The sequence below is a fragment of the Curtobacterium pusillum genome (genome assembly GCF_007680845.1).
GTDB lineage: Bacteria > Actinomycetota > Actinomycetes > Actinomycetales > Microbacteriaceae > Curtobacterium > Curtobacterium pusillum_B.
On the sequence record NZ_VEIY01000003.1, the window covers coordinates 399696 to 457366 of the forward strand.

Sequence of the window (57671 nt, forward strand, 5' to 3'; positions counted from 1 at the left end):
CTCTGGCCCTCGGACGGACCCGACGCGCCGCACGACCACGTGCGGGTCACGCACTTCGCCCTGAGCGGGGCCACGGCGCCAGGGGTCCGGGGCATCGTCCTGCTGTCGCCGCCCGCGGACCTCCGAGGACTGACGCGGCGGGAACTCGAGGTGCTCGGGCACATGCTCGACGGGTCGTCGAACGACCAGATCGCCCGCGACCTCGTGGTGACGTCCCGCACGGTGGCGACCCACGTCGAACACATCATGGTGAAGCTCTCGTCGCCGTCCCGGACCCACGCGGCGGTGCGGGCACAGCGCGAGGGCCTCTACGTTCCGCCGGTTCCCACACCGCTCTGCTGACGGAGGTCCGGCACCACGGGCGGGTGCGCCACGTCGTTCCCGGAGCCGAGTCCCTGCAGGTCCGGCTCCAGTCGGATGTCGTTCCGTTCGGCCTCGGCGAGCAGGCGCTCCCGCTGCTCCTCGACCGCAGCGCGCCGTGCCGGCGGAGCGACGGCGACGAGGTCGTCCAGCGCCGCGAGCAGCCGGCGTGCGACGACCCGGGACGAACTGCCGAGCGTCACGACCTCGTCGAACGCGACCGCGACGAACCCGTCCCACGTCAGCTCGCGGGTCACGAGCCGCAGGACCCCTGCCTCGTCGTGGTGGTGGGTGGACGGCATCCGGCGCGTGCAGAGCTGGCGCACGGCGTCGTGGATGCGGTCGATGGCCTGCACCGCCGTCCCCGGATCGTCGTGCGGCCCCGAGGCGATGCTGCGCTGCGCGACCTCGGACAGCTTCCGGAGGCCGTACGGAGCGTCGCCGACGTGGGTCCGCTCGTTGTCGAGCAGGATGCCGCGGAGGAGATCGCGCTCCTCCCCGCGTTCCCCGCTCCCTCCGCGACGCCGTGCGAGCGGGGCACCCCGCGGGACGAAGTCCCCCACGGCGACGAGCATCTCGAGGCACTCGTGGGATCGCCGCGCACCGTCGACCAGGTGGTCGACGTCGAGCATGACGACCACGCCGGACTCGGCGGCGGTCAGCGTGTCGGGGTCCGGCGTGGGCGCTGCCTCGACCGCGAAGGACCGGTCGATCTCGCGCTGCAGGTTGTCGCCGACCAGGTCGACGAGGCCGGCGACCCGCAGCGACTGTCCCGCATGGTGCACGTACCCGACGAGCACCAGCAGGCTGGCGAGCAGGAGGACGTACGAGACCGCCACGGTCACGGTCGGGACCTGGTGCCCCGGTCCGGCCGTGTCGTGCACCGCTCCGACACCGACCATGCAGACGAGGAACGTCGCGGCGAACAACCCGTGCGCGAGCTGACTCCGGCCGTCGGCCAGGAGCGCCCGGACGATCCGGGGCGAGAACTGCTGCATCGCGAGCTGCACGCCGAGCGTGAGCACGGTGAGCACGACCGTCGTGAGGGTCAGCATCGCGGACGCGGCCGTGCTCAGGATCGTCTGCACCGCCGTCGCCGTGCCCAGCAGGTGCCCCGGCACGGCGTCGTAGCCGACCGCACCGTCGACCGCCAGCGTGACGGCCACCAACCCGCACCCGGCGGCGATGCAGAGCACCGGGACGAGCCAGAGGCTGTTGACCCGCCAGCGGTACTCCAGCCGGCGCTGACGGTCCGGCGCGGGGTCGGTCCGGCCGGTCCGACCCGGGCCGCTCCGGGCCGACCCCGCGGACATCATGCGGCCTTGCCGGGCTTGAGGACGACCTTGGTCCACCCGTCGTCGCGCGCGTCGAAGTGCTGGTACGCGTCCGGTGCCTCGTCGAGCGACAGCTCGTGGCTGACGATGAAGGACGGCGTGGCCTTGCCCGCGGCGATGAGGTCGCGGAGCTGCCGGTTGTACCGCTTCACCGGGGCCTGACCGCTGCCGATGTGCTGGCCCTTGAACCAGAACGTGCCGTAGTCGAAGGCGATCCGGCCCTGCTTCGCCAGCTCGTCCGCCCCGCCCGGGTCCTGCGGGACGAAGACACCGACGCTGCCGATCCTGCCGGTGAACCGGACGGATGCGACGAGCCGGTTCATGGTGAGGTTCGGCTGCTCCGTCCCGTCCGGCTCGTGCGCCTGGTAGCCGACGCACTCGCAGCCGTTGTCCGCCCCGAGCCCCATGGTCTCGTCGAGCACAGCCTGGACCGGGTCGACCGCGGAGTCGTCGATCGCGATCGCACCGATCGACTCGGCCAGACGGAGGCGGTCGGGGTGCCTGTCCACGACCATCACCTTGCTCGCACCCCGCAGGGTCGCGGACAGCGCGGCCATCAGGCCCACGGGTCCGGCCCCGTAGATCACGGTCTGGTCGCCGGGCTGGACCCCCGCCAACTCGGTGGCGTGGTACCCGGTGGGGAAGATGTCCGCGAGCATCACGTAGTCGTTCGCCCGCTCGTCGGCGTCCTCTCCCAGGCGCAGGCAGTTGAAGTCCGCCCACGGCACCCGGAGGAACTCCGCCTGGCCACCGGCCCACGGCCCCATGTCCGCGAAGCCGTACGCGGCCCCGGCCATCGCCGGTTCGGGCTGGGCCGTCAGACAGTAGTTCGTGAGGCCGCGCTCGCAGTTCTTGCAGTGGCCGCACGCGACGTTGAACGGGAGCACCACGCGGTCGCCGACCCTGATCTTGTCGACGCCGTCCCCGACCTCGACGACCTCGCCCATGTTCTCGTGGCCGAACCAGCGGCCCTGCTCGAAGTCGGTGCGCCCCTCGTACATGTGCAGGTCCGAGCCGCAGATGTTGGTCGTCGTGATCCGTACCACGGCATCGGTGGGGCGCTCGATCCCCGCGTCCGGGACGTCCTCCACACGCACCTCGTGGGGGCCCCGGTAGACAACTGCCTTCATGGTCTTCTCCTCGCCGTCGAGTCCAGGTGGCCAGACGGCGGGACGACGATCCGTCCTCACCGGCTGCCCTTCGGACCTCCATTCCAGGCCAGGCAGCACCGAGTCCGCATCGGCAGAACTCCCGATCTCACGCGAGCGCGACCGCGACCCTCAGTCGCCGAGCGCCGCCTCGAGCCGCTCGAGCTTGCCGTCGATCTCGCCCGTGTGCCCGGGGCGGATGTCGGCCTTGAGCACCAGCGACACCCGCGTGCCGTACGCCCCGACGGCCTCGGTGGCGCGCTTGACGACGTCCATGACCTCGTCCCACTCCCCCTCGACCTCGGTGAACATCGACGAGGTGCGGTTCGGCAGCCCGCTCTCGCGGACGATCTTCACGGCCGCGGCGACGGCATCGTGCACGGACCCGTCCGACGATGCGGAGGGACCACCGGACGGGGCGACGGAGAACGCGACGATCATGCGCCCATCCTGCCCTCTGCCGGGACGGCCGGCACGGGCGCGCGTCGAGCACCGAGCCCCAGCCGCACGATCGCCACGACGCTCCACACGAGCACCCCGACCTCCAGCGCGTTCCGGAGCGTCAGCACGACGAGGATCCACGGCTGCACGGTGAGCACCTGGTCGTAGAACCCCGGGTAGATCACCTGCGTCAGCAGGGCCATCGGGATCGCGGCGACGGCGATGGGGAGGAACCGCCTGGCGCTCGGCCGACCGGCGACGAGCCCCCACACGATCGGCACGGCGAACCAGCCGATGTACTGCGGTGAGCCGACCTTGTTCGTGGCGACGAGGGCGGCGACGAACAGCAGGGCGAGGAGCGGCGCCGCTTCGACCCGGTGCGCCCCGCGGTGGACGGCCCAGAGCGCGAGGACGACCCCGGCGACGACGACCACGGCCATCAGCGGCGTGGAGACCGCGGCGGCGGCGTGCGTCCCGGCACCGGACACCTCGAAGGTCAGGATCTGCTGGTCGTAGTACACGGCAGCACCGGGCACCCCGAGCGCAGCCGCCCACATGAACGGTGTCGCGAGCGGCGCCTCGATCTGGAGCGCCCGCCCGGTCTGCTGCCCGACGAAGGACAGCAGGTGGGCGGCTCCGCCGTAGAGCACGTCGACGAGGACGATGAGCGCCGTGAGCACGAGCGCACCCGCGAGGACGCCGCGCCGGTGTCCTCGTCGGAGCAGCAGGAGCACCCCGACGAGCGCGGCGGGCCACACCTTCGTCCAGGCTCCGGCGGTGAACAGCGCCGACGCCACCGCCGGCCGGCTCGCGACGAACGCCACGCCGACCAGGGCGAGGACGGTCGCGACCGTGTCGATCCGCCCGAGGGCGATCGGCCCGAGCGCGAGGAGGAACCCGAGCCACCACCACACCACCCGGACGCCGAGTCCGCGGAAACGCCAGAGGAACGCGCATGCGACGGCGTCGAGCACGACCATGAGCACGAGCCACCCCGTGCCGATCGACGCGACACCCCCGAGCGCGGCCGCGGCCATCGGCACGATCGCGAGGATCGGGTACACCCAGTCCCCGTCCATCCCGACCCAGAACCCGGAGGCGTGCCCCGTCTCGATCCACCGGCGGTAGGTGATGGTGACGTCGCCGAGCGGCAGGTTGGCCGACACCGAGGTCAGGAACCAGAGCACCGCGTGCACGGCGACGAACGCCACGGCGAACCCGACCAGCTCGAGCCACCACGTCCGGGCATCCGTCCTCTGCACCGGACGAGCGTACCGGCCCCCAGGTTCCCCCGAGCACGACGTGTCAGCGTTCTGCTCGTGACCTCCGAGACCCCGCGCAAGCGCCGCAAGGCCGTCATCTGGACCGTCGTCGCCCTGGCCGTCGTCGTGATCGGCGTCGTCGCCGCGGTCGTCGGCACGCACCTCTACACGAGCACCGAGAACGCGAAGGCATCGGCGACGCCCTCCGTCGCCGCGAGCCGCGCACCGTCGACGCTCGACGACGCCGACCTCTCCGGCGAGTGGACGGTGGGCGGCGACTCCGAGGCCGGCTACCGCGTGCACGAGGTCCTCAACGGCTCGGACGTCACCGTCACCGGACGCACGAGCAAGGTCTCGGGCACCGCCACGGTCGCCGGGTCGAGCATCACGAAGGCCACGATCACCGTGCAGGTCGCCGACATCGCCACCGACTCGGCCCAGCGCGACTCCTACTTCCGCGACTCCGCCATGGACACCCAGGCGTTCCCGACGGCGACCTTCGCGCTCTCCGAGCCGATCGCCGACGCCGTCCCGACCGGCTCCGGCACGACGAAGGTGCAGGCGACCGGCGAGCTCACGCTCCACGGGGTCACCAAGCCGGTGACCGCGACGCTCGAGGTCGGCCTGAACGGCGACGGCGTCGACATCTCCGGCTCGATCCCGATCACCTTCTCGGACTACGACGTGCAGGCGCCGAGCCTCGGGTTCGTGAAGGTGGACGACGCCGGCGCGGTCGAGTTCCTCGTCCACGCGACGCCCGCGAGCTGACGTCCGCGACGCGCGTCACGTCGTCGACGTGCCCCGCTGACGGCCTGGAGGCGCGGTGCGGGCCCGCACCGCGCCTCCCGTCCGCCCGCCCGTCGCGTCCCGCGTCGGCGCCTACCCGCGCGCGTCCCTCTCTACGACGAGGTCCCGCACCACACCCGGCAGCTCCGCGACCAGCGCCGCCATCGTGAACGGCCCCCCGCCGGACGCCCGCCGCGCAGCCACCCCGTGCACCACCGCAGCGGTCGCCGCCAGCTGCGCCAGGTCGGCCGGCCCGAGCGACGAACCGGACGCCTCCGCCGCACCCTGCCTCGCCGCCACGAGCGCCCCGAGCACCCCGCCGAGGACGTCCCCGGCCCCGGCGGCGGCGAGCCACGGCGTCGCGGACGATGCGACGAGCCGGACCGACCCGTCCGGCGTCGCCACGTGCGTCGACGACCCCTTGAGGAGCACGACGCTCCCGGTCTGCGCGGCCGCACGGAGCGCCGCGGCCGCCGGGTCCTGCTCGATGGACTCCCGCGACACGTCCAGCACGCCGGCGAGTTCGCCCGCGTGCGGGGTGAGCACGGCGAGCGGCCCGAGCTCGACGAGCGGGATCGCCCCGGCGTCCACGACCACCGGGACCCCGCCGTCGGAGGCGTGCCGGAAGCCCTCCGCCGTCACGTCGTCCAGCGCGTCCAGCGACGGCGCCGAGATGCCGGAACCCACGAGCCAGGCCTGGACGCGCCCGACACCGGCGACGACCTCGGGCCGCCGGGTGAGCACGTGGTCGGTGGCCCGGGTCGGCCCGACGTAGCGGACCATCCCCACGCCGGTGTGCACGGCGGCGTCGACACCGAGCACGGCGGCGCCCGGGTACTGGTCGGAGCCGGTCGCGACGCCGAGGACACCGCGTCGGTACTTGGTGGACTCGCCGTGCGGGGCGGTGGTCCAGGCGGCGGCGTCGGTCGGGGCGAAGGGGACGAAGTCGGTCACGACCGCCACGTTACGGTGGACCGCATGAGCCTGTTCCTGCCCGGTCGCGTGGTGGTCTTCGACTACCGCGAGGTGATCAGCCGGACACCGCACGCCTCCCGCGACGCGCTCGTGGCGGCGACGGGGGTCCCGGCCGACGAGCTGTTCCCGGTGTACCAGGAGCTCCGGCACGACCTGGACCGCGGCGACCTCTCGGTGGTGGCGTACTGGCGGGCGATCGCCGAGCGGACCGGACGGACCTGGAGCGTCTCGGACATCCACCGCTTCTGGGCGATCGACTTCACCGGCTGGTTCGAGGTCGAGCCGGAGACCCTCGCGATCGTCGAGGAGCTGCACGACGCCGGCACCCGCCTCGCCCTCCTCTCGAACGCCGGCTTCGACTTCGGCGACCCGTACCGCCACTCGCCGATGGGCTCCCTGTTCGAGACCGTCGTGGTGAGCGCCGAGGAGCACGTCCTCAAGCCCGACCCGTCCATCTACCGCGACACCTGTGCGCGTCTGGGAATCGCACCTGGTCAGATGGTGTTCGTGGACAACAGGGCCGAGAACGCCGCCGGCGCGCAAGCGATCGGGGCAGTCGGCCACCACTACACGTCGCCGGGGGCGCTGCGCTCGTTCCTCTCGGAGCTGGCCGCGCAGGCCGCACCGGCGCCCGCCCCCTGAGGAGTCCCGCGTGACGCACGCCCTGTTCGAACCGATCACCATCCGCGACCTGACGGTCCGCAACCGCATCTGGGTCTCCCCGATGTGCCAGTACTCCGTCGAGGCCCAGGACGGCGTCCCGACGCCGTGGCACCTCGTGCACCTCGGCGGCTTCGCCAAGGGCGGTGCGGGTGCGGTGGTGGTCGAGGCGACGGGCGTCGTCCCGGAGGGCCGGATCAGCCCGCAGGACCTCGGACTCTGGAACGACGAGCAGCGCGACGCCTTCAAGCCGATCGTCGACTTCATCCACGCGCAGGGCGCCGCAGCCGGTGTCCAGCTCGCGCACGCCGGTCGGAAGGCGTCGACCTTCCGCCCGTGGGAGTCGACCCACGGGACCGTCCCCGCCGACCAGGGAGGCTGGAACACGGTCGCCCCGTCCGCCGTCGCGTTCGACGGGTACGCCGAGCCGCGCGAGCTCGCGACCGAGGACATCCGCGTCGTCGCCCTCGCCTTCGCCGCCGCCGCACGCCGCTCGATCGAGGCCGGGTTCGACCTGGTCGAGATCCACGCCGCCCACGGGTACCTGCTGCACCAGTTCCTGTCGCCGCTGTCGAACCACCGCACCGACTCGTACGGCGGCTCGCTGGAGAACCGCGCCCGCGCCCTGCTCGAGGTCGTCGACGCCGTTCGGGCCGAGGTCGGCGAGGGGTTCCCCGTCGTCGTCCGGTTCTCCGCGACCGACTGGGTCGACGGCGGACTCACCCTCGAGGAGACCACCGAGGTCGCCCGCTGGGCCGCCGAACACGGTGCGGACCTCGCCGACGTCTCGACCGGCGGCAACGTCGCCAGCGCCCCGATCCCGGTCGGCCCCGGCTACCAGGTGCCGTTCGCCGCGGCGATCAAGCGCGACGCCGGCATCGGGACCATCGCGGTGGGGATGATCTCCGAGGCGTTCCAGGCGGAGCAGATCGTCGCGACCGGGCAGGCGGACGTCGTGATGGTCGGGCGCGAGTTCCTCCGCGACCCGGCGTTCCCGCTGCGCGCCGCCGTCGAGCTCGGCGTGACCGTCGACTACGAGCCGCAGCAGTACCACCGGGCGCGCGTCACTGCGTAGGCCGGTCTGCGCGACGCGGGTCGCGCCTCCAGGAACGACCAGACTGGAGGCGCGACCCGCGTTCTGTACGTTCTCTCGGCTCGGCCGCACGGCCGGCCACTACGATGTTGACCACTGTGGACGATCCCCCGAATGCATCTTCGCCTCACTCATCCGCCGCTCACTCGGTGAGCTGCACTCCCTCGCGCCCTGCGGGAGGTGATGGATCATGAGCCCGATCGACATCGTCATGCTGGTCGGCGGCATCCTGCTGACCCTCGGCACCGGCGTCTTCGTCGCGTCCGAGTTCGCGCTGGTCAACCTCGACCGCGCCGACGTCGAAGCCCGGCGTGACCGCGGTGAGACCGGTCTCGCGCCCGTCATCGGCGCGCTGAAGGTCACCTCGACGCACCTCTCCAGCGCGCAGCTCGGCATCACGCTGACGACGCTGCTCACCGGGTACCTGCTCGAACCCTCGATCGCGAAGCTGCTCGAGACGCCGTTCCTCGCGTTGCAGCTCCCGGAGGGCATCGTCGAGACCGTCGGGTCGATCGTGGCGCTCGTCATCGCGACCCTGCTGTCGATGATCCTCGGCGAGCTCGTCCCGAAGAACTTCGCGCTCGCGCTGCCGTTGCAGACCGCCCGCCTGGTCGTGCCCCTGCAGGTCGGCTTCACGACCGTGTTCAAGCCCGCCGTCGCCCTGTTGAACGGCACCGCGAACGCCGTGCTCCGCGCGATGGGCATCGAGCCGCAGGAAGAGCTCTCCGGTGCCCGCAGCGCCGAGGAGCTGACCTCGCTCCTCCGCCGGTCCGCGTCCGAGGGGTCCCTCGAACAGGACACCGCGACCCTGCTCGAACGGACGATCTCGTTCTCCGAGCTGAGCGCCAGCGACGTGATGACCCCGCGCCCCAGGCTCTCCACGATCCGGGTCTCCGAATCCGCCGCCGACGTCATCGACCTCGCCCGGAAGACCGGCTTCAGCCGCTTCCCGGTCATCGAGGAGGACGCGGACGACGTCGTCGGGATCGTGCACGTCAAGCAGGCCGTCGCCGTCCCGCGCGAGAAGCGACCCGAGGTCCCCGTCGGTGCGCTCATGACCGACGCCGAACGCGTCCCGGAGACCATGCCCGGCGACACCCTGCTCGCCGAGGTCCGTGGTCGCGGCTACCAGATGGTCATCGTCGTGGACGAGTACGGCGGGACCGCGGGCGTCGTCACCCTCGAGGACCTCGTCGAGGAGATCGTCGGCGAGGTCTCCGACGAGCACGACCGGGCACGCATCGACGTCGTCCGGTCGCGCGACTGGCTGACGTTCCCGGGGCTCCTCCGGCCCGACGAGCTCGAGGACCGCGCCGGTGTGAAGGTGCCCGAGGACGGCCCGTACGAGACCGTCGGCGGGTTCCTCATGTCGACGCTCGGCCGGTTGCCGGTCGTCGGCGACGAGGTCGCGCTCGACGACGGGGTGTTCCGGGTCGAACGGCTCGACGGCCGGCGCATCGACCGGATCCGCTGGACCCCGACGCCAGCGCCGACACCTCCGGCACCGTCGACCGACACCGCGGCGACCGGCATCATCATCCCGGTCCAGCGGACCAGCACGAAGGGAAGCACCCGATGAGCTCCGACTGGTGGGGCATCTTCTGGCTCGTCGTGCTGCTGCTCGGCAACGCCTTCTTCGTCGCGGCCGAGTTCGCCGTCATCTCCGCCCGCCGCTCCCAGATCGAGCCGCGCGCCGAAGAGGGCTCCCGAGCCGCGCAGATGACGCTGTGGGCGATGGAGCACGCCACCCGCATGCTCGCGACCACGCAGCTCGGCATCACGGTGTGCTCGCTGCTCATCCTCAACGTGTCCGAGCCGGCGATCCACCACCTCCTCGAGGTCCCGCTGCACCTGACCGGCTGGAGCGCCGAGGTGATCGGCACCGTCGCGTTCGTGTTCACGCTGCTGCTCGTGTCGTTCCTGCACGTGGTGTTCGGCGAGATGGTGCCGAAGAACATCTCCTTCTCGATGCCCGACCGCGCGGCCCTGCTCCTCGTCCCGACGCTCTGGTACATCGGCCACGGGCTGCACTGGGTCATCGTCGGGCTCAACGAGGCGGCGAACGCGGTGCTCCGGCTGTTCAAGGTGGAGCCGAAGGACGAGGCCGTGAGCGCCTTCACGGTCGAGGAGGTCCAGACGATCGTCGAGCAGTCCCGGCGTGAGGGCACCCTCGTCGACGCGGGCGGCACCCTCCGGATGGCGTTCGAGTTCACGGAGAAGAAGGTCAAGAACGTCGCCGTGCCGATGGCCGAGCTCGTCACGCTCCCCGACGACGCCACCCCGGGCGACGTCGAGCGGGCCGTGGCGCAGCGCGGGTTCTCCCGCTACGTGCTCGTCGGCGACGACGGCGACCCCACGGGCTACGTGCACGTGAAGGACGTCATCGACCTGCGGCCGGACGAGTACGACGACCCGGTGCCGCCGAAGCGGATCCGGCAGCTCATCTCGCTGTACACGGAGATGGACCTCGAGGACGCTCTCGCCACGATGCGTGCCGCGGGCCGTCACGTCGCGCGGGCGTTCGACGCCGAGGGCCGGACGCTGGGCGTGCTGTTCCTCGAGGACATCCTCGAGGAGCTGATCGGCACCGTCGAGGACGCCACCCGCCGCCGCTGACGCTCAGACCTCGACGCGGTAGCCGAGCTCGAGGTCGGCGGCGTTCGCGCCCCGGATTCCCCAGTTGACCTTCGGCGTCTCGGTGAGCGTGATCTCCAGACTGTGCGGCGGGATCCCGGCGCCGGTCTCGAGCCGCACGAACAGCTCGGCGATGAGCGCTCGCTTCGCCGACTCGGTCCGCCCCGCGAAGGCCGAGATCTCGACGATCGTGTACTGAGGGCCGCGGTCCGGCGGGTGGACGAAGTCCTCGGGGTCGAGCGGGACGAACCGGTGGAACCGCTTCTCCGCCGGGTAATCCCACGCGGCCATCACGGCACCGTGCACGGCGTCCGAGATCTGCTCCCGTCGCCCCGCGAGGAACTCCCGGCTCGACCACACCACCACCTGCGCCATGCCCCGACCGTACCGCGAGGCCGCGCGCCCGCAGGTGCTGACGCGACCGTCGACGGACTGGAGGCGCGGTGCCAGCTGGCACCGCGCCTCCAGTCTGTGGTGGCGACCACCCCGCCGAAGCGACATCGCGCTGGAGGCCGACGCGGTTGGTCCCGCGAAGGCGACAGAACTCCGCGAACGTACGGCGGCAGACTGTCGCTTTCGCGAAGTGGCCCGCCCTACCAGCTCACGGGGAGCGGCTTGCCCTCCTCGTAGCCGGCGGCCGACTGGATGCCGACGAGCGCCCGCTCCGAGAACTCGGCGAGCGACGCCGCCCCGGCGTACGTCGCCGAACTCCGCACCCCCGCGGTGATCATGTCGAGGAGGTCCTCCACCGACGGCCGCTCCGGGTCCAGGTAGATCGTCGACGACGAGATCCCCTCGGCGAACAGCGCCTTCCGGGCCCGCTCGTAGGGGTCCAGCCGCTCGAAGCGCTCCCGGACGGCCTTGGCGGACGCCATGCCCCAGCTCTCCTTGTACGCCTTGCCCGCGGCGTCGCGGCGGAGCACCCCGGGCGCTTCGAGCGTCCCGGCGAACCACGAACCGATCATCACGGCGGACGCCCCGGCGGCCAGCGCGAGCGCCACGTCGCGGGGGTACCGCACGCCCCCGTCGGCCCAGACGTGCGCGCCGAGCGCCTTCGCGGCGGCAGCGGTCTCGAGCACGGCGGAGAACTGCGGACGCCCGACGGCGGTCATCATCCGCGTGGTGCACATCGCACCCGGGCCGACACCGACCTTGATGATCGACGCGCCAGCGCCGACGAGGTGGACGACGGCCTCGGAGGTGACGACGTTGCCCGCGACGAGCGGGATGCCGAGGTCGAGGGACGCAACGGTGTCGAGCGCGCGGAGCATCCCGTCCTGGTGCCCGTGGGCGGTGTCGAGCACGAGCACGTCGACCCCGGCGGACACCAGGGCCTTCGCCTTCGCGGCGACGTCCCCGTTGATGCCGAGCGCCGCGGCGACCCGGAGCCGGCCGTCGACGTCGACGGCGGGCCGGTAGATGTCGGAGCGGATCGCGCTCGTCGGGCTGGTGGTGCCGACCACGCGACCGTGCCGGGTGACCGGCGCGAAGTCGACCTCGGCCGCGCTCAGCACGTCGTACACGTGGCGGGGGGTGCCGGCGTCCTCGGCATCGATCGCGGTCGACGGGCCGTGCAGCAGGTCGCCGACGGTGGCGTCCGGGCCGGCGGTGCCGAGTCGGGTCGCGGGGACGCAGCCGAGGTACTCCCCCGCCGCGTCGCGCACGACGACCCCGCGGCCGGCGACCGGCAGCAGCTGCTCGAGCGCGGCGGCGACCGTGGTGTCCGCGGCCAGGTCGTAGGCGGTGTCGAAGTCGACCGGCTGGTCCTTGACCCACCGGATCGCGGCGTCGAGGTCCTGCAGGTGCATGTCCTGCGGCAGCACGCCGAGGCCACCCCGTCGGGCGAGGGTGGCGGCGAGGCGCGGGCCCGTGACCGAGTTCATGTTGGCGCTGACGACGGGGATGGTCGCCCCGCTGCCGTCGTTGCTGGACAGGTCCACGTCGAAGCGGCTCGTCACCGCCGAACGGCTGGGGACGAGGAAGACGTCGGAGTAGGTCAGGTCGTGCGTCGGCCGCGTCTCGTAGAACCTCATGCGCCCCACTGTACGGCGGAAGGAGGGTGGCCGGTCCGGGCGTCCGGGCGCCGGTCCGACGCGACACGCGCGACGACCGACGGGAGGCGCGACCCGCCTCCGACGGACACCGGACGGTCATCTGCGAGCGGCTAGGCTGGGCACTTGTGCGGGGCAGGGTTGCCGCGTACGACACACACGAGCATCTATCGACGGAGAGTGGGCGATCGGCTGTGTCGAGCCATCTGACCGGAACGGACGAGACCGCGGGCGAATTCGGGGCGAACGAGTGGCTCGTCGACGAGCTCTACGAGCAGTTCGTCGCCGACAAGGAGTCCGTCGACAAGTCCTGGTGGCCGGTCCTGGAGAGCTACCACCGCACGCAGGGTGGTCCGGCATCGCCCGCCCCCGATTCAACTCCCGCGGCGCCGTCGACCCCCGCGCAGCAGCAGTCCACGGCCCAGCAGTCCACGACCCAGCAGCCGGCCATCGGTGACGCCCCCGGTGAGGCGAAGGCGGGCCCGATCCAGGCGAAGACCACGTCCCGCCAGCCGACCCCGCAGCCGATCCCGGCCGAGGCCAACGACGAGGCCGACGACCACGAGGAGACCCACGAGGACGTGGCGACCCCGCTCCGGGGCATGGCCAAGACCCTGGCGTCGAACATGGACGCCTCGCTGACCGTCCCGACCGCGACGAGCGTCCGGACGATCCCGGCGAAGCTGATGATCGACAACCGGATCGTCATCAACAACCACCTGCGCCGCGCCCGCGGCGGCAAGATCTCGTTCACGCACCTCATCGGCTGGGCGATGGTCCAGGCGCTGCAGGAGTTCCCGAGCCAGAACGTCTTCTACGAGGAACGGGACGGCAAGCCGTTCGTCGTCCAGCCCGCGCACGTGAACCTCGGGATCGCGATCGACGTCCCGAAGAAGGACGGCTCGCGGTCGCTGCTCGTCCCGAGCATCAAGCGTGCCGAGACCCTGACGTTCGGCCAGTTCCTCTCCGCCTACGAGGACCTCGTCAAGCGCGCCCGGGACAACAAGCTCACGCCGGCCGACTTCCAGGGCACGACGATCTCGCTGACGAACCCGGGCGGCATCGGCACCGTGCACTCGGTCCCCCGTCTGACGAAGGGGCAGGGCGCGATCATCGGCGCCGGCGCCCTCGAGTACCCCGCGCAGTTCCAGGGCTCGGCGGAGAAGACCCTCGTCGAGCTCGGGATCGGCAAGACGATCACGCTCACGAGCACGTACGACCACCGGGTCATCCAGGGTGCCGGCTCGGGCGAGTACCTGAAGAAGGTGCACGAGCGGCTCACCGGTGGCCACGGCTTCTACGAGGGCATCTTCTCGGCGCTCCGGATCCCGTACAAGCCGATCCAGTGGGCGACCGACATCAACGTCGACCTCGCGCACCGCGTGAACAAGACCTCGCGCGTGCAGGAGCTCATCAACAGCTTCCGGGTCCGCGGGCACCTGATGGCCGACATCGACCCGCTCGAGTACCGCCAGCGCACCCACCCCGACCTCGAGATCGAGAACCACGGCCTGACCTTCTGGGACCTCGACCGCGAGTTCGTCACCGGCGGCCTCGCGGGCACGACGAACGCTCCGCTGCGCGACATCCTCGGCATCCTGCGCGACGCGTACTGCCGCACCACGGGCATCGAGTACATGCACATCCAGGACCCGGAACAGCGGCGCTGGGTGCAGGCCCACATCGAGGTCCCCTACGCGAAGCCGTCGAAGGACGAACAGCTCCGCGTCCTCGGCAAGCTCAACGAGGCCGAGGCGTTCGAGACCTTCCTGCAGACGAAGTACGTCGGCCAGAAGCGCTTCTCGCTCGAGGGCGGCGAGTCGACCATCGCGTTCCTCGACACCCTCATCCAGCACGCCGCGACCGCCGGCCTGGCCGAGGTCGCGATCGGCATGGCGCACCGCGGCCGCCTCAACGTGCTGACGAACATCGCCGGCAAGACGTACGGCCAGATCTTCCGCGAGTTCGAGGGGTCGTCGCTCCCCGGCGCCGTGTCCGGACAGGGCTCCGGCGACGTGAAGTACCACGTCGGCACCGAGGGCGTCTTCCGCGCCAGCGACGGCACCGCGATCCCGGTGACGATCGCCGCGAACCCCTCGCACCTCGAAGCCGTCGACGGCGTGCTCGAGGGCATCGTCCGCGCGAAGCAGGACCGGGAAGCCCCCGGCACCTTCGGCGTGCTCCCCGTGCTCGTGCACGGCGACGCGGCGATGGCGGGCCAGGGCGTCGTGGTCGAGACCCTGCAGATGTCGCAGCTGCGCGGCTACCGCACCGGCGGCACCGTGCACCTCGTCATCAACAACCAGGTCGGGTTCACCACCCCGCCGGAGTCGGCACGCAGCTCGGTGTACTCCACCGACGTCGCGAAGACGATCCAGGCGCCGATCTTCCACGTCAACGGCGACGACCCCGAGGCCGTGGCCCGGGTCGCGGAGCTCGCGTTCGCCTACCGCGAGGAGTTCCACCGCGACGTCGTCATCGACCTCATCTGCTACCGCCGACGCGGCCACAACGAGGGCGACGACCCCTCGATGACGCAGCCGATGATGTACAACCTCATCGAGGCGAAGCGCTCCGTCCGGACCCTGTACACCGAGGCCCTCGTCGGCCGCGGCGACATCACGCAGGAGGAGTACGACGAGGCGCACCGCGACTTCCAGGACCGCCTGGAGCGCGCGTTCGCCGAGACGCACGAGGCGCAGACCGGCACCATCCCGGTGATCACGGTCGACGACGACGGCGCCGTGCAGGGGCTCGAACGTCCGGCTTCGCAGCGCGACGACTCCGAGCACGAGGTCCACGACACCGCGGTGTCCGAGGAGCTCGTCCGGGCGATCGGCGACGCGCACAGCAACCCGCCGGCGGGCTTCCAGGTCCACCCGAAGCTGCAGCAGCTGCTGTCGAAGCGCACCGACATGACGCGCAACGGCGGGATCGACTGGGCGATGGCCGAGCTCATGGCGATCGGCTCGCTCCTCGTCGAGGGCAAGCCCGTCCGGCTCGCCGGGCAGGACGCCAGACGCGGCACCTTCGTGCAGCGCCAGGCGGTGTTCCACGACCGGGTGAACGGCCAGGAGTGGCTGCCGATCGCGAACCTCACCGAGGACCAGGCCCGCTTCTACATCTACGACTCGCTCCTCAGCGAGTACGCGGCGATGGGCTTCGAGTACGGCTACTCGGTCGAGCGTCCCGAGGCACTCGTGCTCTGGGAGGCGCAGTTCGGCGACTTCGCGAACGGCGCCCAGACGATCATCGACGAGTTCATCTCGTCCGCCGAGCAGAAGTGGGGGCAGCGTTCCGGTCTCGTGCTCCTGCTCCCCCACGGCTACGAGGGCCAGGGACCGGACCACTCGTCCGCCCGGATCGAGCGCTACCTGCAGCTCTGCGCCGAGGACAACATGGTGGTGGCGCGACCGTCGACCCCGGCGTCGTACTTCCACCTGCTCCGTCGTCAGGCGTGGGAGCGCCCGCAGAAGCCGCTCGTCGTGTTCTCGCCGAAGGCCATGCTGCGGCTCCGGCAGGCGACGAGCTCGGTCGACGCGTTCACGAGCGGCGGGTTCCAGGAAGTGCTCGACGACGACCGCGTGGCGGACCGGTCGGCCGTGCGCCGCGTCGTCCTGCACTCGGGCAAGGTGCACCACGACCTCCGTGCCGAGGCGGACAAGCGGGGCATCACCGACGTCGCGCTCGTGCGGTTGGAGCAGCTCGCACCGCTGCCCCTCGATCGCATCCTCGAGGTGCTCGCCGGCTACCCGGACGCCGAGGTCGTCTGGGCACAGGAGGAACCCGAGAACCAGGGTGCCTGGCCGTTCGTCTGCATGAACCTCTCGCCGCACCTCGACGGGCGTCCGCTGTCCGTGGCGTCCCGCCCGGCCAGTGCGGCTCCGGCCACCGGTTCGTCGAAGCGCTCCGCACAGGAGGCGTCCGAGGTCATCACCGCAGCGCTCAGCTGACGCTGACCAGCACGTCGGGCGTGCGCTACGCGATCTTCGTGTAGCGCACGCCCGCGTCGTGGTAGCCGCGCTTCTGGTAGAACCGGTGCGCGCTGTCCGTCGCGGCCGCACTCACGGCGCTGAGGCGGTGTGCGCCCTGCTCGACGGCCCACGTCTCGAACGTGCCGATGAGCGCTGAACCGGTGCCGTCCCTCCTGGCCGACGGGTCGACCACGAGCAGCAGCAGCTGCGCGGTCGGCTCGTCGCTGGCGTAGGACCACGTGACCTGCGCTCCCGCGACGGCCACCGCGCGTCCGTCCTCGCCCCGCACCAACCAGGTGCGGTGACCGGCCTCGGGGGTGAGCCGTTCGAGCCGGGCGCGCATGTCGGGCTCGTCGACGACGTGACCGAGCAGGCGGACCAGGGCGGTGACGTCGGCGACGTCCGTGTCGGACCAGGTGGTGATCGACTCGACGAGGAGGGTCATGCCCGTGACACTACCGACCGCTCCCGCCGTGTGACGACGGTGCGGTTCGGCGCTGCACGAACCCTCAGTGGGTCGCCTGCTCCAGCCGGATGCGCGCCAGGATCTCCGTGCGGAGCTCCTCGGGCGCGGTCTCCTTGCACGCACGACGGACCGTCTCGATGAGGACGACGCCGACGCGGTGCTCGGTCGTGCAGTCCACGCAGCCGTCCATGTGCTCACGGATGTCCGCGGCGTCTTCGCCACGGAGCTCCCCGTGCAGGAACTCCTCGAGCTCGGCCTTCGCCTTGGAGCAGTCGCAGCCGCTCATCGTGCTTCCTTCCCGTCGACGCGACCAGCGGTCGCGTGGGCCTTCCGGCCTCGTCCGCGCATCGTCGCCGTCGACGCTGCGTCCGGGACGATGCCGGTCTCACGTGCGTGGTCCGCCAGGAGCCCCCGGAGGAGCCGGCGACCACGGTGGAGGCGGCTCATGACCGTCCCCACTGGGGTCTTCATGATGTCGGCGATCTCCTGGTACGAGAACCCCTCGACATCGGCGAAGTAGACGGCCATCCGGAAGTCCTCCGGGATGGCCTGGAGCGCGTCCTTCACGGCGGAGGACGGCAGGTGGTCGATGGCGTCGGCCTCGGCGGAGCGTGCCGAGATCGACTGCGTGACGCTCTCCGCGCCGCCGAGCTGCCAGTCCTCGAGCTCGTCGATGGTGCCCTGGTACGGGTTCCGCTGGTTCTTGCGGTACGTGTTGATGAACGTGTTCGTGAGGATCCGGTACAGCCAGGCCTTGAGGTTCGTGCCCTGCTTGAACTGCCGGAAGGCGGCGAACGCCTTGACGAAGGTCTCCTGCACGAGGTCGGACGCGTCGGCGGGGTTGCGGGTCATCCGCATCGCGGCGCCGTAGAGCTGGTCCATGAACGGGAGTGCCTGGTCCTCGAAGAGGGAGCGCAGCTCGGACTCGGACACGGTCTTCGCGTCGACGACGTCCGGGGTGTCGGCCTCGGCAGCGTCGTCCCGGTCCCCGTCGTCCGCTGCGTCCTCACGCAGTTCGGCCTCTTCCGAGACCGCGTCGAGCTGCGCCTCGGTCTCCTCGACCAGGTCGTGCGGTGCGGCGTGCGGTTCGTCGGTCGTCATCGCCGTCGAGTCTAGGCCGCGGGGGCCACCGAGCGTCGTCGGCACGGTCGGCAGAGCCGTCCGCGGTCGTGCGAGTGTTGCTGTCGCCACTGATCCTCCCGGTGCGTTCAGTACCCTTGTGAACCGATGGCTGCCACGACGCATTCCCACAGCGGGACCGAGTCCCGTCCCGCCCCCTGGACCGCCCCGCTCGCGCGCGGTCCGCTCCACGGCGACGTCTCGCTGCCCGGGTCGAAGTCGCTGACGAACCGGGAGCTCGTGCTCGCCGCCCTCGCCGACGGCCCGTCCACGATCCGGCTGCCGCTGCACTCCCGCGACTCGGCGCTGATGATCGCGGCGCTCCGGCAGCTCGGGGTCGGGATCGAGGAGGTCGTCCCGGACGACGACGCGACCCTGAACCCCTACGGACCGGACCTCCGGATCACCCCTGCGCCGATGCACGGCGACGAGCGCGTCGACTGCGGCCTCGCCGGCACCGTCATGCGGTTCCTCCCGCCGCTCGCCGCCCTCGCCGTCGGCCCGGTCACGATCGACGGCGACCCGTACGCGCGGAAGCGCCCGATGCACGCGATCATCCAGGCCCTCGTCGACCTCGGCGTCGACGTGACGGACGACGGCGGCGGCTCGATGCCGTTCACGTTCACCGGCACCGGGTCGGTCCGCGGCGGTGCCCTCACGATCGACGCGTCGGCGTCGTCCCAGTTCGTCTCCGGGCTGCTGCTGTCGGCGCCGCGCTTCGACGAGGGGCTGCACCTCACCCACGCCGGCGAGCGCCTGCCGAGCCTGCCGCACATCGAGATGACCGTGGCCGCCCTCCGCGCCCGCGGGGTCCGTGTCGACGAGCCGGCCGTCGGTGAGTGGGTCGTGCACCCCGGGCCGATCGGTGCGCGGGACGTCACCATCGAGCCCGACCTGTCGAACGCCGCTCCGTTCGCGGTCGCCGCGCTCGTCGCGGGCGGCACCGTCCGCATCCGCACCTGGCCGACCGAGACGACGCAGGTCGGCGCCGACCTCGAGACGCTCCTGCCCCTGTGGGGCGCGACCGTGGCCCGAGACGGTGCGGACCTGGTCGTCGACGGCGGCGTCGGGATCCGAGGTGGGGCCTCCCTTCCGGGTGTGGACCTGGACCTCAGCCGCGGCGGCGAACTGGCACCGGCGCTCGTCGCGCTGGCCGCACTGACCGACGGGCCGAGCGAGATCACCGGGATCGGCCACCTGCGTGGGCACGAGACGGACCGGCTCGCCGCGCTGGCTGCGGACGTCAACCTGTCTGGAGGCGCGGTGCACGAACTCGACGACGGCCTCCGGATCGAGCCTGCCGTGCTCCACGGCGGTCCCTGGGCCGCGTACGAGGACCACCGGATGGCGACCGCCGGCGCCATCGTGGGCCTCGTCGTCGACGGCGTCGCCGTCGACGACATCGGGTCGACGGCGAAGACCCTGCCGCAGTTCCCGGAGCTGTGGGCCGAGCTCGTGGCGACCGCCGGGGCCGACGACTCGGGAGTGTGACGCGATGAGCTGGTGGGACGACGGTGGCGACGACTCCGACGAGGACGAGCCGTACGGGCAGTACGACGAGTCGAGCGTGCGGCTCCGGCCGAACCCGAAGGGCAACCGGCCGCGCACGAAGGTCCGGCCGACGTACGACGACGCCCCGACCGGCTGGGTGACGAACGTCGACCGCGGGCGGTTCGGGGTCCTGGTCGGGGATGCCGTCATCACCGCCACGAAGGCCAGGGAGCTCGGCAAGAAATCCGTCGTCACGGGCGACACGGTGTTCCTCGCCGGTGACGTGTCAGGCGAGCCCGGGTCCCTCGCGCGCATCGTGAAGGTCGCCGAGCGCACCACCCTGCTGCGCCGGAGCGCCGACGACTCCGACGACGTCGAGCGCGTGATCGTGGCGAACGCCGACCAGATGCTCATCGTGGTGGCCGCCGCCGATCCTGCGCCCCGCACGAGGCTGATCGATCGGTACCTCGTGGCGGCGTTCGACGCCGGGCTCGATCCGGTGCTCTGCATCACGAAGACCGACCTCGCCGATCCGACGCCGTTCCTGGCGCACTTCGCCTGCCTGGACCTCCGGATTGTGACGAGCCGTGCCGACGACGTGCCGTTCGAGGCCCTGCACGAGGTCCTCGACGACAAGGTCACGGTCACCGTCGGGCACTCCGGCGTCGGCAAGTCCACGCTCGTGAACGCGCTGACCGGGTCCTCGCGGGCGACCGGGGTCGTGAACGCGGTGACCGGGCGAGGGCGGCACACCTCGTCGTCGTCGATCGCGCTGCAGGTGCGGGACGGCGGGTGGATCATCGACACGCCGGGCGTCCGGTCGTTCGGCCTCGGGCACGTCGACCCCGCGAACGTCTTCCGGGCGTTCGCCTCGCACGCGATCCCGGTGCTCCCCGCTCGGGACGGCATCCCGCTGGCGCAGGCCCACGACTGGGAGATCGTCGACCGGGTCGCCGCCGGGGAGCTCGGGCCGACCGGGGTGGAGCGGCTCGACTCGTTCCGGGCGCTCCTGACCGGCATGGGCGCGGAGGACCCGGGGACGGAGTAGCCGCCCGCGGCGCCTTCCCCTTCGCCGAGCGGGCAGAACACGCCGCTCGCGTTCGCCGAACGGGCGGAACCCATCGTTCGGCGGCGCCGACCGGGACACATTTCGCCCGCTCGGGCCGGGTCCGCTCTGCCCGAGCCGGGTGTCCGGCGCGCGGCATGCCGCCCGGCCGCGGGGCCCGAGCGGGCGGAACACGCCGCTCGCGTTCGCCGAACGGGCGGAACCGGCCGGCCCGCGGCGCCGAGCGGGACGGATTTCGCCCGCTCGGCTGGCGGGCGCTCAGCGGACGGGCGCCCGGGCGCCGCTCGACAGGTACGCACCGGGGTTGTACAGTTGGGCCACGTGTCTGAAGTTGCAAAGTACAACTTTGCGCCGACCCCCGCCGTCGACGCCCCGTCCTCCCCCATGCCGACGACGACGTCGCACGTGCACAGCACCCCGTCCGCCCCGCACTCGCACGTCGCACCGCGCCCGACCCGGACGACACGGCAGCCGAACGACCCCTCCACCCTCCGCCCGCCGGGCCTCGGCCGCCTCCTCCTCAGCTTCGGCTCGCACATCCTCGTGCCGCTGTTCCTCGCGGTCGGCATGGGCCTGGCGTACCTCGGCGCCTTCCACGCCCCCACGCCGCACGACCTCCCGGTCGGCATCGTCGGCCAGGGTGCGGCGACGCAGGTGTTCGCCCAGACCGTGACCGACGAGTCCGACGGCGCCCTCGTGACGCACGTCGTCGCCTCGACCGCCGAGGCCGAGCGCCAGGTCCGGGACCGCGACCTCGCCGCCGTGTACGCCCCGACCACCACGGGGGCGACCCTCTACGTGTCCACGGCAGCGTCGGAGACCACGGCGACGGCCGCGCAGAAGATCTTCATGCCGATCGCCTACCGGGCACACCTGCCGTTCACCGTGCAGGACGTGGTGCCCTCCGGCGACGAGGACACCACCGGTCAGGGACTGTTCTTCCTGCTCGTCGCCCTGAGCGTCGGCGGCTACGCCTCGGCCATCGCGGTCGCCGCGTTCGCGACCCGGCTCCGGGCCCTCTGGACGGCGGTGATCGGTCTCGCGACCGCCGGGGTTGTCGCCGGCATCGGGATCCTCGTCGCCGGTCCCCTGTACGGCATCATCACCACGCACCGGTGGGAGATCTTCCTGTTCGCGTGGATGTACGACGCGATCATCATCGCGCTCGGCGTCGGCCTGCACCCGCTGCTCGGACGGTGGACGACCCCGATCCTCACGATGCTCTTCGTGATGCTCAACTTCACGTCTTCCGGCGGCATCTTCCAGCCGGCGTTCCAGCCCGGGTTCTTCGCCGGCCTCAACACGTTCTGGAGCGGCGCCGCGTGGCTGCAGGCCGCCCAGGACCTGCAGTACTTCCCCGGCGCCTCGCTCGGCCGGTCCTCCCTCGTCCTGGCCCTCTGGTTGGCCGCCGCCGTGCTGCTCTGCGTCGTCGTGCACGGTGCCGCCGCCCGGCGCGCCCGCATCGTCCGCGAGCGCGAGGTCACCCGCCTCGAGGAGGAAGAGGTGGTGGCCGCCTAGGCACCACCCGGCCGGTACGCTCGGGGCGTGGACCTCAGCGCCGACCTGGACTTCGCCCGCTCCCTCGCCGACACCGCGGACGCGATCAGCCTCGAGCGCTTCCGCGCCGCCGACCTGCACGTGTCGAAGAAGGCCGACAGCACCCACGTCACCGACGCCGACCAGGCGGTGGAACGGGCGCTGCGCGAACGCCTCGCAGCCGAGCGCCCGGACGACTCGTTCCTCGGCGAGGAGACCACGGCGGACACCGGCGCCGAGGCCGTCAGCGAAGGACACCGGCAGTGGGTGGTCGACCCGATCGACGGGACCGCGAACTACCTCCGCGGCGTCCCGGTGTGGGCGACGCTGATCGCCCTCGCGGTCGACGGCCGCCCGGTGCTCGGCGTGGTGAGCGCCCCGGCCCTGGGCAAGCGCTGGTGGGCGGCGGAGGGCCTCGGCGCGCACTCGTTCGACGGGCCGCTCCGGGTATCAGGCGTGGAGACCCTCGCCGACGCCAGCCTCAGCTACAACAGCATCCAGCAGTGGGACGACGACGACCGCCTCCAGCCGCTCATCGACCTGTCCCGCAAGGTCTGGCGCACCCGGGCCTACGGGGACATGTGGCCGTACATGATGGTCGCCGAGGGCGTCCTTGACGTCGCCGGTGAGCCCGACCTCAAGCCGTGGGACATCGCCGCCCTCGTGCCCATCGTCGAGGAGGCCGGGGGCCGCTTCACCTCGCTCGACGGCGACCCGGGTCCGTGGCACGGCAGCGCCCTCGCCACGAACGGCCTCGTGCACGACGCCGTCGTCGAGGTCATCCGCCGCTGACAGCCCAACGATCCGAGCCCCCTGACCCCCGCCGGAAGCACCTGACCCCCGCCGGGGGCACCTGACCCCCGCCGGGGGCACTGGACCCCCCGAGGGGGGCACTGGCCCCCCGGACTGGGGGCAGCCACCGCGAGATCCGATTGCGGGGACCGGCCATCACGGGCGGAACCTGAGTTATCTTGCTAGTGCGACAGGTCACGAGCCGACTCGGATTCCCTAGATCCGGAACGGCGTACCGGACCGGTCGTGTTCGTCCGAAGACCCTAACCCGAGGGGTGATACAGACGATGACTTCATCGTTCCCGAGCGGAACCGAGTGCACCCTCACTCGTCATCCGCATTCCGAATCCGAAACCCGTTCTGGCGCGCGTACCCTCGCCGCTTCTCGTCCGGTCCTCCGCGTGCCCAACGGCCGCGCCGCAGTCCGGCTCTCCTCCTCCGCTGCATCCGCTTCCGGGCCCGGAGGCCGGTGAGTCATGGGACTCACCGGTCGCCGTCTCGAGGTCGACCGGATCGCGACCCTCGCTGTACTCCCTCGTGAGTCAGCGATGGTCGTCGTCGGCGACCCTGGTTCCGGACGCAGCAGCGTCCTCGACGCGGTGTCCAACCGCGTCTCCCTCCCCGTCGTCCGCGTCGGTGTGAACGGGAGCGAGTCCCACTGGCCACTGGCCGGCGTGACCTCGCTCTTCACCGCACTCGACGACCCCCGTGCGACGGCACACATCGCGCACCTCCTCCAGGGGAACGCGCCGGAGGACCGGCAGACGCCGGGCCTCGCTGCGGCGCACGACTTCCTCGACGCGGTGCACGCCCTCACCCTGCCGCCGACGCTCGTGCTGATCGACGACCTCGACCGGATGGACGTGGAGAGCCAGGAGCTCATCGCGTTCCTCGCGTCCCGGCTCGCCGGCACCGCACTCCGCGTCGTCGCCACGGTCCGCACCGTGCCGTCGGACGGTCCGCTCGCGGCCCTGCCGACCCTCCGGATCGAACCGCTGCCGGCGGACGAAGCACTCGTGCTCGCCCGTTCGATGGCGCCGGAGGAGGCGAACGACGGCGTCCTCGCGGTCCTCGCCGAGGAGACCGGTGGCAACCCCGGCGCGCTGCGCGAGCAGCTCGCCGTGCTCAGTCGCGAACAGCTGAACGGCTCCGAGCCGCTCGTGCTGCCGCTCCGCCCCACGCCGACCACCGAGGCCATCGCGGCCCTGGCGCTCGGCACCGTTGCAGGACGAGATCTGGACGTCCTGGCACGGTTGGCGCTCGTCCCCGTGGCGAAGACCGCCGGGTGGGACCGCGACGAGCTCGACGACCTCGCCTCCGCCGGACTCACGTCCGTCAAGGGCCAGACCGTCACCGTCCGCGACCCCCTCGTCCGCTCCGCGCTCTACTGGCGGATGCCGGCCCGAGACCGGCGCTCGGCACACACCGAGATGGCTGCGGCGAGCGCGGAGTCCGATCCGCGTGCCGCCGCCTGGCACCGCAGCTTCGTCGACGACGTCCCCGACGTGGTCGCGCTGCTCCGGGCCGCGCGGTCGTACGTGACCGACGGCAACGCGCAGGCCGCCGTGGTGCTCACCGAACGTGCCCTCCACATCGGGGGCGGCACCGAGGACGAGCACGCGGCCCTGCTCGGGGTCGCCGAGGCGCTCCTGACGAACCGGCTGCTCGGCTTCGCCGCGCGGTACCTCGCCGCGATCCGTCCGTTCCGGGCGATGGCGGACGAGATCCGTCGGCTCCGCCTGCAGTACTCGGTGCAGTACCTCAGCGGCGACGCCGTGCACGCGGACGAACTCCTCGTGCCGGTGGACCCGGAGAACGCAGCCGACGCCGACTCGGTGGCGGGTCTCCTCGCGATGGTGGCGTCCTTCCGGGCCGAGGCCTGGGAACTCGACCAGGCCCGCGACCTGCTGGCCCGGACCGAACCGCTCCGGCGGTCGGCGTCCCCGCACACCGTCGAGATCACGACGACGGCACGCGAGCTCATCGCCGCCGTCGACGGGACCCTCCCGGCCGACACGGAACTGCACGACGGACTGTCCACCACGACGCTCCTCGGCATGTCCGACCCGTCCCTGCTGCTCCTCGCCCACGCGCTGAGCATCGCCGAGCGGTACCGCAGTGCACGGCGCGTCTTCGCCCTCGTCCTCGCACGGGGCCAGGAGGCGATGCCGGTGTGGACCGAGGCGGCCCGCTACCTGTCCGCCGAGAACGAGGTGCGCTCCGGGAACTTCCGGCAGGCGCTCCGCGCGATCGACGTCTGGGAGGCCGGTTCGTCCGTCGTCGAACGGCTCCGCGAGCCGTCCCGTGCGATCGCGATCGCCTGGCGGCACTTCGCCGAGGGGCGCTCCACCGAGGCGCTCGAGGTCGTCGACCGGTGCCTCGCGCAGCGTTCCACGAGTCGCCTGTGGGGTGCGACCGCCAAGCTGCACGCGCTGCGCGGTCGGGTCCTGCTCCTCGACGGCCGGATCGACGAGGCCGCGGCGGCACTCGAAGCCGCCGACGCCATCGGTCGGTCCCTGCGGAACCCGGCGGTGCTCCGGCACCTCGGCGACCTGGTGGAGGCGTACACGCGCCTCGGCCGGATCGACGACGCCCGGAACATCGCGGCCCGGTTGGCAGCGGACCACCACGCACGTCCGTCCCGCTGGGGTGCGCTCGTGCTGGCGCGCAGCCTCGCGCTGATCGCCGACGACACCACCCGCGACACCGCCCGTCGACGCGCGCTGGAGCTGTTCCAGCCGCACGACTCGCAGTTCGAGCGGGCGCGGACCTTCGCGGCGCTCGCCGCCGTGGGGAACGCGACGGACCGGCCGCGCCTGGGTGCGGCCGCAGCGGCCGCGTACGAGGCGGCGGGGCTCCGGCGTCCGCTCGCCACGCCCGCTGCGACGGTCGCGATGCCGTCGTTCGGTGCCCCGTCGTCGCTGCGGTCCGCCCCGGTGCTGTCCGCACCGGTGCCCGGGACGCCGCGGAGCGCTCCGGACGCGTCGGCCGTGCTCACCTCGCTCACCGCGGAGGAGCGCGCCGTCGTGCAGAAGGTGACGGAGGGGTACCGCAACCGCGAGATCGCCTCGTCGCTGTTCATGTCGCAGCGGACGGTGGAGCTGCGTCTGACGCAGATCTACCGGAAGGTGGGGGCGCGTTCGCGCTCGCACCTGGTCGCGCTCCTGACGTGACCTGACGCGATCTCCTGACGGACTGGAGGCGCGGTGCCAGCTGGCACCGCGCCTCCAGTCCGTTCCGTGCGTCCGTGGGCCGTGTCCCCCCTTTGCGGGACTCCGCACGTCCCGCACCGCCGCGCACCGCAGCGCGCGGTGAACCGCAAGAGCGGGCGACGACCGTTGCCGTGTCACCGACCGCGGGTGAGGCTTCTGGTGCACCGACCGCCGTGCTCCCCCGGGAGCCAGCCCGTGGTACCCCGTCCGGTACCCGAACCGTCGGCCCACGTACGCCGTCGTCCGTCCTCGCCTGATCCGAGGACGGGCGGCGGTACGGGCCGGCGGACCGGACGCACGGCAGACCCGACGGCGGTCGGTGCCGCACCACCACCCCCGATCTCCCCGAAGGGACCCCAGATGTGCGGCATCATCGCGGCCCGCGTCACCGACGACGCGACGCCCTACCTGCTCGACGGCCTCGAACGGCTGGAGTACCGGGGGTACGACTCCGCCGGCATCGCCGTGCGGACCGCCGCCGGCGGGACCGAGACCATCCGCTCCGTGTCCCGGGTCGGCGACCTGCGGACGCTGGTCGCAGCGCGGTCGGGGGACGCGCTGACCGGTGTCGGCATCGGCCACACCCGCTGGGCCACCCACGGCGTCGTGCGTGAGGCGAACGCCCACCCGCACGCCGACTGCTCCGGCCGCATCAGCATCGTGCACAACGGCATCATCGAGAACGCCGAGCGGCTCCGCACCATGCTCGAGGCGCAGGGCCACGTGTTCCGCTCGGACGTCGACTCCGAGGTCATCGCGCACCTCGTCGAGCGCGCCCTCGCCGTGGACCCGGACCTCATGCTCGCGGTGCAGATCGCGGCCGCCCAGCTCGAGGGGTCGTGGGCGATCGTCGTCCTCGACGCGCGGGACGGCCGCATGGTCGTCGCGGCCGAGCGCTCCCCGCTCGTGGTCGCGCGCTCCGCCCGGGGCGACTTCGTGGCCAGCGACATCGGGGCGATCGCCGAGTGGTGCGAGACCTTCGTGGCGCTCCGCGACGGCGACGTCGTCGAGCTCGGCGAGGCGTGGACCTGGTCCTCCGCCGGCGTGACCGTGCCCGTGCCGTTCCCGACCCCGTCGCCCTTCGCCGCCACGGCGCTGGAGCTCGGCGACCACCCGGACCACATGGCGAAGGAAATCGAGGAGCAGCCGGCCGTCGTCGCCTCGATCCTCGACCGGGTCGCCCGCCGCGCCGCCGACGGCAGCATGTGGGTCGGCCTCGGCCTGCCCGGGTTCCACCGGCTCGCGATCGTCGCGTGCGGGACCTCGCTCAACGCCGGCCAGGTCATCGCCACCGCCCTCCGCGGCATCGGCGGCGTCCCCACCGACATCGTCGTCGCGAGCGAGGCCGAGCAGGCCGTGCTCGGGCCGGGGACGCTCGTCGTCGCGATCAGCCAGTCCGGGGAGACCGCGGACGTGCTCCGCGCCCTCGACCGCTTCGAGGACCGCCACCCGGTGCTCGCGTTGACGAACAACGTGCACTCCTCGCTCGCCCGTCGCGCCGACGCCGTCCTGGACTGCCACGCCGGACCGGAGATCGGCGTCGCGGCGACGAAGACCTTCACGGCGCAGGTCCTCGTCGGGGTCGCCGCGATGATCTCCGCCCTCGTCGCCTCCGGGCGGATCGACACCGCGCGGGCCTTCGCCCTCGTCGCCGAGCTCACCGACCTGCCCGCACGGATCGAGCACGCCGCGACGGTCGCCGCCGCCCGGATTCCCCTGCTGGTGTCGAGCGTGAAGGACGCCACCGGGTTCCTGTTCCTCGGCCGCGGAGCCGGTCTGCCGTACGCCGCCGAGGGCGCCCTGAAGCTCAAGGAGCTCAGCTACCGGTGGGCCGAGGCCTACCCGGCCGGGGAGCTCAAGCACGGCCCGCTCGCACTCGTCGACGAGGGCACCCCGGTCGTCGTCGTCGACCACGGCGAACCGCGGCTGCAGGCGAACATCGCCGAGGTCCGTGCCCGCGGCGGCTTCGTCATCACCATCGGCGGCGAGGGCTCGGACATCCCGGCGCTCGGCCGTCGGGTCGCCGGGGACCTCGCGTGGGGTCGGGCGACCGCCCCGTGGGGTCCGCTCGAGGCCGTCGTCCCCCTGCAGATGCTCGCCCGCGAACTCGCGCTCCAGTTCGGGTGCGACGTGGACAAGCCGAGGAACCTCGCCAAGTCGGTGACGGTCGAATAGCCAGGCACACGCGCATGAACCGGTTGACGGTGTTCCTCGCCGTCCTCACCGCACTCGCCATCGTCGCGACGATCATCGTGATCGCCGCGGCGGTGCTGCCGACCTGGATGTCCTGAGGCGCCTCCACGGTGGTTCCCGGGTCCGGGCTGCCATCCTGGTGCCTTGACCACCGCAGCCCCCTCCCTCGTCTTCGTCGCGCTCCTCGTCGGCGCCGTCCTGCCGTTCGTGCCGGTCGTCGGCCGGGTGGCCCGCATCGCCGCGACCATCGCGCACGAGGTCGGGCACGCGGTCGTCGTCGTGCCGTTCGGCGGACGCATCCAGCGCATCGAGCTGCACCCGGACGGGTCCGGCGAGGCCTGGGTCCAACTCGGCCGGGTGCCGGGAGCGGTGCGGTGGCTGGTGCGGATCCTCAACCTCTTCGCCGGCTACAGCGCACCGGTCTGGGCCGGCGTGCTCCTCGTCACCGGGGTGCTGCACGGCTCGCGGTGGCTGCCGGTCGCCGTCCTCGGCGTCGTCGGGCTCGTCGCGCTGGCGTTCGTGCGGAACTGGTTCGGACTGCTCGTCGTGGCCGGGTTCGACGCGCTCGCGCTCTGGGTCGCGCTCCGCCCCTCGGAGACCACGGTGCTCGTCGTCGCCGCGGTCGGGGCGTTCTTCGTGGTGGACGGACTGCGGTCGGTCGTGCAGGTCGCACGGTGGCTCGTCACCGGGGCGCGGGTGCAGACGGACTTCCACATCGCGGCGGCCGAGATGCGGGTGCCGGCGATCGTCTGGTTCGTGCTGTTCGTGGCGGTGAACGCGGTGGCCGTGTGGTGCGCGCGCGGGCCGTTGCTCGAGGTGTGGGCGACGGTGGTCGCGGGCGTGCGCGCGCTGGTCTGACGCACGGGTGGGCGGCCGGGAGGCGCGGGGCGGCGCCGACCCGCGCCTCCAGTCCGATGTGTGGGCACGATGCGACGCCGCACCTGTCGAACGACGTGCGCCGTGTCGCAACCGCGGGGCCGCCCGATCCGTAACCGGACGCCGCAAACAGGCTCGACAGGGCGAAGCCTGCGAGAGTACCGGAACGACCACGGCAGGAGGACGACCCATGACGGACGAGGAGCACGGTTTCGCGACCGAGCAGGTGCACGGCGGGTTCCAGCCCGACCAGGGGCACGGCGCGAGGGTCCCCGCGATCCACATGTCCTCCGGCTTCCTGTTCGACGACTTCGACCAGGCCCGCGACCGCTTCGCCGGCACCGACGACGGGTACACCTACACCCGGCTCGGCAACCCGACGAACGCCGACGTCGAACGCCGGGTCGCTCTGCTCGAACGCGGGGTCGAGTCGATCCTCGTCGGCAGCGGCCAGGCGGCGGCGACGATCGCGTTCCTCGGCATCCTGCAGGCCGGCGACCACGTCGTCGCGGCGCGCAGCATCTACGAGGGCACGAAGGGCCTGCTCGTGCAGAACCTCGGCCGGCTCGGCATCGAGGTCGACTTCGTCGCCGACCAGCGCGACCTCGACCAGTGGGCAGCGGCCGTCCGTCCGAACACCAAGGCGTTCTTCGCCGAGACGATCCCGAACCCGAAGAACGACGTGCTCGACATCACCGGTGTCGCCGACACCGCGCACCGTGCCGGTGTCCCGCTCATCGTCGACAACACGCTGGCGACCCCCTACCTGGTCCGTCCGGTCGAGCACGGCGCGGACATCATCGTGCACTCGGCGTCGAAGTTCCTCTCCGGCCACGGTGCCGGGCTCGGCGGCGTGGTCGTCGACGGTGGGACGTTCGACTGGTCCGCCTCCCCCGAGCGCTGGGTGCACCTGACGAGCCCGGAGCGCTCCCTGGGCGGCGAGAGCTACGTCGACCGGTACGGCAGCCGCGCCTTCATCGTGTTCGCGCGCGACGTCGTCGCCTCCCGCCTCGGCCCGACCCCGTCGCCGTTCAACTCGTTCCTGCTCCGCCAGGGCATCGAGACGCTGTCGCTGCGCGTCGAACGCCACAGCCAGAACGCGCTGGCCGTCGCGTCCTTCCTGGAGGAGCAGGCCGAGGTGACGAGCGTCGACTACGCGGGTCTGGCCTCCAGTCCGTTCCACGACCTCGCCGAGCGCTACCTGCCGCGCGGTGCCGGGTCCGTGTTCGCGTTCACGCTGGCGGGCGGCGAAGCCGCAGCGCACACCTTCATCGACAGCGTCCAGCTGTTCAGCCGGATGACCCACCTCGGGGACGTACGGTCGCTGATCCTGCACCCCGCCACGACGACGCACGCCGGCAAGACGCCGGAGGAGCGCGCCGACCAGGGCATCCACGACGGCCTCATCCGGCTGTCGGTCGGCATCGAGGACGTCGCGGACCTGGTCCGCGACCTGGAGCGCGGGTTCGCCGCGTTGCGGGGTGCGCGCGCGGGCACCGTCGCCGTCGGCGCTGACGGTCTGGAGGCGCGGGTCGGCTCCGACTCGGAGCTCGCCTCCTTGGAACACGCCGTTCCCGGCAACCACGTCATCGCTGAGGAACTCTGACGGTGGCGGAACTGCAGCACTTCGGGTACTTCTTCTCGCGCGGGTTCGGCCCGCAGGCATGGGGCCGCTCCGACTGGGACTGGGGCCACGACTGGACGAAGCCCGAGTTGTACCAGCAGTCCGTCCGCGCGCTCGAGCAGGCCGGGATGGACCTCGTGATCGCCGAGGACGCGATCTCGCTCGGCAACCCGTCCACGCTCGACCTGCGCATCCGGCAGGCGTACGGCGGACCGAAGCACGACCCGCTGCTGCTGGCGCCGTACCTGTTCGCCGCGACCTCGCACATCGGGATCGCCCCGACGGTGAACGCCGGCTTCACACCGCCGTACCTCGCCGCGCGGCAGTTCGCCACGCTGGCGCACCTGTCGGGGTCGCGGCTCGGCATCAACGTCGTGACGGACACCGGCAGCGCCCGGCACGCCGGACTCGCCCCGCTCCCCCACGACGCCGCGTACGACCGCGCCGAGGAGTGGATCACCCTGCTGCGGCGCCTGTGGCACTCGTGGGGCTCCGACGGGTACGTCGGCTCCGCCGATGACTGGCACTTCGCGGACGGCGACGCCCTCGACGCGTTCCATCACGAGGGTGCGTACTTCACCGCCGACGGGCCGCTCAACGCGCTGCCGCTCGACTCCGACCCGGTGGTGGTCTCCCCCGGTGGCTCCGGTCGCGGGCTGGGGTTCGCCGGGACGCACTCGGACGTCCAGCTCGCGCTCGCGCCGTTGTCCGCCTCGGCCGTGCGGGACTACCGCGCGCGGGTGGTCTCCGCCGCTGCGGACTCCGGGCGCGCCGCCACGGACCTGCGGATCCTGTTCGTCCTCAAGCCGGAGATCGTGTCGTCCCCGGAAGAGGCCGACCGGATCGTGTCGGCGTCCCGACACCCGTCCGACGACGATCTGCGCACCGCGGCGATCGCGTGGTCGAGCGACTCCGAGACCGACCTGCTGGCGCTCGACCTCGACGCACCGATCCCCGCCGGGACCTTCGGTGACCACGTGTCCGCCGGGACGATCCGCGGACTGCTCGGGGACACCCCGGACGCTCCCCTGCGGACGCTCCTCGAGCGCAAGGCGCGCAAGGGCCGGGTGTCCGCACGCGAGGGCTTCGTCGGCACCGCGGACGAGTTCGCCGACTTCATCGAGGAGCTCGGGGCGGACGCCGACAACGACGGCATCATCTTCTCGGGCGACCTGCACCCGGCGCAGATCTACCGGATGTTCGGGGACCTCGTGCCGGTCCTCCGGCGCCGGGGGCTCCTGCGACGCGAGTACGGTGCCGGCGGCATCCGGGCGAACCTGTTCGACTTCTGACGCGCCGGACGGAGACGGGAGGCGCGGTGCCGACCGGCACCGCGCCTCCCGTCATCGCAGGTCCGCCAGGACGGACCGTCAGTGGTGCACGGGCTCGACGACGCCCGACTCCTCGACCTCACGGACGTCATCGGCGGTGCGGAGGATCTCGTCACGATCCGACGCCGAGTTGATCGCCCAGTAGTAGATGATCAGCGAGAACACGGCGACGACGACGATGTCGATCCACAGCGGGAACACCGGGTGCGTCAGCGGACCGAAGTCACTGAGGAACACGATGAGCCCCATGCCGATCAGGTAGGGCAGCAGCCACTGTGCCGCCTTCCAGTCCCAGCGCGGCCGGACGCTGGAGGCGCCGCGGAACACGTTGTTGAGGATGATCACCACGGCACCGATGAGGATCGCGACGCCGAGCTTCCAGTCGGTGTCCCACCCGGTCCAGAGGATGATGAGGTTCGCGACGATGAAGGCGATCGGCGAGAGCACCGTCGCGGCGGGCATCCGGTACGGCCGCTCGATCTCGGGGATCCGCTTCCGGAAGGCACCGAGCGCGAGCGGAGCGCCCGCGTACATGAGCACCGACGCGCTCGTGATGAGGCTCACGAGGCCCTGCCAGGACGGGAACGGCGCGAAGCACGCGCACCCGACCACGAACGCCACGATGAGGCCGACCCACGGCACGCCCTGCTTCGTCGTCCACTCGAACGCCTTCGGGAAGTAGCCGTTGCGGCTGAGACCGTAGGAGATGCGGCTCGTCGCGGTGACGTAGATCAGGCCGGTGCCCGCGGGCGAGATGATCGCGTCGATGAAGATGATCACGGCCAGCCAGGTGATGCCGGCGGCCATCGCGATGTCGGCGAACGGACCCGTGTACTTCGTGAAGTCTGCCGTCGCCCACGCTCCCTGGATCGCGTCGGAGCGCAGGACGCCGAGGAAGACGACCTGGAGGAGCAGGTAGATCACGAGACCGATGAGCACCGAGCCGATGACGGCGCGCGGGATGTCGCGCCGCGGGTTCTTCGCCTCACCGGCGAGCTGGTCCGCCTGCTCGAACCCGAGGAACGCGAAGATGATGCCCGACGTCGAGACGGCGGCGAGGATGCCCTTCGCGCCCTCGGGCATGAAGCCGTCGGCCGCGGTGAAGTTCGAGCCGTGGAAGCCGCTGAAGGCCAGCACGATGATGACGAGCAGGGGGATGGCGACCTTCCACCAGGTCGCCGCCGAGTTCGTGTTCGCGAGGATCTTCACGCTCAGCAGGTTGACGACCGTGACGACCGCCATCAGCACCACGGCCACGGCGATGCCGGCGCCGGTCAGCAGCTGCTGGGTCTCACCGTCCACCGTCGTGGTGTGCAACCACGGGTGGGCGAACTGCCAGTGCTGCGCGTACTTGATCATGGCCTCGACCTCGATCGGGGCGACGGTCACGGACTGCAGCCACGAGAACCAGCCGAAGGACGCCCCCGCGACGCCGCCGAACGCGATGTGGGGGAAGCGCGCTGTCCCGCCCGCGATCGGGAACATGCCGCCGAGCTCGGCGTGCACGAGGGCGAGGACGAGGATCGCCACGCCACCGATGAGCCACGAGATGATCGCGGCGGGTCCGGCGGTCTTCAGCGCCTCCTGCGAGCCGAAGAGCCAGCCGGAGCCGATGATCGACCCCGTCGAGGCCCAGATGAGCCCGATGAAGCCGACGTTGCGCTTGAGGCCGGAGTCCGGCAGCGCCGATGTCGTTGTAGCCACTGTTGCTCCTGTCGAGTGAGCGCGAACCCGCGAGCAGGGATCGCGCTCATCGACTCTGGCACTGTGACAGCAACTTGGCCGGATTCTTTAACACGATGGAAACAATGGTGCTGTACAGGCACTCAGACTACTTCTTGGACTTCTTGCCCTTCTTGGCGTCGTCCTTCTTGGACTTCTTCTTCGAGTCGTCCTTCTTCCCGCCGTCGTCCTTCTTGCCGCCGGACTTCTTCTTCTTGCCGGCCTTCTTGTCGGACTTCTTCTTGTCGGACTTCTTCTCGTCGGGCTGCTCCTTCGGCGACGGAGCGGACTCCGGTTCCGGCTCCGGCGACGGCTCCGGCCCCGGCGATTCCACGCCGTCCACCGGCTCCACCACCACCGCGCTGCCCGTGTCGGCGATGACGTCCACCGAGTGCACCTCGACCACCGGCGCGAGCGCGTCGTCCACCCGCTCGACGACGAGCGACGCCCCGTCCTCCGCGAGACGCAGGAGCGCCTGCGCTGCCCGGACCCGGGTCGTGGTCTTCCTGGCGAGCACATCGGCGCGGGCGCCCTCGAGGAACGCGCGCAGTGCCCGCTCGACCACCGACCGGCCCCGCGGCGCCGAACGGTCGAGGCGGTCGAGCTCTCCCGCCACCCCGGTGACGTCGTCCTCGACGTGCTCGTGGCGGACGGACTCGATGAGCGCGGCGATCGCCGCCGCTCCCCGCTCCACGGCGGTCGAGCGCTGGTCGAGCACGACGAGCATCTCGATCACCGAGCCGTACGTGACGGTCTCGAGGCGGACCGGCTCGGCCCCACGCCCGCGGACGACGAGTCGGGCTTCCGGCGTCGGGAGCCACGCGGCCAGTGCGGCGACGGTCGCGACCGAACTCACCGCCCGCTCGTACTCGGCGAGTCCCACTCGCTCCTGCTCCCGCAGACGGACACGGATCGCGATCTCCTGCACCACGTGTGGACCTCTCGACTCGACGGCCGACGCGGGCGGATCCCCGCGCCTGGTGCGGAGCGTAGTCCTCGGACATGACGTGACGACGAACACCCGTCGCACCACGACGAACGCCCCGTCGGTGTCCGGGTGGACGGCGACGGGGCGTTCGGGTACTGCGGTGTGACGATCAACGGGTGACAGCGGCTCGGTGTCCGGCGAATGGTGGAGATGGGGGGAATCGAACCCCCGTCCATCGCTGCAATTCGACGTCTTCTACGGGCGTATCCGGATGATTCGTTCTGCTCGGCCCCGTCCTTTGCTACCGGCTTCTAGGACGACGGGCCCAGTCTCAGTGCAAGTCCCGCACGGCCCTGAGGCGCAACCGTGCAGCAAGTCCTCTGGATGACGCCGGGATCAGGTTAGGGGACGGTCACCTGGCCGACGGACTTCATGTGCTGGGCTGCTTACGCAGCGAGAGCGAAGTCAGTGCGCTTGGAATTGGCACTTGTTGTTTTCCACGGATCGTTGACGAGATGACCGTGGGTCCTCGGCCCGCTTCCCGTCGGCACACAGGCAATGTCGAAACCGATCATCCCCATGCGGGCCGGACGTGCGAGCCGCTGTCACGCTGTTGAGTTGCGATGGTGCTTGTCGTACTGCTCTGCGAGGAGCAGTCCCTCAGTCTAGTCGACCAGGGTCGGACACGCCAGCGTCACTCGCCGACGCGGTTCCGGGTGCGCATGGCCCGCTCGGCCTCACGCTTGTCGGTCTTCTCGCGCATGGCCTGACGCTTGTCGAACTCGCGCTTGCCCTTCGCGACCGCGATCTCCACCTTGGCCCGGCCGTCGTGGAAGTAGATCTGCAGCGGCACGAGCGTGTAGCCGCCCTGTGCCGTCTTGTGCGAGATCTTCACGATCTGCTGCTTGTGGAGGAGCAGCTTCCGCTTGCGCCGGGGCGAGTGGTTGTTCCACGTGCCCTCGGTGTACTCGGGGATGTGCACGGCGTCGAGCCACGCTTCCCCACCGTCGATGAAGGCGTACCCGTCGATGAGCGAGGCACGCCCTTCGCGGAGGGACTTCACCTCGGTCCCGGAGAGGACCATGCCCGCCTCGTACGTGTCCTCGATGAGGTAGTCGTGGCGCGCACGACGGTTCGTCGCCACGATCTTCTCGCCGCGTTCCTTCGCCATGCGTGTCCCCTTCCATGCGGTCGCTGCGGGTGTGCAGCCTTACAGACTACCCAACGCGGGAGGCGCGGCGCACCTTCCCGGCGCGCCGCGCGTGGTGCGCGTGGGCGTCCCCCACCCCGAGACTCGCCCCGAGCGACACTGCTCGGGCGTCGGGCCGCGAGATCGGTCGCTCACCCCGAGACTCGCGCCGCCACCGCCGAGTCTCGGCCGCGCGTCAGACCTTCAAGTACCGCCTGATCGCGATGAGCGCCGACAGCCCCGCCAGCACGATGCCGATGACGATCACCGACGGCACCACGACGGCCGCGTCACCCATGCCGATGAACGCCGTCCCGGTGAACCGCTGCGACAGGTAGTTCCGGACGAAGAACCAGACGACCGCGACGATCGCCCCACCCGCGAGGACCGCCCCGATGGCCGCGGCGATCACCCCCTCGAGCACGAACGGTGTCTGGATGAACCGGTTCGACGCCCCGACCAGCCGCATGATGCCGAGCTCCCGCCGTCGACTGAACGCCGACAACCGGATCGTGGTCGCGATGAGGAGCACGGCGGCGATGAGCATGAGCGACGCGATGCCGATCGCCGTGTACGACGACGCGTTCAGCAGGTTGAAGATCGGTTGCAGGTACCCGCGCTGGTCGACGACGCTCTGCACGCCAGCCACCTTCGACAGGCTCTCGACCAGGACGTCCGCCTGCGACGGGTTCTTCAGGTTCACCCAGAAGGTCTCGTTGAGGTACTCGGGCTTGACGAACTCGGTGGCGGGCGAGTCCTTGAACTGCTGCTTGAACCGGTCGTACGCCTGGTCCTGGTCCTCGTAGTACGTCTTCTCGATGTACGGCTTGAGGGTCGAGGAGTCGAGCTGCGCCTGCACCTGCTTGCGCTGGTCGTCCGTGGCCTTGGCGCCGGTGCAGTTGCCGGTGGTGTCGGTGTCGGTGCAGAGGTAGACCGCGACCTGCGCCCGGTCGTACCAGTACCCCTTCATCTGGTTGATCTGCATCTGGAGCAGGATCGCCGTGCCGACGAACGTGAGGGAGATGAAGGTCACGAGGACGACGGACACGACCATGGACGCGTTGCGCCGCAGGCCCGAGCCGACCTCGGACATGACGAGCCCGAGCCTCATCGGATGATCCCCGGGATGGTCTGGATGCCGGTCGTGTTCGAGACGGCGGGGCGCTGGATCGGGACCGCCTGGGTCTGGTACCCGCCGGACTGTTCGTCGCGGAGGATGGTCCCGTTCGAGAGCTCGATGACGCGGCGCTGCATCTGGTTGACGATGCTGGCGTCGTGGGTCGCCATGAGCACGGTGGTGCCTCCCTGGTTGATGCGTTCGAGGAGCGCCATGATGCCCGCCGAGGTCGTCGGGTCGAGGTTGCCCGTCGGCTCGTCCGCGAGCAGGATCGCCGGCTTGTTGACGACCGCGCGGGCGATCGCCACGCGCTGCTGCTCACCGCCCGAGAGCTCGTGCGGCATGCGGGTCGCCTTGCCGGCGAGTCCGACGAGCTTCAGCACGTCGGTGACGGCTTCGCTGATGAAGCCCTTGCTCTTGCCGATCACCTGCAGCGAGAACGCCACGTTGTCGAACACGTTCTTGTTCGGCAGGAGCCGGAAGTCCTGGAAGACCACGCCGAGGTTGCGCCGGAAGTACGGCACCTTCCGCGACGACAGGGCGCCCAGGCGCTGCCCGAGGACGTGGATCTGGCCACGCGAGGGCTTCTCCTCCTTCAGCACGAGCCGGAGGAAGCTGGACTTGCCGGATCCGGAGGCACCCACGAGGAAGACGAACTCCCCCTTGAGGATCTCGAGGGAGATGGCGTCGAGGGCGGGGCTCGGGTTGCCCGAGTACACCTTGGTGACCTGGTCGAATTTGATCATGACCGGATCAGGGTAGGTCGCCCGGCCCGGAACGCAACTCAGGCGCGCGGCTCACGAACCGGCTCAGTCGTCCTTTTGCTTGCGCCACCGGATGCCGGCGTTGATGAACCCGTCCAGGTCACCGTCGAACACGGCTGACGGGTTGTTCACCTCGTGCTCGCTCCGGAGGTCCTTGACCATCTGGTACGGCGCCAGCACGTAGGAGCGGATCTGGTCGCCCCAGCTCGCCGTGATGTTGCCGGCGAGTTCCTTCTTCTTCGCGTTCTCCTCCTCCTTCTTGAGGAGCAGGAGGCGCGACTGCAGCACGCGCATGGCCGCGGCCCGGTTCTGGATCTGCGACTTCTCGTTCTGCATCGACACGACGGTGCCGGTCGGGATGTGGGTGAGCCGGACCGCCGAGTCGGTGGTGTTGACCGACTGACCACCGGGGCCGGACGACCGGAACACGTCGACGCGGATGTCGTTCTCCGGGATGTCGATGACCATCGTCTCGGGCATGAGCGGGATGACCTCGACCGCGGCGAAGGACGTCTGACGCTTGCCCGCGGCGCCGAACGGCGACATCCGGACCAGCCGGTGCGTGCCGGCCTCGACCGAGAGCGTGCCGAACGCGTACGGGGCGTCGACCTCGAACGTGGCGGACTTGATGCCCGCTTCTTCCGCGTAGGACGTGTCCATCACGGTGGTCTTGAAGCCGTGCTGCTCGGCGTAGCGCAGGTACATCCGGAGGAGCATCTCGGCGAAGTCCGCCGCGTCGACCCCGCCGGCGCCGGACCGGATCGTGATCACTGCCGGGCGCTCGTCGTACTCGCCGTCGAGGAGCGTCTGCACCTCGAGTTCGCCCATGGTCTTCTGGATCGCCTTGAGCTCGGCAGCGGCTTCGTCGGCGGACTCCTGGTCGTCGCCCTCGTTCGCCATCTCGATGAGCACCTCGAGGTCGTCGATGCGCCGCTCGGTGTCCGTGATCTTCCGCAGTTCGGCCTGCCGGTGCGAGAGCGCGCTCGTCACCTGCTGCGCGTGCTCGACGTCGTCCCAGAGGTCCTGGGCCCCGGCCTGCTCGCTGAGTTCGGCGATCTCGCGCTGCAGGCGGTCGACGTCGACCACCGAGCGGATGTTGCCGAAGGTCTCGCGGAGGGCGGAGATCTGCTCGGTGAAGTCCAGTTCGACCATGGTCACCGATCCTACCGGCGTCGGTCCGACGCGGCCGACCGGGAGGCGCGCTGCGGCCCCGCCACGCGGGTCCGCTCTGGCCGCTGCCGACCACCGGCTGGGCTCCGTCACTCGTCGATGTCGGTGCTCCGGCTGAGCGACTCCCATTCGTCCACCTCGGCGAGCAGGGAACGGAGCGCGCCGCGGAACCCGTCGGACGCGTCGTTGCCGAGCAGCAGCATGAACGGCGGGTGCTCGGACTCGACCGCCTCGATGATCGCCGCCGCGGCCTTGGCCGGGTCGCCCGGCTGCTTGCCGTCGACGGTGTCGTGTTCCTTGCGCCGCTTCCCCGCCGTGTCGGCGTAGTCCGCGATCGGTTCCGCCGACTGTGTCAGGGACCGACCGGCGAAGTCGGTCCGGAAGCCGCCGGGCTCGACAGCGAGCGCGGTGATACCGAGTGGTGCGACCTCCTTCCGCAAGGACAGGGTGAGTGCCTCGATCGCGGCCTTGACCGCGGCGTAGTACCCGGAGCCCTCCGGCGAGATGCGTGCGCCGATCGAGGACAGATTCACGATGGTGCCGCTGCGACGTGCACGCATGCCCGGCAGGACGGCCTTGATCGTGCGGACGGTGCCGAAGACGTGGGTGTCGAAGAGCCGGGCGACGGCGTCGTCCTCGCCTTCCTCGACGGCGGCGCGGTAGCCGTACCCGGCGTTGTTGACGAGGACGTCGACGCCGCCGAAGCGCTGGTCCGCCGCGGTGACGGCTGCTCGCACCGCGTCGTCGTCCGTAACGTCGAGTGCGACGGCGAGTGCGCTGTCCGGGTGACGGTCGGCGATGTCCTGCACCGCCGACACGTCACGAGCGGTCACGACCGCGTTGTCCCCGTGGTCGAGGACGGCTTCGGCGAGCGCCCGGCCGAGTCCGGTCGAGCATCCGGTGATGAGCCACGTTGCCATGGGTCCTGCCTTTCGTCGTGTGTGGGGTTCCGGTGCAGGCCTACCGCCCGAGCAGCGGCTCCCGCGACGCCATCCCCGCGGCCCCGGCGCGCGCCACCGCATCCGGCAGCGCCGCCAGGAACGCGTCGACGTCGGCCTCGGTCGTGGTGTGCCCGAGCGTGATCCGGAGGGCGCCCCGGGCGTCCTGCTCGGACAGCCCCATCGCGAGCAGCACGTGCGACGCCTCGGGGACGCCGGCCTGGCACGCCGAGCCGGTCGACACGGCGACCCCGGCCGCGTCGAGGAGGAAGAGCAGCGAGTCGCCCTCGCAGCCGGGGAACGTGAAGTGCGCGTTGCCCGGCAGGCGGTCGACCGGGTCCCCCATGAGGACGGCGGACGGCACCGCTGCCCGGACGCCGGCGACGAGACGGTCACGCAGCTCCCGCACGTCCGCGTGAGTGGACCGCGCGGCGACCCCGAACGCAGCGGCGGCCGGGGCGTCCTGGGTGCCGCTCCGGACCTGGCGCTGCTGGCCCCCACCGTGGATGAGCGGCTCGACGGTGGCCCGGCGTCCGAGGACGAGCGCGCCGATCCCCACCGGGCCACCGATCTTGTGCGCGGACACGCTCAGGGCGTCGAGCCCCGACTCACGGAACGACACCGGCACCTGGCCGTACGCGGCGACCGCGTCGCTGTGCACCGGCACGCCGGCGGCGTGCGCCAGTTCGACGATCCGCGTGACCGGCTGGATGGTGCCGACCTCGTTGTTCGCCCACAGGAACGTGACCAGGGCGACGTCCGAGGCGTCGGCGAGTCGCGCCTCCAGTCCGGCGAGGTCGACGCGACCCCGCGGGTCCAACGGGACCACGTCGACGACGGCCCCCTCGTGCCGCTCGAGCCAGTCGACCGTGTCGACGGTGGCGTGGTGCTCACCGGCCGGGACCACGATGCGGGGACGCGGCCGGTCCTGCTGCCGGGCCCAGAAGAGGCCCTTGACGGCGAGGTTGATGCTCTCCGTGCCGCCCGAGGTGAAGACGACCTCGACCGGTTCCGCGTCGAGCGAGGCGGCGACGGCGGCGCGGCCGTCCTCGAGCAGCATCTTCGCCTGCTGCCCGGCGCTGTGGATGGACGACGGGTTGCCGACCGTGCCGAGCGCAGCGGTGAACGCGGCGAGCGCCTCCGGCAGGATCGGCGTCGTCGCGGCGTGGTCGAGGTAGACCGACAAACTGCACCCCCTGAACGAACGTTTTCAGGATACCCGCGCGTCCTCGTACCCTGGTGGGCATGCACGAGACGGCCATCGACGAGACCCCGGGCTTCACCCTCGGTACCGGTGTGCCGCGGTTCTCGGTGCGATCAGCCTCGGCGACGGCCGTCTCGGTGGTGGTGGACGGCCGCGGGACGTTCCCGTTGACCCGGGTCGGCGGGGCCGCCACGGACGACGACGCACCGCCCGTCGGCGATGCGCGGGCGGGCGATACGCGCGCGTCCGACGTCTGGGCGGGCGACGTCTGGGCGGGCGACGTCCCCGGTGTCGAACCGGGCGACACGTACCACCTGCTCGTCGACGGCCCGACCGGCCCCCGGCACGAGTTCGACCCCGAGCGCCCGCTCCTCGACCCCTACGCCCGCGGCATCGTCCGCGCCGACCCGGCAGACGCGCGCGCCCGCTGGACCAGCGTCGTCGTGGACGACGCCTTCGACTGGGGCGGCGTGGTCAAGCCGGTCGTGCCGGTCGACCGGACCGTCGTGTACGAGGCGAACGTCCGGACGCTCACGGCCGCGAACCCGGCCGTCCCCGAGCACCTGCGCGGCACCTACGCCGGCATCGCCCACGAGAGCACCATCGCCCACCTGCACCGCATCGGCGTCACCACGCTCGAGCTGCTCCCCGTGCACGCCTTCGACACCGAGCAGTGGCTCCGCGACGCCGGCCGGGAGAACGCGTGGGGCTACAACACCCTCGGGTTCTTCGCCCCGCACGCCGCGCACGCATCGCCGGGCGCCCGGGCCGAGGGCGCGTCCGCGGTCCTCCGCGAGTTCAAGGGCATGGTGCGGCTGCTGCACGCGGCCGGGATCCAGGTCGTGCTCGACGTCGTCTACAACCACACCGCGGAAGAGGGCCTCGGCGGACCGACCACCTCGCTCCGCGGCATCGACGGCGCCCACCGCTACCGCTGGTCGGACTCGGCGGCTTCCTACTACGACACCACCGGCTGCGGGAACACCCTCGACACGTCGGTCGAGGCGACGGCCGAACTCATCGTCGACAGCCTCGTGTACTGGGCGCGCGAGGTGCAGGTCGACGGCTTCCGCTTCGACCTGATGGCAGCGCTCGCCCGCGACGCCCACCACGTCTTCGATCCCGCCCACCCGCTGCTCGAACGGATCCGGAACCACCCCGACCTGCAGGACGTCCTCGTCATCGCCGAACCTTGGGACGTCGGGCCGGACGGGTGGAAGACGGGCTCCTTCGGACCGGGCACGAGCGAGTGGAACGACGGCTTCCGGAACACCGTGCGGCAGTTCTGGCTCACCGACATCGCCGAGGAACGCCGGCACGGCACACCGACGACCGGGATCGGCGCGCTCGCCGGGGCGCTGACCGGGTCCCGCCAGCTCTTCGACACCACGCGCGGGCCCCTCGCCGGGATCAACTTCGTGACGGCGCACGACGGGTTCACCCTGCTCGACCTCGTCTCCTACGACGGCAAGCACAACGAGGCGAACGGCGAGGCCAACCGCGACGGCTCGAACGACAACCGCTCGTTCAACCACGGCATTGAGGGCGAGACCGCCGACCGCGGGGTGCGCGCCGCCCGGGGCCGTTCGATGCGGAACCTCCTGGCGACCCTGATGCTGTCGGCCGGCGTCCCGATGATCACCGCCGGCGACGAGCGGAGCCGCACCCAGCACGGCAACAACAACGCGTACGTGGTGTCGGACGACCTCACCCCGGTGGAGTGGTCCGACGACGATGACGCCGAGGCCATGACGGTGTCGCTGGCGGCGCTCTCCCGGCTCCGGGCCGCGCACCCGGCACTCCGGCCCACGCGCTTCGGCATTGAGGGGCAGGAGACGCCCGGTGCATCGAAGATGTCCTGGTACGGCCCCGACGGGCAACCGATGACGCTCGAGGGGTGGGACCGACCGATCCACCGTGCGCTGCAGTACTTCGCGGAGTCCACGCCGGAACACGAGCCGTTCGACCGCGTCCTCGTGGTCGTGCACGGCAGCGGGCGGACGCGCGACCTGACGTTGCCGGTGCGGGACGACGTGCTCGGCTACCGGCTGGCCTGGTCGAGCGAGAAGCACCGGGACCACGAGCGGCTCCGGCCCGCCGGGCAGGTGTTCACGGCGTACGGGCCGGGCATCCACGTGTTCGAGGTCGCGTAGGGAGCCGGGGCCGGGGCGACCTGGTCGCATCGGGCGTACCTGGTCGAATCGGGCGTACCTGACGGGATCGGGCGTACCTGGTCGTCCAGATCGGCCCGGTACGCCCGGATCCACATTCCATCGCGCGCGTTCTGGGAACGAACGAGCAGCCGGGAGGCGCGGCACGGCTCCGTCAGACCTCCCGCGGCCGGTCCTCCACAAGTCCACGGCACGCCCGGACCGTCCACAGAGGTCACGTTCCGGGGAACGCGGAGGCGCTCGCCGGGTAGCGTCGGCTCCGTGGCCACTGCAGACCGACCCCGCCGACCGAAGATCGGGCGCATCCCGATCACCGAACTCGCCCCCACGACGCCCAACGGGTTCCCCGGCAAGGCGTTCGACGGCGAGGTGATCACGTTCGGGGCGACCGTCTTCCGGGAAGGGCACGGCGTCATCGGCGCCGACCTCGTCCTCGAACGACCGGACGGCGGCACCCGCACCGTGCCGCTCACTCTCGTCGCTGCCGGCACGGACCGCTACGAAGCGACCGTGCAGGTGGACCACGTCGGTGTCTGGACGTGGCACGTCGAGTCCTACTCCGACGACTGGGCCACCTGGCTGCACGCCGCCCGGCTGAAGATCGCCGCCGGTGTCGACACCGAGGCGACGTTGCTCGACGGAGCGGCACTGCTCGACCGGCTCGCCGACGAGACCGACTCCCCCGCCGCCACCCGCGCGGCCGCACGGGTGCGCGACACCGATCTCGACCCGGCGGAACGGCTGGCCGCGGTCGACGACCCGCGCATCACCGGGGAGGTCGAAGAAGCGCCGCTGACCTCGCTCCGCACGCACTCCCCCACGCAGCTGCTCGACGTCGAGCGCACCCGTGCGGGCGTCGGCGCCTGGTACGAGTTCTTCCCCCGCAGCGAAGGGGCGAAGAAGAACGCCGACGGCTCCTGGAAGAGCGGGGACTTCCGCACCGCGGCCCGTCGTCTGCCCGCCGTGGCCCGGATGGGCTTCGACGTGGTCTACCTGCCCCCGATCCACCCGATCGGCACGACGGCGCGCAAGGGACCGAACAACACGCTCACTCCGGGGCCGCACGATCCCGGCAGCCCGTGGGCGATCGGCGGGCCCGAAGGCGGCCACGACGCCATCCACCCGGACCTCGGCACCGAGGACGACTTCCGCGACTTCGTCGAGACGGCGAAGAACACCGGGATGGAAGTCGCGCTCGACTTCGCGCTGCAGTGCTCCCCCGACCACCCGTGGGTCACCGAGCACCCGGAGTGGTTCACGCAGCGGGCGGACGGTTCCATTGCCACGGCGGAGAACCCGCCGAAGCGCTACCAGGACATCTACCCGATCCAGTTCGACACCGATCCCGAGGGACTCGTCGCCGAGGTCCTCCGGGTCCTCCGCCACTGGATCGCGTTCGGCATCCGCATCTTCCGCGTGGACAACCCCCACACGAAGCCGCTCTGGTTCTGGGAACGCGTGATCCGTGAGATCCGCGACGAGCACCCGGACACCGTGTTCCTGGCCGAGGCGTTCACCCGCCCGGCGATGATGCGGGCCCTGGCGGAGGTCGGGTTCCAGCAGTCGTACTCGTACTTCACGTGGCGGAACACCAAGGACGAGATCGCCGACTACTTCGACGAGCTGTCCCACGAGACGAGCGCGTACCTGCGCCCGAACCTCTTCGTGAACACCCCGGACATCCTCACGGAGTTCCTCCAGTTCGGCGGCCGTGCGGGCTACAAGATCCGCGCCGCGCTCGCCGCGACCGGTGCGCCGACGTGGGGCATGTACTCGGGCTACGAGCTGTTCGAGGACGTCGCACGACCGGGCTCCGAAGAGAACATCGACAACGAGAAGTACGAGTACAAGCCCCGTGACTTCGCCCTCGCCGAGGCCGAAGGTGCGAGCCTCGCGCCGTACGTCACGATGCTCAACCGGTTCCGGCAGGCGCACCCCGCGCTCCGCCAGCTCCGGAACCTGCACGTGCACGACGCCGAGGACCCGGCGATCGTCGTGTACTCCAAGCACCTGCCGGGCCGGTTCATCCGCTCCGGACGCGACGACACCGTGATCGTCGTCGCGAACGTCGACCCGCACTCGGCCCGTGAGACCACGGTCCACCTCGACCTCGCCGCGCTCGGCCTCGACCCGGAGCAGACGTTCGACGTCCGCGACGTGGTCACCGGGCAGCGCTGGGTCTGGGGGTCGTCGAACTACGTCCGACTGGACGCGTTCCAGGAACCCGTGCACCTGCTCGTCGTGGAGGGACCCCACCGATGACCGACACCCACTCCGAGGACGACGCGCGGAAGGCACGGGGCCAGAGCCCCAGCGTGCCGCCCGTGCCCCCGCCCCCGCCGCCCGTGCTCCCGCGTCGCATGCCGTCCGACACACCTCGTCCGACGCACCCGGCGCAGCACGTCGCTCCCGGCGCACCCGAGGACGACACGGCGTCCGGGGCCGTGACGCCGCGGTACGAGCCGCGCGTCTCGGCTCCGGGAGAGGACCTCCCCGGCGCTCCCCCGGCGCACCGCGAGTCACCGGACCGCGACGTGCCCGAGTCCGCGACCCTGGCCGGTCATGTCTCCGACGCGGCGCATCCTCGGCACATCGCAGCGGAGGCGGCAGCGGCCACGCCCCCGTCGACGCCCGCGCGTACGCCGGAGTCGACGGCCGCGCCGGAGTCCACGGCCGCGCCGGAGTCGACGGCCGACCCGGAGTCGACGGCCGACCCGGCGGCCCCTGTCCCGGCGACCCCTGCCTCGTCGACCGCGTCGAGCACCGCACCGGACGACGGCGCCGACGCCCCGACGAGCGAAGGCGGGAGCCCCCTCGCCGCGACGGACGCTGCGGAGTCGACCCGCGCCTCCAGTCCGCGTCCGGTCCCGCTCGAGGAGTGGCTCCGCCAGCAGGTCGCCGAAGCCCGCTGGTCCCAGCCGCACGACGTCCTCGGCCCGCACCCGGTCGACGGCGGCACCAGCGTCCGTGTGGTGCGCCACCTCGCGACCGCCGTGCGCCTCGTCCGCCCCGACGGCGACGACATCGAACTCACGCACGAGGGTGACGGTCTGTGGGCCGGCGCGACCCCCGGCGAGCTCGGCCGCTACCGGGTCGAAGCCGACTACGACCCGGACCCGTCGACCGACGGCGACGACATCACGTGGACGACGGACGACGCGTACCGCTTCCCGCCGACCATCGGTGAACTCGACCTGCACCTCTTCGGCGAAGGCCGCGACGAGCAGCTCTGGCACCACCTCGGTGCGCACCTGACGACCGTCGACGGCGTCGACGGGGTCTCCTTCACCCTCTGGGCACCCCGCGCGACCGCCGTCCGCGTGATCGGCGACTTCGAGGGCTGGGAAGGCCGCACCACCGCGATGCGCCGGCTCACCGACCTCGGCATCTGGGAGCTGTTCTGGCCCGGAGCCCTCATCGGTCAGCGGTACAAGTTCCAGCTCCTCACCGACTCGGGGTGGGTCGAGCGTGCCGACCCGATGGCCCGTCGCACCGAGGTCCCGCCACTCACCGCGTCCGTCATCGACGAGTCGCACCACGAGTGGTCCGAGGGCGATGCGCAGTGGATGGAACACCGCGCGCGGACGACCACGCACGACCGGCCGATGAGCGTCTACGAGGTGCACCTCGGCTCGTGGCGGCCCGGACTGTCGTACCGCGAGATCGCCGACCAGCTCATCGGGCACGTGCAGTACACGGGCTTCACCCACGTGCAGTTCCTGCCGCTCGCCGAGCACCCGTTCGGCGGCTCGTGGGGCTACCAGGTCACCGGTTACTACGCACCGACGGCGCGCTTCGGCACCCCGGACGACCTCCGGTACCTCGTCGACCGCCTGCACTCCGCGGGCATCGGCGTGATCATGGACTGGGTCCCCGGGCACTTCCCGAAGGACGAGTGGGCACTCGCGAAGTTCGACGGTTACGCGCTCTACGAGCACCCGGACCCCCGCCGCGGCGAGCAGCTCGACTGGGGCACCTACGTGTTCGACTTCGGGCAGCCCCAAGTCCGGAACTTCCTCGTCGCGAACGCGCTGTACTGGCTCGAGGAGTTCCACATCGACGGCCTCCGGGTCGACGCCGTGGCCTCGATGCTCTACCTCGACTACTCCCGGACCGAGTGGCTGCCGAACATCCACGGCGGACGCGAGAACCTCGAGGCGATCTCGTTCCTGCAGGAGACGAACGCCACCGCGTACAAGCGCTACCCCGGCATCGTGATGATCGCCGAGGAGAGCACCTCGTGGCCGGGCGTCACCCAGCCCACGAGCGCCGGTGGTCTCGGCTTCGGCCAGAAGTGGAACATGGGGTGGATGCACGACACCCTGCAGTACATCGAGCGTGAGCCCGTGTACCGCAGCTACCACCACGACGAGATCACCTTCTCGTTCGTCTACGCGTTCAGTGAGCAGTTCACGCTGCCGATCAGCCACGACGAGGTCGTGCACGGCAAGGGCTCGCTCTACGGCAAGATGCCCGGCGACGAGTGGCAGAAGCTCGCGAACGTGCGCGCCTACCTGGCGTTCATGTGGGCGCACCCCGGCAAGCAGCTGCTCTTCATGGGGCAGGAGTTCGCCCAGCCGTCGGAGTGGTCCGAGGCACGCGGGCTCGACTGGTGGCTCCTCGACGACCCGGGCCACCGAGGCGTGCAGGACCTCGTGTCCTCGCTCAACCGCGTGTACCGCGAGACGCCGGCGCTGTGGACGCACGACGCCAGCGCCGACGGCTTCGAGTGGATCGAGGGTGGGGACGCCCCGCACTCGACGCTCGGGTTCCTCCGGAAGGACGGCGACGACCGGCTCGCGGTGTTCGTGAACTTCTCCGGCGTGCCGGTGGAACGTCGCTTCGGGCTGCCCGCCGCCGGGGCGTGGCACGAGGTGCTCAACACGGACGCCGCGGAGTACGGCGGGTCCGGCGTGGGCAACCTCGGCGTGGTCACCGCGGACGACACCCCGTGGGCGGGGCGCCCCGCGTCGGCCCACGTCGTGGTGCCGCCGCTCGGCGCGGTCTGGCTGAAGCTGGCGCGCTAGGCGTCCGCAGCCCGCGACACGGCCGGGAGACGGACGGGAGGCCCGGTGCCAGCTGGCACCGGGCCTCCCGTCCGTCGTGCGCGTGCGTCCACCGCCGCGCGCACGCAGGCGCACCGCGCCGTGTGCAGGCGCGCCGGAGGTGATAAACCACGGAAACGACGTCGAACCGAGCGTGAGCCCTGGTTCGACGTCGTTCCCGTGGTTCGACGCGGCAGCTGCCGCGCACCGCGCGCACCCGCGCGCGCCGCTCAGTACAGCGCGCTCGCCAACCGCCGGCGGGCAGCCACCACGCGCGGGTCGTCACCACCGATGAGCTCGAAGTACTCGACGAGTCGGACGCGCAGTGCCTCTCGCTCGTCCCCGAACACCGTCGGCACGAGGTCGAGGAGCCGACCGAAGGCGTCCTCCACGTGTCCACCGGAGATGTCGAGGTCCGCGACGGCGAGCTGCGCCGTCACGTCCGTCGGGCCAGCAGCGGCAGCAGCACGGATGTCGTCCGCGGTGTGCCCGTTCAGGCGGTCGAGCAACGACACCTGTGCGAGCCCCGCGACGGCCATCTGGTCGTGCGGGTCCTGCGCGATGGCGGTCTTGTACTCCTGGATCGCGGTGGCGTAGTCGCCCTGCTCGATCGCGTCGTACGCGGCCTGGTGGTGCGGGGGCAGGGGCTCCGGCTCGGGCTCGCCCTGTTCGGCGGCGTCGGCCGGGGCCGCTCCGTCGACCGTGACGCGTCCGGAGACGCCGTTCTCGGCGGCAGCGGCGAGGACCTGCTCGTAGACGTCACGGACCTGCGCTTCGGGGAGTGCACCGACGAAGAGCCCGAGCGGACGGCCGCCGATGAGCGCGGCCACGGTCGGGATCGACTGCGCCTGGAACGCCTGCACGAGCTGCGGGTTCGTGTCGGCGTCCACCTTGGCGAGCAGCACGCGGCCGTCGTACTCGGCGGTGAGCTGTTCGAGGATCGGTGAGAGCTGCTTGCACGGCCCGCACCACTCTGCCCAGATGTCGACGATCACCGGCACGACCGTGGACAGCTGCAGGACGTCCTGGAAGGTCTGGTCGGTCACGTCGAGGACGAGCGACGGGACGGTCAGGTCACCGCCGGCCTCGCTGCCCGGTGCCACCGGGCCACCGCCGGGAGCAGCGGATCCGGGGCCGGCGACCGCGCCACCGGTGGGCTGGGGCGGCCGCTGTGCGCGGTCGACGAGGGACGACAGGTCGACCGCTCCGCGGAGACCGGACGGTGTCGGGGGGACGTTGGTCATTGCACCTCACTCGCTGCGGTCAGGCCCTGCGTGAACCCGAGCAGGACCACTTTGTCATCCGTGCCCACCGGGGGCACGTAGAAGAGCAGCTGCACGCCGTAGGTGGCGCTGATGCCCTTCGTGCTGGAGTCGACCCCGGAGAGCGCCTTGACCGCGCCCTCGGTGTTGACCTCGGCGCCGGCCGCCGTGGGCGTGACCTTCTCGATCTCGTTCAGGTCGGCCGAGACGAGCGCTCCGGCACCGTCCGTCGCAATCGCCACGGCGCTGTCGTCGGGCACCTCGGAGGAGTACTCGATCTTCGCGGTGTCGGGGAGCGCCTTCGACTTCTTGTCCTTGTAGTCCTTGCCGATCGTCGAACGGAGGCCGTCGCCGTCGGACTGGAACAGCGACGCGTACGAGCTGTCGTCGTCCTTCGCGAGGATGTCGCCGTACGCCTTCGCGATCTCGTCCGGGGCGATCGCGAGCAACTTCGAGTTCGGCGCGAGCAGCGCGGCCCCGAGCGACGTGGGCGCCAGGCTCGGGATCTTCGCGGCGGCCTCGAGCGAGACGTCGTACGCGACCTTGTAGTCGTCACGCGCGGAGTCCTGCACGAGTGTCAGGGCCTGCGGCGCCGACTTCGCGTCGCAGTCCTGGGCGACGACCGCGAACACGGTGCGCGGCCACGAGTCGGTCTGCTGCGGCAGCGCCACGCAGACCTGGTCGGCCGAGATGGCGGGCGGCGCGTCGACGTCCGAGTCCTTCCCGCGGATCGTGTAGTTCGCCTCGCGCAGGTCGAGCGCGGCGCCGGTGAAGCGCCCGGCGGCGACCTTGGCGTCGCGGGACCCGTCGGCCGTCTTCGCGACCTCGGCCACCCGCTCGACGATGCGGCTGATCTGCTGCTTGGTGGCGGCGGTCGGTTCGCTCTCGGTCGCGGTGCCCGTGGCGGTCGCGGTGGGCGTCGGGCTGGCTGCCGACCCGCCCTGCGGCCAGTAGTCGGACGAGCAGCCGGCCAGGCCGAGCGCCCCGACGAGGACGACCGGGATCGCCACGAACGCGCGGCGTCCGCGACGCCCGCGCGCGGGCACCTGGGCTCCGGCGGCCGCGGCACGGCGGGACGCGCGGACGCGCGGCGGCCGGGAACCCCCGCTGCGGCGACGCGGGCCACGCCCGCGGCGCTGGTGCACGAACGCCCAGATCAGCAGGGCGATCCCGCCGAGGAGGAACACCCCTCCGGCGACGAGCAGCGGGCCGACGGACGGCGTCGCGGTGTCGCGCGGCCAGGTCACGGACACGTCGCTCGGTGCAGCGGACGTGCCGTCGCCGACGATGATCACGGAGACGTCCTTCGGCAGGCGGACGGTGAACTGCCCGGCGCCGTCGTACTCCTGGTACCAGAGGTCGCTGCCGGCGGGGTCCGGGACGGTCGACTCGCTCCCGGTGGTCCGGCCGACGAGCTTCGCCTGGTCGGCGTCGAAGCGCATGGTCGTGTGCTTCGCGTCGCCGATCCAGGCGTCGACGTCGGTGGTCTTGCCGTAGGCGGCGAACACCTTGCCGGACCCGGACACGTTGATGCGCTGGTAGCCGGGGTTCGCGTTGAGCGTCGACCCCGGGATGACGGTCACCGGAGCGGAGCTCCTGGAGGTCGACGAGGCGACGAGCGACGACGGTGGCTCGAACACGGTGCGCTGGCCGACCGCGAGGGCGACGAGCAGCAGCCCGATGACGAAACTGACGATCGCCAGGACGAATCGCACGGATCTTCTCCCTACCGCGCCGGGGTGGGGGTGTCGGCGCGCGAATCAGCGGTCCAGGATAGCGAGGGAGTCTGGACGGCGCATCCCCCGCCGCTGTCCGCGGACTCAGCCGCCCGCACCGGCTCGCCACTACAATCGTGGCCGGGCCTTCCCTGTGCCCTCCGCCGAGCACCCAGGAGCGAACACGTGGCGAACGACGAGGCAGAGTTCGGGTCCGAGCTGCGCGGTTACCGCCGCGACGACGTGGACCGTGCTCTGAACGACCTGCGCCGCGAGCTCATCAAGTCGAACAACGACCGTGCGGACGCCGCGAAGGAGATCCGTCTCCTGCAGTCCCGCGTCTCCGAGCTGCAGGGCGAGCTCGACGAAGCCGGGACCCCGACGTACAGCGGGCTCGGCACCCGCCTCGAGTCCACTCTCCGCGTCGCCGAGGAACAGTCCACCAGGCTCATCAGCCAGGCCGACATCGACGCGCAGCGACTCCGCGCCTCGAGCCGCGCCGACGCCGAGCGTGTCCTGCGCGAGGCCCAGGAAGAAGCCCGCGACACCCTCGAGGACGCTCGGACCCGCTCCACCAACGAACTCACCCGCGCTCGCGCCGAATCCGCCGACACCGTCGAGCGCGCCCGCGCCGAGGCCGGGCTCCTCGTGCAGGACGCCCAGAACGAGGCCGCTGCCATCCGCGGTGCCGCCGTGACCGAGGCGGCCGAGGTCCGGTCGGTCGCCATCCGCGAGACGAACGCCCTCCGCGCCCAGGTCGAGCACGAGGTCGCCGAGCTCCGCGAGATCGCCCAGCGCGAGTCCGCCGACGCCCGCCAGGCCGCCGCCGACCTCACCCGCGAGACCGAGCACCGCCGCACCGTGTTCGAGGCGGACATGACCCGCCGCATCGAAGACCTCGACCGCGACGAGTCGACCCGTCGAGCCGCGCTCGAGCGCGAGGTCACCGAGGGCCGTGCCGCCTGGCACCGCGAGCGGGACGAGCAGCAGCAGGCGCACGCGCTGGAGCTCGAGAGCTGTCGTGCGGACCTCGCGGCCGAGGTCGACCGCCGCCGTGCCGAGATCGACACCGAGCTCGCCGACCGTCGCCGCGTCCTCGACGAGGAGCTCGCCGCCGAGCGCGCCGAGTGGGAGCGCGAGGTCGCGGCCGGCCGCACCGCCCTCGAGCAGGAGATCGAGGCCGCCAGGGCCCAGCTCCGCGTCGACGAGGAGCAGACCCGCATCGAGAACGCCCGCCTCGTCCAGGAGACCGCGGACCGCATCGCCCGCGAGCTCGACGAGCACGCCACCCGCATCGAACGCGAACGCGCCGAAGCCGCTGCGGCCGCCGAGCGTGCGGTCCGCGAGCACGAGAACGACCTCGCCGCACGCCGTGAGCGTGAGCACGCCGAGGTGGACACCGAGATCGCCGACCGCCGGACGGCCGAGCTCGGCGCGCTCGAGACGGAACGCACCGCCCTGCGTCAGGAGATCGACACCGCTCGCGCGGACCTGGTGCGGGAGCGCGACGAGGTCCGCGCCGAGATCGCCCGGGAACGCGACGAAGCCCGCACGACGCTCGAGTCGGAGCTCGCGGCCCGCCGCGACGACGCCGAGCAGGACTACCTGCAGAAGCACCACGAGACCGTCACCGAGACGCAGAAGTACCTCGACGAAGCGAACCTCCAGCTCGCCGAGGCCACCCGCCGAGCGACCGAGGCACGGGAGCGTGCCGAGCGACTGCAGCAGGAAGCCGACGACCTCGAGCGCTCCAGCACCTCGGACGCCCAGGAGCACGCCCGGACGATCATCAGCGACGCGCAGGACCGCGTGCACCGCATGATCGCCGACGCCGAGGAGCGCACCGCAGCGATCATCGCCGAGTCCGAGGACCGCCTCGCAGCGATCCGCACCGAGCGTGACGCCGTCGCCGGTTACCTCGAGAACCTCCGCGGCGTGCTCACCCACGCCACCGGCCTGCTCGGCACGGCGCCGGCAGCGTCCGACGTGGACCCGGCGGTCGCCGGTGCGGTCGACGTCGACGCGGCGGACGACGAGGACGCGACCACCCGCTGACGCGACACGGCCTGGAGGCGCGACCCGCGCCTCCAGGACGGCTCACGTCCGCGACGTGGGCCGCTGGTCAGACCGCGACGTGCGTCGGCAGCGGCGCGCTGCCCGGGACGACGAGGTCGGCGATCGCATCGAGCACGGTCCGGACGTACCGCTCCCCCACCCACAGGTGCTTCGCACCCTCGACCGGCACGACACGGACGTTCGGTGCCAGCGAGAAGCGGCGTGCTGCCTCGTCCGGCTGCAGGAAGTCGTCGTGCTCGGGCACGAGCGCCACGACGGGGACGGGCGCTGATGCCCACCGGGCGAGCTCGTCGTCGGTCGTCCGGTGCAGCGGCGGCGACAGCAGCACCACACCGGCGACGCGGCCGGCCTCGACGTGCTCGAGCGCGTGCTTGAGGACCACTTCGGTGCCGAAGGACCACCCGACGAGCCACGGCGTGGGCAACCCGCGACCGACGACCTCGGTGACGGCCGCGCGGAGGTCGAAGCCCTCGGAGACGCCGTCCCCGAAGGTCCCCTCGGACGTGCCTCGGGGCGACGTCACGGAGCGGAAGTTGAAGCGGAGCACCGCGATGTCGGCGAGGGCCGGCAGCCGTGCAGCGGCCTTCTTGAGCACGTGGGAGTCCATGAACCCGTGCGCCGTCGGCAGGGGGTGCAGCGTCACGATGGTGCCGCGGGCCGGCCGGTCCAGGGGTTCGGCGAGCTCGCCCACGAGCGTCAGGTGGTCGTCCGTGACGAGCTCGACGTCGGTGCGTCGCGCCGGCAGCTCGGTGTTCGAGCGGATCTCCTCCGCGCTCATGCGATGCTCCAGCAGTGGTTGTGCCAGTGACGGCGGGACGCGAGGTCGGCGGCGTCGCCCAGCACACCGTCGGCGCGCCAGACGACCACGTGCGCGACGCCGGGCAGGACCGTGCCGCCGCAGCCCGGGCAGACGTACTCCTTCTGCGCCGAGGCGGCCGAGATCGGCTGCACGAGGAACTCGCGCCCGTGCCGGACCTCGGTCCGTTTCCACCCGCTCATCAGCCGGTCGAGGCCGACCGGTTCGTCATCGTGCTCCGGACCACGACCGTTCGGACGCCGCGGCCGGTTGCTACGCGGCACCCCGACCCGCCGATCAGTACCAGTTGAACGACTGGCTGTGTCCCCAGGCGCCGCACGGCGTGCCGTACACGCCGGCGATGTAGTTGAGACCCCAGGTGATCTGCGTCGCCGGGTTCGTCTGCCAGTCGGCGCCGGCCGAGGCCATCTTGCTGCCCGGGAGGGCCTGCGGGATGCCGTAGGCACCGCTCGGGTTGTACGCGTTGACGCGCCAGCCGGACTCCTTGTTCCACAGGGAGACGAGGCAGTTGTACTCGCCCGAGCCCCAGCCGCGGGCCGCGACGAGCTGCTGGGCGATGGCCTGGGCGCTGCCCGGGTCCGGTGTGGCAGCGGTGGCGGCGAGCGTGTTGGACGCGCTGACGGCCGCGGTCGAGTCGGTCGCGGTGGTCGTGTCGGTGGTCTCGGTCTTCGGCTTCTCGACGACCTTCGGCTTCGGCACCGTCACGCCGTAGGCGTCACGCGAGACGTCGAACGCCGCGTAGGTCCCGTGGGCCGTGTACTCCTGCGGCGCCGCCGGGGCCTTGACGAGCACCGGGGCGGACACCGCGGCCTGCGCGACGTCCGGCTGCATCGGGTTGAAGAGCGAGCCGACGACGATGCCGGAGACCGCGAGGAACGACAGCGTCGGGACGGTTGCACGCTTGCGCATGAACGAGTTCACGCCGCGTGTGGTGGTCGGCTTCGTCGGCGCGGCCACGGCACGGGCACGACGCTGCTTGACGTTGCGGGGGTCCGACGGGGTGGCCGGGACCGCGTGCGCGACGGAGGCCTGCGCGACGTGCGTGTCCGAGACGCGGTTCGCCGCGACGGACTTCGGGGCACTGTGTGGTCGCGGGGCGCTGGCGGGTGCGCTCGGCACGGAGCCGACCGCGACCTGCGGGTTCGCCGGGAGGACCGAGTTCTCCGCAGTGCGGGTTCGGTTCAGTGCCGCGCGGCGCTCACCCGCGGCCGAGAGGCCGAGGTGCTCGCGGGTATCGCGGTCGGAGCTGGAGTCTGCCGTGTGCCTGCCCATGAGTTCGACCAGGATAACGGAACGATCACGGAAAGCGAAGCACCCGCGACCAGCGCGTCGTCAGCGGACAGCGAGCATGACCTCGACGACGGCGTCCAGGAGTGCGTCGACCTGGGATTCGCGGTACCCGCCGTGCTTGGGCCGGAACACGACCGACCGGACCTCGGTGAGGCTCAGCGGCTTGCCGTCGCGGAAGTAGCCGCCCAGGCGCTTGGCGAACGCGTCGACGTCCTTCGGGTGGTAGCCGGTGCCGAGGAAGCTGACACGGCTGAACCGCTGCCCGTCCGGCCGTTCCAGCCGTTCGACGACGTCCGAGGCCTTGGTGCGGGCCTCGGCGTACCAGGCCTTCTGCCCGATGTCGGCGATCTCCCGCTCCCGCTCACGAGCGGCGAACGCGTCCTCCAGCCGTTCGAGCGCGGCGTCCACGTGCGCGGTCGAGTACCCGCCCTTCCGCATCGAGAACGCGGTCGCTCGGATCTTGGCGGCCTCGATCGACGGCGCCGTGTCGTTCGCGGTGTACGCACGACGGGCGTCCTCGAGGAAACGCTCGACCTCGTCGACGTCGTATCCGAGGGCGGAGCGGTCTGCGTTCGGGAAGGTGGTGGCCACGGCCACATTCTGCCAGGACCGGAGCCTGGTGCCACCTGGACGCGCTGTCAGTGGTTGACGACGAGGTACAGCACGTAGGCGACCGCGGCCGACGGCAGGATGCTGTCGATCCGGTCGAGGAGGCCGCCGTGCCCGGGCAGGAACGACGAGATGTCCTTGATGCCCAGGTCGCGCTTGATCATCGACTCCGTGAGGTCACCCAGGGTCGCCGACCCGGAGATGAGCACCCCGAGGATGATGCCGGTCCACCACGGCAGCCCGAGCATGAGCCAGCTGACGATGATGCCGACGAGGATGCTCGCCGCGACCGACCCCGCGAAGCCTTCCCAGGTCTTCTTCGGGCTGATCCGCGGCGCCATCGGATGCTTGCCGAGGTTGAGCCCGGTGGCGTACGCGCCCGTGTCGACCGCCACGACGACGAGGATGAACGCGATCACCCAGAGCTCTCCGCGCGGCTGTGCCGAGAGCAGGACCACGCAGGCGCCGAGGAGCGAGATGTACGCCTGCGCGAACAACCCGTTCGTCAGGTCGCGGAACACGTTGCCCGGTGTCGGTCTCGGGCGCGCGAACGCCACCTCGACCAGGCGCCACAGGCTGATGAACACGATGCCGCCGAGCAGGGTGAACAGCGCCGGGATCTGGCCGCCGAGGAACGCTGCCGGCACGACGGCGATCGCGACGGCCACGCTCGGGATCCGCGGGACGTCCCGTCCGGCGAACCGCATGGCGCTCGTGAGCTCGTACACGCCCACGCCGAGCAGGAACGCGCCCACGACCATGAAGGACGGCTTCCAGAGCAGCAGCGAGGCGAGCATGACCACCGCGAACGCCAGGGCGATGCCGATCGCGGCCGGCAGGTTGCGGCCGGTCCGCGCCGTCAGCGCTTCGTTGCGGGCGCCGAAGTCGGCCTTCCGCTGCCGGAGCTGCGCCTCGAAGTCGGTGCGGGCGGCTCGTGCCCGCGCGTCGAAGTCCTGGCGCAGCCCCTTGGCGGAACGCTTCTGTGCTGTGGGGCGGTCACCGCCCTGGTCGGAGCGGGGCATCAGACCTCGAGGAGTTCGGCTTCCTTCTTCTTCAGCGCGTCGTCGATCTGATCGACGTGCTTCTTCGTCAGGGCCTCGAGGTCCTTGTCGCCGCGCGTGATCTCGTCGTCGGAGATCTCGCCCTTCAGCGCGTCGAGGTCGTCCTTCGCCTTGCGGCGGATGTTGCGGACGACGACCTTGTGGTCCTCGCCCTTGCCGCGGACGAGCT

General features: G+C 71.6%; 46 protein-coding genes and 1 other RNA gene (2 of these 47 cut by a window edge). 20 read left to right on the plus strand and 27 right to left on the minus strand.

The window, feature by feature from the left end; genetic code table 11:
* A protein-coding gene (locus tag FS825_RS09485; RefSeq protein WP_144712294.1) for a response regulator transcription factor crosses the window boundary here: on the plus strand, positions 1–342 show its 3' portion. It extends 663 nt beyond the left edge of the window; 342 of the gene's 1005 nt are visible here — the last part of the coding sequence; its start codon lies beyond the left edge, outside the window; it ends in the stop codon at positions 340–342.
* Here the strand turns inward: FS825_RS09485 and FS825_RS09490 are convergent.
* The 4 genes from FS825_RS09490 to FS825_RS09505 form a co-directional block, all read right to left on the minus strand.
* On the minus strand, positions 309–1673 hold the full coding sequence (locus FS825_RS09490; RefSeq protein WP_222126911.1) for a DUF2254 domain-containing protein: 1365 nt from the start codon (positions 1671–1673) through the stop codon (positions 309–311). The two genes, FS825_RS09485 and FS825_RS09490, sit on opposite strands and share 34 nt — an antisense overlap.
* On the minus strand, positions 1673–2824 hold the full coding sequence (locus FS825_RS09495; RefSeq protein WP_144712299.1) for a glutathione-independent formaldehyde dehydrogenase: 1152 nt from the start codon (positions 2822–2824) through the stop codon (positions 1673–1675). Before FS825_RS09495 ends, FS825_RS09490 begins: the two co-directional genes overlap by 1 nt.
* Before the next feature lie 150 nt (positions 2825–2974).
* A complete protein-coding gene (locus FS825_RS09500; protein WP_144712300.1) occupies positions 2975–3283 on the minus strand; it encodes a thiamine-binding protein in 309 nt (102 codons plus the stop codon).
* Positions 3280–4545, minus strand: coding sequence for a glycosyltransferase 87 family protein (locus FS825_RS09505; RefSeq protein WP_144712302.1), 1266 nt, complete (start codon positions 4543–4545; stop codon positions 3280–3282). The genes FS825_RS09500 and FS825_RS09505 overlap by 4 nt, the downstream gene beginning before the upstream one ends.
* Before the next feature lie 57 nt (positions 4546–4602).
* Between FS825_RS09505 and FS825_RS09510 the strand changes: the two genes are divergently transcribed.
* Complete coding sequence (locus tag FS825_RS09510) at positions 4603–5313, plus strand: YceI family protein (RefSeq protein WP_186377159.1); 711 nt, start codon at positions 4603–4605, stop codon at positions 5311–5313.
* A gap of 111 nt (positions 5314–5424) precedes the next feature.
* Here FS825_RS09510 and FS825_RS09515 read toward each other — a convergent pair whose 3' ends face one another.
* Entirely contained in the window at positions 5425–6285 is an 861-nt protein-coding gene (locus FS825_RS09515) for an ADP-dependent NAD(P)H-hydrate dehydratase (RefSeq protein ID WP_144712304.1), read from the minus strand.
* A 24-nt stretch (positions 6286–6309) separates the two neighbouring features.
* Between FS825_RS09515 and FS825_RS09520 the strand changes: the two genes are divergently transcribed.
* The 4 genes from FS825_RS09520 to FS825_RS09535 all read left to right on the plus strand — a co-directional run bounded on the left by FS825_RS09520 (position 6310) and on the right by FS825_RS09535 (position 10675).
* Positions 6310–6948: an HAD family hydrolase gene (locus tag FS825_RS09520; protein ID WP_144712305.1), complete on the plus strand. Its 639-nt coding sequence runs from the start codon at positions 6310–6312 to the stop codon at positions 6946–6948.
* A 10-nt stretch (positions 6949–6958) separates the two neighbouring features.
* Positions 6959–8041, plus strand: a complete 1083-nt coding sequence (locus tag FS825_RS09525; RefSeq protein ID WP_144712307.1) for an NADH:flavin oxidoreductase/NADH oxidase — start codon at positions 6959–6961, stop codon at positions 8039–8041.
* Between the two features lie 208 nt (positions 8042–8249).
* Positions 8250–9638: a hemolysin family protein gene (locus FS825_RS09530; RefSeq protein ID WP_144712309.1), complete on the plus strand. Its 1389-nt coding sequence runs from the start codon at positions 8250–8252 to the stop codon at positions 9636–9638.
* On the plus strand, positions 9635–10675 hold the full coding sequence (locus FS825_RS09535) for a hemolysin family protein (RefSeq protein WP_144712311.1): 1041 nt from the start codon (positions 9635–9637) through the stop codon (positions 10673–10675). The genes FS825_RS09530 and FS825_RS09535 overlap by 4 nt, the downstream gene beginning before the upstream one ends.
* Positions 10676–10678: 3 nt before the next feature.
* Here the strand turns inward: FS825_RS09535 and FS825_RS09540 are convergent, their stop codons facing one another.
* On the minus strand, positions 10679–11068 hold the full coding sequence (locus FS825_RS09540; RefSeq protein WP_144712313.1) for a tautomerase family protein: 390 nt from the start codon (positions 11066–11068) through the stop codon (positions 10679–10681).
* Between the two features lie 218 nt (positions 11069–11286).
* On the minus strand, positions 11287–12726 hold the full coding sequence (gene guaB1, locus FS825_RS09545) for a GMP reductase (protein WP_144712315.1): 1440 nt from the start codon (positions 12724–12726) through the stop codon (positions 11287–11289).
* Between the two features lie 212 nt (positions 12727–12938).
* On the opposite strand from guaB1, the gene FS825_RS09550 reads away from it, so the two are divergent.
* Positions 12939–16697 (plus strand): multifunctional oxoglutarate decarboxylase/oxoglutarate dehydrogenase thiamine pyrophosphate-binding subunit/dihydrolipoyllysine-residue succinyltransferase subunit, encoded by a 3759-nt coding sequence (locus tag FS825_RS09550; RefSeq protein ID WP_186377160.1) that lies wholly within the window; start codon positions 12939–12941, stop codon positions 16695–16697.
* Between the two features lie 25 nt (positions 16698–16722).
* Here the strand turns inward: FS825_RS09550 and FS825_RS09555 are convergent, their stop codons facing one another.
* The 3 genes from FS825_RS09555 to FS825_RS09565 form a co-directional block, all read right to left on the minus strand.
* Positions 16723–17163 (minus strand): GNAT family N-acetyltransferase, encoded by a 441-nt coding sequence (locus FS825_RS09555; RefSeq protein ID WP_144712317.1) that lies wholly within the window; start codon positions 17161–17163, stop codon positions 16723–16725.
* 64 nt (positions 17164–17227) lie between these two features.
* Complete coding sequence (locus FS825_RS09560) at positions 17228–17470, minus strand: zf-HC2 domain-containing protein (protein ID WP_144712319.1); 243 nt, start codon at positions 17468–17470, stop codon at positions 17228–17230.
* Positions 17467–18285, minus strand: coding sequence for a sigma-70 family RNA polymerase sigma factor (locus FS825_RS09565; protein WP_144712321.1), 819 nt, complete (start codon positions 18283–18285; stop codon positions 17467–17469). Before FS825_RS09565 ends, FS825_RS09560 begins: the two co-directional genes overlap by 4 nt.
* 126 nt (positions 18286–18411) lie before the next feature.
* On the opposite strand from FS825_RS09565, the gene aroA reads away from it, so the two are divergent.
* The 9 genes from aroA (at position 18412) to FS825_RS09610 (ending at position 32385) form a co-directional block, all read left to right on the plus strand.
* The gene (gene aroA, locus FS825_RS09570) at positions 18412–19794 is read left to right on the plus strand and encodes a 3-phosphoshikimate 1-carboxyvinyltransferase (RefSeq protein WP_144712322.1); all 1383 of its coding nucleotides are present in this window, start codon (positions 18412–18414) and stop codon (positions 19792–19794) included.
* Positions 19795–19798: 4 nt separating this feature from the next.
* On the plus strand, positions 19799–20842 hold the full coding sequence (gene rsgA, locus FS825_RS09575; RefSeq protein ID WP_144712324.1) for a ribosome small subunit-dependent GTPase A: 1044 nt from the start codon (positions 19799–19801) through the stop codon (positions 20840–20842).
* A 339-nt stretch (positions 20843–21181) separates the two neighbouring features.
* Complete coding sequence (locus tag FS825_RS09580; protein ID WP_144712326.1) at positions 21182–22378, plus strand: ABC-2 transporter permease; 1197 nt, start codon at positions 21182–21184, stop codon at positions 22376–22378.
* Positions 22379–22405: 27 nt separating this feature from the next.
* On the plus strand, positions 22406–23188 hold the full coding sequence (locus FS825_RS09585) for an inositol monophosphatase family protein (RefSeq protein WP_144712328.1): 783 nt from the start codon (positions 22406–22408) through the stop codon (positions 23186–23188).
* 476 nt (positions 23189–23664) lie between these two features.
* On the plus strand, positions 23665–26361 hold the full coding sequence (locus tag FS825_RS09590) for a helix-turn-helix transcriptional regulator (protein ID WP_144712329.1): 2697 nt from the start codon (positions 23665–23667) through the stop codon (positions 26359–26361).
* Positions 26362–26760: 399 nt separating this feature from the next.
* Complete coding sequence (gene glmS / locus FS825_RS09595; RefSeq protein ID WP_144712331.1) at positions 26761–28575, plus strand: glutamine--fructose-6-phosphate transaminase (isomerizing); 1815 nt, start codon at positions 26761–26763, stop codon at positions 28573–28575.
* A 162-nt stretch (positions 28576–28737) separates the two neighbouring features.
* A complete protein-coding gene (locus tag FS825_RS09600; protein WP_144712333.1) occupies positions 28738–29451 on the plus strand; it encodes a M50 family metallopeptidase in 714 nt (237 codons plus the stop codon).
* 208 nt (positions 29452–29659) lie between these two features.
* A complete protein-coding gene (locus FS825_RS09605; protein WP_144712335.1) occupies positions 29660–31075 on the plus strand; it encodes an O-acetylhomoserine aminocarboxypropyltransferase/cysteine synthase family protein in 1416 nt (471 codons plus the stop codon).
* Between the two features lie 2 nt (positions 31076–31077).
* A complete protein-coding gene (locus tag FS825_RS09610) occupies positions 31078–32385 on the plus strand; it encodes an LLM class flavin-dependent oxidoreductase (protein ID WP_144712337.1) in 1308 nt (435 codons plus the stop codon).
* 78 nt (positions 32386–32463) lie between these two features.
* Here the strand turns inward: FS825_RS09610 and FS825_RS09615 are convergent, their stop codons facing one another.
* The 9 genes from FS825_RS09615 to FS825_RS09655 all read right to left on the minus strand — a co-directional run bounded on the left by FS825_RS09615 (position 32464) and on the right by FS825_RS09655 (position 41438).
* Positions 32464–34128 carry an APC family permease gene (locus FS825_RS09615; RefSeq protein WP_222126912.1) on the minus strand — a complete coding sequence of 555 codons (1665 nt, stop codon included), beginning with the start codon at positions 34126–34128 and terminating at the stop codon, positions 32464–32466.
* A gap of 127 nt (positions 34129–34255) precedes the next feature.
* A complete protein-coding gene (locus FS825_RS09620; protein WP_144712339.1) occupies positions 34256–35077 on the minus strand; it encodes a hypothetical protein in 822 nt (273 codons plus the stop codon).
* A gap of 199 nt (positions 35078–35276) precedes the next feature.
* Positions 35277–35653: a transfer-messenger RNA gene (ssrA, locus tag FS825_RS09625) on the minus strand.
* A gap of 115 nt (positions 35654–35768) precedes the next feature.
* Positions 35769–36245 (minus strand): SsrA-binding protein SmpB, encoded by a 477-nt coding sequence (gene smpB, locus FS825_RS09630; protein WP_144712341.1) that lies wholly within the window; start codon positions 36243–36245, stop codon positions 35769–35771.
* A gap of 214 nt (positions 36246–36459) precedes the next feature.
* The gene (gene ftsX, locus FS825_RS09635) at positions 36460–37374 is read right to left on the minus strand and encodes a permease-like cell division protein FtsX (RefSeq protein ID WP_144712343.1); all 915 of its coding nucleotides are present in this window, start codon (positions 37372–37374) and stop codon (positions 36460–36462) included.
* The gene (gene ftsE / locus FS825_RS09640) at positions 37371–38126 is read right to left on the minus strand and encodes a cell division ATP-binding protein FtsE (protein WP_144712345.1); all 756 of its coding nucleotides are present in this window, start codon (positions 38124–38126) and stop codon (positions 37371–37373) included. Before ftsE ends, ftsX begins: the two co-directional genes overlap by 4 nt.
* 63 nt (positions 38127–38189) lie before the next feature.
* Complete coding sequence (prfB, locus tag FS825_RS09645) at positions 38190–39296, minus strand: peptide chain release factor 2 (RefSeq protein WP_144712347.1); 1107 nt, start codon at positions 39294–39296, stop codon at positions 38190–38192.
* A gap of 107 nt (positions 39297–39403) precedes the next feature.
* Positions 39404–40234, minus strand: a complete 831-nt coding sequence (locus FS825_RS09650; RefSeq protein ID WP_144712349.1) for an oxidoreductase — start codon at positions 40232–40234, stop codon at positions 39404–39406.
* A 40-nt stretch (positions 40235–40274) separates the two neighbouring features.
* On the minus strand, positions 40275–41438 hold the full coding sequence (locus tag FS825_RS09655) for a cysteine desulfurase family protein (protein WP_144712351.1): 1164 nt from the start codon (positions 41436–41438) through the stop codon (positions 40275–40277).
* A gap of 59 nt (positions 41439–41497) precedes the next feature.
* Between FS825_RS09655 and FS825_RS09660 the strand changes: the two genes are divergently transcribed.
* The 3 genes from FS825_RS09660 (at position 41498) to glgB (ending at position 48654) form a co-directional block, all read left to right on the plus strand.
* The gene (locus FS825_RS09660; RefSeq protein ID WP_144712353.1) at positions 41498–43609 is read left to right on the plus strand and encodes a glycogen debranching protein; all 2112 of its coding nucleotides are present in this window, start codon (positions 41498–41500) and stop codon (positions 43607–43609) included.
* 279 nt (positions 43610–43888) lie between these two features.
* Positions 43889–45889 (plus strand): alpha-1,4-glucan--maltose-1-phosphate maltosyltransferase, encoded by a 2001-nt coding sequence (locus tag FS825_RS09665; RefSeq protein WP_186377161.1) that lies wholly within the window; start codon positions 43889–43891, stop codon positions 45887–45889.
* A complete protein-coding gene (gene glgB / locus FS825_RS09670; RefSeq protein ID WP_260981105.1) occupies positions 45886–48654 on the plus strand; it encodes a 1,4-alpha-glucan branching protein GlgB in 2769 nt (922 codons plus the stop codon). The genes FS825_RS09665 and glgB overlap by 4 nt, the downstream gene beginning before the upstream one ends.
* A gap of 248 nt (positions 48655–48902) precedes the next feature.
* On the opposite strand, the gene FS825_RS09675 is transcribed toward glgB, so the two are convergent.
* Together FS825_RS09675 and FS825_RS09680 are read right to left on the minus strand one after the other, a co-directional pair.
* Positions 48903–49916 (minus strand): tetratricopeptide repeat protein, encoded by a 1014-nt coding sequence (locus tag FS825_RS09675; RefSeq protein ID WP_144712355.1) that lies wholly within the window; start codon positions 49914–49916, stop codon positions 48903–48905.
* Positions 49913–51649 carry a DUF8094 domain-containing protein gene (locus FS825_RS09680; protein WP_144712357.1) on the minus strand — a complete coding sequence of 579 codons (1737 nt, stop codon included), beginning with the start codon at positions 51647–51649 and terminating at the stop codon, positions 49913–49915. The genes FS825_RS09675 and FS825_RS09680 overlap by 4 nt, the downstream gene beginning before the upstream one ends.
* Before the next feature lie 186 nt (positions 51650–51835).
* On the opposite strand from FS825_RS09680, the gene FS825_RS09685 reads away from it, so the two are divergent.
* Positions 51836–53704 carry a coiled-coil domain-containing protein gene (locus FS825_RS09685; protein WP_144712359.1) on the plus strand — a complete coding sequence of 623 codons (1869 nt, stop codon included), beginning with the start codon at positions 51836–51838 and terminating at the stop codon, positions 53702–53704.
* A gap of 67 nt (positions 53705–53771) precedes the next feature.
* On the opposite strand, the gene FS825_RS09690 is transcribed toward FS825_RS09685, so the two are convergent.
* The 6 genes in view from FS825_RS09690 to frr are tightly spaced (at most 60 nt apart) and all read right to left on the minus strand, a layout consistent with a single transcriptional unit that may run on beyond the window.
* Positions 53772–54503, minus strand: coding sequence for an alpha/beta hydrolase (locus tag FS825_RS09690; RefSeq protein WP_186377162.1), 732 nt, complete (start codon positions 54501–54503; stop codon positions 53772–53774).
* Positions 54500–54805, minus strand: a complete 306-nt coding sequence (locus FS825_RS09695) for a hypothetical protein (protein ID WP_186377163.1) — start codon at positions 54803–54805, stop codon at positions 54500–54502. The genes FS825_RS09690 and FS825_RS09695 overlap by 4 nt, the downstream gene beginning before the upstream one ends.
* A 13-nt stretch (positions 54806–54818) precedes the next feature.
* Positions 54819–55814: an aggregation-promoting factor C-terminal-like domain-containing protein gene (locus tag FS825_RS18935; protein WP_260981106.1), complete on the minus strand. Its 996-nt coding sequence runs from the start codon at positions 55812–55814 to the stop codon at positions 54819–54821.
* 60 nt (positions 55815–55874) lie between these two features.
* Complete coding sequence (locus FS825_RS09705; RefSeq protein WP_144712361.1) at positions 55875–56423, minus strand: DivIVA domain-containing protein; 549 nt, start codon at positions 56421–56423, stop codon at positions 55875–55877.
* Between the two features lie 47 nt (positions 56424–56470).
* Complete coding sequence (locus FS825_RS09710; protein WP_186377164.1) at positions 56471–57463, minus strand: phosphatidate cytidylyltransferase; 993 nt, start codon at positions 57461–57463, stop codon at positions 56471–56473.
* Positions 57463–57671, minus strand: the 3' end of a protein-coding gene (frr, locus tag FS825_RS09715; protein ID WP_144712364.1) for a ribosome recycling factor. It continues 346 nt past the right edge of the window; only the last 209 of its 555 coding nucleotides appear in the window; its start codon lies off the right edge, out of view; it ends in the stop codon at positions 57463–57465. The genes FS825_RS09710 and frr overlap by 1 nt, the downstream gene beginning before the upstream one ends.

Coding starts and splice junctions, on each gene's coding strand:
- rsgA (WP_144712324.1), top strand. CDS start 19,799: ATGAGCTGGTGGGACGACGGTGGCGACGACTCCGACGAGGACGAGCCG.
- FS825_RS09500 (WP_144712300.1), bottom strand. CDS start 3,283: ATGATCGTCGCGTTCTCCGTCGCCCCGTCCGGTGGTCCCTCCGCATCG.
- FS825_RS09495 (WP_144712299.1), bottom strand. CDS start 2,824: ATGAAGGCAGTTGTCTACCGGGGCCCCCACGAGGTGCGTGTGGAGGAC.
- aroA (WP_144712322.1), top strand. CDS start 18,412: ATGGCTGCCACGACGCATTCCCACAGCGGGACCGAGTCCCGTCCCGCC.
- FS825_RS09565 (WP_144712321.1), bottom strand. CDS start 18,285: ATGACGACCGACGAACCGCACGCCGCACCGCACGACCTGGTCGAGGAG.
- FS825_RS09530 (WP_144712309.1), top strand. CDS start 8,250: ATGAGCCCGATCGACATCGTCATGCTGGTCGGCGGCATCCTGCTGACC.
- FS825_RS09555 (WP_144712317.1), bottom strand. CDS start 17,163: ATGACCCTCCTCGTCGAGTCGATCACCACCTGGTCCGACACGGACGTC.
- FS825_RS18935 (WP_260981106.1), bottom strand. CDS start 55,814: ATGGGCAGGCACACGGCAGACTCCAGCTCCGACCGCGATACCCGCGAG.
- FS825_RS09535 (WP_144712311.1), top strand. CDS start 9,635: ATGAGCTCCGACTGGTGGGGCATCTTCTGGCTCGTCGTGCTGCTGCTC.
- FS825_RS09675 (WP_144712355.1), bottom strand. CDS start 49,916: ATGACCAACGTCCCCCCGACACCGTCCGGTCTCCGCGGAGCGGTCGAC.
- ftsX (WP_144712343.1), bottom strand. CDS start 37,374: ATGAGGCTCGGGCTCGTCATGTCCGAGGTCGGCTCGGGCCTGCGGCGC.
- smpB (WP_144712341.1), bottom strand. CDS start 36,245: ATGGCGAAGGAACGCGGCGAGAAGATCGTGGCGACGAACCGTCGTGCG.
- FS825_RS09590 (WP_144712329.1), top strand. CDS start 23,665: ATGGGACTCACCGGTCGCCGTCTCGAGGTCGACCGGATCGCGACCCTC.
- ftsE (WP_144712345.1), bottom strand. CDS start 38,126: ATGATCAAATTCGACCAGGTCACCAAGGTGTACTCGGGCAACCCGAGC.
- FS825_RS09490 (WP_222126911.1), bottom strand. CDS start 1,673: ATGTCCGCGGGGTCGGCCCGGAGCGGCCCGGGTCGGACCGGCCGGACC.
- glmS (WP_144712331.1), top strand. CDS start 26,761: ATGTGCGGCATCATCGCGGCCCGCGTCACCGACGACGCGACGCCCTAC.
- FS825_RS09540 (WP_144712313.1), bottom strand. CDS start 11,068: ATGGCGCAGGTGGTGGTGTGGTCGAGCCGGGAGTTCCTCGCGGGGCGA.
- glgB (WP_260981105.1), top strand. CDS start 45,886: ATGACCGACACCCACTCCGAGGACGACGCGCGGAAGGCACGGGGCCAG.
- FS825_RS09650 (WP_144712349.1), bottom strand. CDS start 40,234: ATGGCAACGTGGCTCATCACCGGATGCTCGACCGGACTCGGCCGGGCG.
- FS825_RS09690 (WP_186377162.1), bottom strand. CDS start 54,503: ATGAGCGCGGAGGAGATCCGCTCGAACACCGAGCTGCCGGCGCGACGC.
- FS825_RS09605 (WP_144712335.1), top strand. CDS start 29,660: ATGACGGACGAGGAGCACGGTTTCGCGACCGAGCAGGTGCACGGCGGG.
- FS825_RS09520 (WP_144712305.1), top strand. CDS start 6,310: ATGAGCCTGTTCCTGCCCGGTCGCGTGGTGGTCTTCGACTACCGCGAG.
- prfB (WP_144712347.1), bottom strand. CDS start 39,296: ATGGTCGAACTGGACTTCACCGAGCAGATCTCCGCCCTCCGCGAGACC.
- FS825_RS09660 (WP_144712353.1), top strand. CDS start 41,498: ATGCACGAGACGGCCATCGACGAGACCCCGGGCTTCACCCTCGGTACC.
- guaB1 (WP_144712315.1), bottom strand. CDS start 12,726: ATGAGGTTCTACGAGACGCGGCCGACGCACGACCTGACCTACTCCGAC.
- FS825_RS09560 (WP_144712319.1), bottom strand. CDS start 17,470: ATGAGCGGCTGCGACTGCTCCAAGGCGAAGGCCGAGCTCGAGGAGTTC.
- FS825_RS09710 (WP_186377164.1), bottom strand. CDS start 57,463: ATGCCCCGCTCCGACCAGGGCGGTGACCGCCCCACAGCACAGAAGCGT.